Source organism: Histidinibacterium lentulum (genome assembly GCF_003789055.1).
GTDB lineage: Bacteria > Pseudomonadota > Alphaproteobacteria > Rhodobacterales > Rhodobacteraceae > Oceanicola > Oceanicola lentulus.
On record NZ_ML119083.1, the window covers coordinates 54,664 to 109,777 of the forward strand.

The following is a 55,114-nucleotide window of genomic DNA, read 5'->3' on the forward strand; positions in this document are numbered from 1 at the left end:
GGACCGGCGGCTGGCGCTGGTGGGGGATGCGGCCCATGGCGTGCATCCCATCGCCGGACAGGGGCTGAACGCCGGGCTGAAGGATGTTGCCGCGCTCGCCGCGGTGCTGGACGAGGCGCGGCGGCGCGGAGAGGACATCGGCGGATTGGCGGTTCTCGGACGTTACCAGACCTGGCGCCGGTTCGACACGGCGACGCTGGCGATGGCGACGGATGGGTTCAATCGTCTGTTCTCGAACGACAATCCGCTTTTGCGGGGGATGCGGGACCTCGGCATAGGCGTGGTGGGGAGCCTGCCGCGCCTGCGCCGGGCCTTCATCCGCGAGGCGGCCGGTCTGACCGGGGAGTTGCCGCCGCTGATGCGGCCTTGAGGAGGCGCTGAGAGGAAGGCCTGGGGCGGGCCGGGCTCAAGCCCGGCGCACCGGGATTGTCCGGGACAGGCGCGGGATCGGCCGGACGGAGGCCGGGCTTGAGACCAGCCCGCGGCGCGGACGTCTCAGTCGAGCTGGCGGGCCTCGTCAGCGAGCATCACGGGGATGCCGCCCCGGATCGGGTAGGCGAGATGCGCGGCGCGGCTCACGAGTTCCTGACGCTCGGCATCATAGCTGAGCGGCGCATGGGTTTCGGGACAGACGAGGAATTCGAGCATCCGGCGGTCGAAGGCGGGGGTCTGCTCCTGTGCCTGCGGATCGTGGGACGGCGCGGGGTCGTGCGGCTCGGCGGAGCGTTCCATGTTCATTGCATCATCTCCTCGCCCGATCCCCCGCGAAGCGCGAACTCGATCAGGGTCACCAGCGTTTCGCGCCGGGTCGGCAGGGACGGCGCCTCGAGCAGGGCCTGCTTGTCCTCGGGCTCGAAGGGGCAGAGCATCGACAGGGAGTTGATCAGGAGTTCGTCCTCCGCCTCCTTCAGGCTGTCCCAGTCGGTCGACAGACCGCGATCCTCGAAGAAGCGGCTGAGAAGACCGAGAAACCTCTCCCGGTCGAAGCCCGGATCGCGCTCGGTCGGGCCCATGTCGCGGTCGAAGCCCTGCCAGCTTACCTCGCAGCGGCGGTACGGGGTGAACCCCTCCACCTCGCGGGTCACGCGATATCGCGAGATGCCCGACAGCGTGATCATGTAGCGCCCGTCCTCGGTCTCGGACATGGCCGTCACGCGCCCGGCGCAGCCGATGGCATGGAGCGCCGGCGCACCGTTCTGTTCGAAGGGCTGGATCATTCCGATCAGCCGGTGAGAGGTCTTCAGGCTGTCCTCGAGCATCGCGAGATACCGCGGTTCGAACAGGTGCAATGGCAACCGGGCGCGCGGGAGGAGCAGCGCGCCGGGGAGGGGAAACACCGGGATCGTTCCCGGAAGGTCGGCGGCCTGTATCATGTCTCGGAACCTAGGCCGCGTGGTGTGTCAGGCAAATATCAGCGAGCTCAGTTTGCGACGTCCGTTCAGGGCGACCGGGTCCGTCGGTTTCAGCGAGTCGAAGATCGTCAGGAGCTGCGTCTTGGCGGCGCCCTCGTTCCACTCCCGGTCGCGGCGGAAAAGCTCCAGGAGTTCGGCCACGGCGCCCTCGGTATCGCCCGAGGCGAGGAGCGCGGTCGCGAGGTCGTACCGGGCCTGGTGGTTCGCCGGATCGGCCTCCACCGCGGCGCGGAGCTCGGACACTGGACCGGCGTTCGCGGCCTGCCGCGCGAGGGCGATGGCCGCGCGGGCGGCCTCGAGTTCCGGCGTTTCGGTGATGGAGGCGGGGGCGCCGTTCAGGATCGCCTTGGCCTGATCGACCTCGCCCAGGGCCAGATAGGCGCGGATGAGGCCGGCATAGGCGGCGGCGTTCTCGCCATCCTCCTGCAGGATCGCGGCGAAGATCTCGGCGGCGCCGGCGGCATCGCCGCCGGCCAGCATCGTGTCGGCCGCCTCCACCGCCTCGGCTAGCCCGTCCCCCTCTTCGCCGCCGGCAAGAGCGGCGAGTTTCGAGACGAACTCCTCGATCTGGCTGGGTGGAAGCGCCCCCTGGAATCCGTCGACCGGCTGGCCCTGCCAGAAGGCGTAGACGGTGGGGATGGACTGCACCCGTAGCTGGCCCGCGACAGCCTGGTTGCGGTCGATATCGACCTTCACCATCCGGACCTTGCCGTTCTGCTTCTTCACCGCGGCCTCGAGCGCCGGGCCGAGCTGCTTGCAGGGACCGCACCAGGTTGCCCAGAAATCGACGATGACCGGAACCTTCTGCGACGCGTCGACCACGTCGGTCATGAACGACTGGTCGGTGCCGTCCTTGATCAGGTCACTGTCGGAAGTCGCCTGGGTCTGTCCGCCGAGTTCGAGCATCACGTCCTCGCTGTTGTCCGGGGGTCTGGGATCACGCCCTATATGGGCGCGGGGGCGGGCGGTGAAAAGAGCGAATGCTTGCGCGCACCGACCCCTGAGGCATTGTCGCGGCAGCAACAGGGAGGAGGACCCCGAGATGCCCGTGCTACTGGCCTTCGGCGACAGCAACACCCACGGAACCCTGCCGATGAGCGGACGCGGTGACCTCGGCCGGCTTGGCCCGGCCGACCGCTGGCCGGGCGTCTGCGCCGCTGCCCTGGGGCCGGACTGGACGGTGATCGAGGAGGGTCTTCCGGGGCGCACCTCGCAGTTCGAAGATCCCGTGATGGGCGTGCACATGAACGGGCGGACGGGGCTGCGCATCGCGCTCGACTGTCATCGCCCCCTCGATGTGCTGGTGATCATGCTGGGCACGAACGATCTGAAGTCGCGCTTTCAGCCCGGCGTCGGGCGGATCGCGGCGGGGCTTGCGGGACTTCTCGACATGGCGCTGTCGGACGAGACGCAGGAGAAGCATGACGGATTGCGCGTGCTGCTCGTGTGCCCGCCGCCGGTGCGGGAGGTCGGCGCGCTGCGGGGGGAGTTCCTCGGCGCCGAGGAGGCGGCGCAGGGTCTGGCGGAGCAGCTGGACCGGCTGGCCAGCGGCCGCGGCTGCGGCTTCCTCGACGCGGGAGGGGTGATCGAGGTGTCGGAGGTGGACGGCATCCATTTCGGCGCGGAGGCCCACGGCAGGCTGGGGCGGGCGATCGCGGAGGCGGTGCAGCGTCTTTAGCGGGGAAGGTCCCGCACGAGGACGACCGTGTCGGGCTGGCCCACGTCTGCTGTCTCGAAACCGAGGCGGGCATAGAAGGCAAGAGCGCCCGCGTTGCGAGGACTGACCTCGAGATAGAGACCCGGCGCCCCGGCCTCCGCGAGGCCCGCCATCAGCACCTCCATCGCCCGGCGGCCCCAGCCCTGACCCCGCGCCCGAGGCAGAAGGTCGATATGGCCATGGGCCGGGTAGCGCGCGGGATCGACGGGCGGCAGGGGCGGCGGCGCGTGGATGTGGCGCCGGGCCCAGTCGCTGCCGCGCCAGCGGGCGGGGTCCGGCCCGGGGTCCGTGACGCGGGCGCGCAACCGGGGGAACCAGTCCTCCGTCAGCCAGCGGTGCATGGCGGCGGAATCCTCGGTGCCCAGCACATAGCCGCAGATGCCCGCATCGTCCTCCAGCACCCGCGCGTGCACGGGTGCGAAGACCTGGTAGGGCACGGCGAAGATGAGGCCCAGGAGGGTCTCGTCATCCTCGCGGCCCCGGGCGTCCTGGCCGTCCGCCCCGGTCCGGAGGCAGACCTCGGAGAGCCCGGCGTGATCCTCTGCGGTGGCGTGGCGGAGGCGGATCGCGCCGGTGTCAGCGGACATGACGCATGGACCCGTCCGGATCGCGCATGAGCAGGCGCTGGATCGCCGCACCATAGCCCCTGCGGTAGAAGTTGTGCACCTTGTCACGGGCGGGGAACGCCGCGTCCGGGGGCGGATCGCCGTCCAGCCAGTCGAGGTAGGTCAGCAGGTGCTCGGTCTCTTCCCGGGCCTCCCAGAGATAGCCACGGAAGGTGTGGAAGAGATCGCGGTTCTCGATCTCGGTCATGGCGGTGAAAAGCAGGTCGACACGCTGCTTGAAGGCCCGCACCTCCGCGAGGCCCTCGCGCCAGTCGGGCGATGCGGTGTCGGGGCGTTGCCGGGCGAGCATGCTCTCCGCCCGCGCCAGGATGGCGCCGGACACGGGGCCGAGAGCGAAGGGCTGCCATGTCAGGTCGATGAGCAGCGCGATCTGATCGGCGGTCAGGGTCCTGCCCCCCGAGAAGGCCAGCCGGAAGCGCGGCTGCCAGGCGGCGATGGCGGCGTCGAGGTCGGGGGCGCCGTGGCGAAGGTACTGGCCGGTCGTGAGGATCGGGACGTAATTCGCCTCGGCCTCGTTGTTGGGGTTGGTGATCCAGCCGGAGACGAGATCGCGGCACCCCGGGGCGCGGCCCGCCAGCGGCCCGGTCATGACCCGGCGGATGTCGTAATCGTTGGCGTGGAAATTGTCCCAGATCATCGGCTTGCGGCGCAGGACGCGGGCGACGGCGCGCAGGTGATCCGCCTCGATGGTCTCCGACACGATGTCCGGTCCGGTCCAGAACACCTCGATGCCCGGGGCGAGCGCCGCACCGAGGCGCTGCAGGTAAGGGCTGGTTTCGGGATCGCCGCCGGCCATGCGGCCGCAGTATTCGGTGGGACAGAAGATCAGCCTGCCGGTGATGTGACCTGCCACCTCGTTCGCCACGTCCGCCTGGGCGGAGGCGAAATCGGCGAAACGGACGCGGTCGGACTCCGGCAGGACAGAGGGAATGTCGTCGTAAAGGAGGACGATATCGGAGACGCCGATCCCCGCGAGCTGGTCCAGTCTCGCCTTCAGCGCGGCCCGGTCCGCGGGATCGGAATAGGTGATGTCGAGGGCGGGCGCGATGGCGGCGAGGAAGGCCAGGCCACGGGTCTCGGCCTCCGCCTTCAGGTCCGCGATGGCGGCGAGGGTGGCGGCGTCGTAGAGGCTGCGCCAGCGGGCGCGGACGTGGATGTCGTCCTTGGGGCCGTAGATGTAGGCGCCCATGCCCGCCCCGGCGGTCCAGTCGATGACCATCAGACGCTCGTCCCGGCGCCAGGCGCGGCCGTAGAACCCCTCGATGACCCCGGTCAGCATCGCGTCAGTCCATCGCCGTGGCGGAAAGCCCCGCGATCACATGGCGTTGCAACAGGAAGTAGAGCGCCAGGATCGGAAGGGTGGTGATCGTGAGCGCGGCGAAGACCATGGAGTAATCCGTGCTGTAGCGCCCGAAGAAGCGGATCAGGCCCACGGGCAGGGTCTGCTTCTCCTCCTCCACGATGAAGAGGAGGGCGAACATCAGCTCGTTCCAGATGTTGATCGTGTTGACGATGGCCATGGTCAGCATCGAGGGCCAGACCATGGGCAGCGAGATGTCGCGGAAGATCTGCCAGGTGTTGGCGCCTTCGAGCATGGCGGCCTCCTCCATGTCGGTGCGGACCTGCTGGAAATAGCCGTACATGATGAACACGGTGAGCGAGAGCGACCAGGCCGCGCCCGGCAGGATCAGCGCCCAGCGGGTGTTCAGCAGGTCGAGATCCCGAAGGATGCTGAAGAGCGGAATTGCCACCACGGGCGGCGGCAGCAGGAGGCCGATCAGCATCAGCCGGTGCAGCGTGCGGCGGAACGGAAATTCCAGCCGGGAGAAGGCGAAGGCCGCGGCGGTGGCGAAGAAGACGGAGATGGTGACGGCCGAGGCCGTGACGATGATCGAGTTGAGATAGAGACTGCCGAGTCGGCCCTCCGTCCAGGCCTCGGCGAAGTTGCCCCAGAGCCATTGGTCGGGCAGGCCGAAGGGATCGCGGAAGATCTCGCGGTTCGTCTTGAAGGCCGAGAGCACCATCCAGACCGTGGGATAGAACATCGCCGCGACGATGAGGCCGCCCACGGCGAACTGGACCCATTCCCCCGGGCTGCGCCGGTCAGTAACGGACGGCATCGACGCGCTCCGACATCCGCAGGTAGATCAATGAGACCACCATGACCACGACGGCGAGGATCACGGTCAGCGCCGTGGCATAGCCAAGCTGGTTGTTGTCGAAACCCTGCTTGATGATCCAGGTCGCGGGGACCTCGGTCGCATTGAACGGACCGCCGTTAGTCATGGCGAAGAAGAGGTCGAAGCCGGCAAAACCGCCTGTGACCGCCAGCAGGACGCAGGTGAGCGTCTGTCGCCGCAGCATCGGCAGGGTTATGGTAAAGAACTGGCGAACCGGGCCCGCCCCGTCCAGCGTCGCCGCCTCGTAGACCGAGCGGGGGATGCGACGCAGGGCGGCGAAGAAGATGATCATGTAGAACCCGGCAAAGCGCCAGCCCGACACCAGAACGATGGCCCCCAGCGCCGTGCCCGGCTGCGACAGCCAGGGCTGCGCCCAGTCGTCGAGACCGAAGCCGCGCAGGACCGAGTTGATCAGGCCCGAGCGATAATCGAGCACGAAGGTCCAAAGAAGCCCCGCCGCAGTCATCGACAGGACCATGGGAGAAAAGAAGAACCCCCGCATAAGGCCGAACCCGCGTCGCTGCGAGTTGAGCAGCACCGCCATCAACAGGCCGAAGCCGACCTCGAGCACCAGCGTGCCGAGAATGTAGATCGTGACGTGCAGGTAGGCGCGCAAGTGCACCGGGTCCGCTGCGGCCCGGCGGAAGTTGGACAGGCCGATCCATTCGGGCTGCGTGAAGCCGTTCCACGAGGTGAAGGCGTAGTAGAGCGAGGTCGCCAGCGGCAGGAGGACGAACATGCCGAAGAGCAGAAGGGCCGGCGCCGCGAACAGGAGGTTCACGGCGCCGGTCGCGATGGGCGCAGGCCGGGAGGTGCGCGCGCCCACGTCCGGTCAGTTCAGCGCGGCGACGGTCGTGTCGAGCCAGTCGAGCGCGTCTTCGGGGGACCGCTCGCCGCTCGCGACGAAGGCGGCGGCCTGGTACCAGGCCTCGGCGACCGCCAGCGGATAGGTGGTGTCGGGCGGCGGCACCATCGCGTCGGCATTGCCCAGCATCTCGGCCATGCTCTCCATCTGTGGATCCATTTCCGCCATGTCGGTCACGCCCTCGACGGGGCTCAGAGAGCCGCCCTCCGCCCAGAGCACCTGGCTTTCGGGGGTGGTAAGGAAATCGAGGAAGGTGATCGCGGCCTCGCGGTTCGGCGCCTGGGCATGAACGACGAGTCCGGTGGTGACGCCGATGACGCTTTGAGGCGCCTCGGCGTCAGGGTCGATGACGGGGGTGTCGAACTGGCTGTAGCGGAAATCGTCGTCGGCCAGGTCCGCAGCGAGACCGACGAGCCAGGATCCGATGGGATGCATCACTGCCGCGCCCTGGAAGAAGGTCGCCATGCCCGGGTCGGCGCCAAGGCCCTGCATGTCACGGTTGAAGGCGCCGATCTCGTGCAGCTCCTCCAGAAGCTCCAGCGGCCGCAGGAAACCGGCCTCGGCGAATGTCATCTCCTGGCGCAGGGCGGCATCGAACTGGTCGGCCGGAACCACTCGCGCGGCGATGTGGGAGGCCCAGTTGCCAAGCGGCCAGAACTCGTTGTTGCCCGTGACGATCGGCGTCTCGCCGTTCTCGGCGAGGGTGGTGATGACGGCCTTGAACTCCTCCCAGGTCTCGGGCGGGGTGAGGCCGTACTCCTCGAAGATGTCGACGTTGTACCAGATCGTGTTGGTCACATCGAGCGAGAGCGGCACCATGTGGATGGCCCCGTTCACGGTGGTGCCCGCCCCGTCGGTGAAGGCGCTCTCGATGAACCGGTCGGACCAGCCCGCGCCCATCTCGGCGCTGATGTCGGCCGCGAAGCCCGCCTCCACGTCGCGCGACAGGGGAAAGCCCGCCCACTGGAAGTAGATGTCGGGGACCTCGTTGCTCTGCAGCTGCGTGATCAGGCCGGTGTCCTGGTAGATGTCGTCGTCGAACACGATCTGGTTGATCGTGATGCCGGGGTTCGCGGCCTCGAAATTGGCGATGATCTCGTCGAGGGCCGCGCGGTTGCTGCCGCCGGTCATCGCATGGGTGAAGCGCACCTCGGTCTGCGCGGCCGCGATCGTGGCGAACCCGGCTGTCGCAAGGACTGCCAGGACGCTCGTTGTCGTCATGTGGAGTCGCATGTGGGGTCTCCCTGTTGGTGTTCCGTCACTGGCGTGTAATTGGTCTGGTCTTTTTGGCCTGTGCGGGTCATATTGACAGGGAAGGCTTGCTCATGACAAGCGCTAAACATACCACTGGTACAATGGCCCCGACGAAAGGTGAGTCCCACGCAATGCTGGATGTCGTCAGCAATCGGCTGATCGCGCGCCAAGGCCCCCTGAGGGAGCGGCTGCGGCTGGCGATCACCTCGGCCATCGAGGATGGCACGCTGCCGGCGAACGAGCCGCTGCCGTCGGAGCGGGATCTGGCCACGCGGCTGGGCGTCTCCCGTTCCACCGTGCGGGCCTGCATAAAGGACCTGGCGGAAAGCGGCCTCGTGCGGACGCGCCACGGGGCCGGGACCATGGTGACCGGCCCGATCCCGAAGGCGCTGACCCGGTTGTCGGGCTTCACCGAGGATGCCCGGGCGCGGGGACTCGTTCCTTCGACCGATGTGCTCGAGCGGCGGATCGGGCCGATCCAGCCTGACCTCGCGATGCGGTGCGGTCTGCCGCTGGGCACGGCCATGCTGTCGCTGGTCCGGCTGCGGCGCGCGGACGGGGAACCGCTTTCGTTCGAGAAGGTGGTTGTGCCCGTCGATGTGGTCGGCAGGGACTACGACGGAAGGGGATCGCTCTATGAACGGCTGGAGGCGGTGGGGGCGCGCCCGCGGCGCATCCTTCAGACGCTGGAAGCCGTCGCCGCGGAGCGCGAGATCGCGAGGCATCTGGGAATCGCCACGGGCTCGCCGGTTCTGCACATCTCCCAGGTCGGATACGACTCAAGGGGCCGCGCGGTCGAGGAATCCACCGGCTGGTACCGGGGCGACCGCTATCGCTATGTGGGCGAGGTCGCGGGATGACCGGCCGCAGCGGCGGCCTGAGGGGATCCTACCGGGACATGCTGGTTGCGCTGATGGACCGGGTTCTGGAAAGCCAGGCTCCGGCGCTGGACGCGGCCCGCGACGCGGTGGCCGACGCGCTGATGGCGGACCGGCTGGTGCATGTTGCGGGCAGCGGGCATTCGCATCTTCTGGCCGAGGAAGTGTTCTACCGCGCGGGCGGACTCGCCGCGGCACAGGCCATCCTCGACGAGGACCTGATGCTGCATCGGGGCGCGGAACGTTCCACCCGCATCGAACGCGAGGAGGGACGCGCCGAAGGGCTGGCCGACCGGTTCGGAATCTCCACGGGGGACGTGGTCATCGTGGCCTCCAACTCGGGCCGGAACGCCTTTCCGGTGGAGATGGCGCTGGTGGCCCGGAACCGGGGCGCGCGGGTGATCGCGCTGACCTCGTTGGCACATTCCCGGCGCTTCCCGTCGCGTCACGCTTCGGGACACCGATTGTTCGAGGTGGCAGACATCGTCATCGACAATTGCGGCGTGCCCGGCGACGCGGGACTCGCGGTCCCCGGCGTTGCCTCGCCCATGGGACCGACGTCGACCATAGTCGGGGTATTCATCCTCAACGCCCTGATGGCGGAGGGCGCGGAGACGGTCGCGGCAAGGGGCGGGCGGGTGGACGTCTACCGCAGCGCCAACAGCGATCCGTCGGCCGGGGGCGAGGCGGCCGAAAAGATGATCGAGCGCTGGCGCGCGCGGATCGCGGGCCTCTGAGCCGGTGGAGGATCGCGCGTCATGTCAGGGCTGATCCTGAGCAACGTCGCCAAGCGGTTCGACCGGGTGGAGGTCCTGCACGACATCAGCCTCGAGATCGCGGAAGGCGAGTTCGTCGTCTTCGTGGGGCCGTCCGGCTGCGGCAAGTCCACGCTCCTGCGGATGATCGCGGGGCTGGAGAGCGTCAGCGCGGGTGAGATGACCTTTGGCGGGCGGCGGCTGAACGAGGTGCCCCCGGCGAAAAGGGGCGTGGCGATGGTCTTTCAGACCTATGCGCTCTACCCGCACATGACGGTGCGCGGAAACCTCGCCTACGGGCTGAAGATCGCGCGGCTGCCGAAGGCGGAGATCGACCGCAAGATCGGCGAGGCGGCGCGGATGTTGCAGATCGAGGAGCTGCTGGACCGGCGCCCGGCGCAGCTCTCGGGCGGGCAGCGCCAGCGTGTCGCCATCGGGCGCGCAGTGGTGCGGGACCCGCGCCTGTTCCTCTTCGACGAGCCGCTCTCGAACCTCGACGCCGCGCTCCGGATGGCGACCCGGGTGGAGATCGCCCGGCTGAAGGAGGCGATGCCGCGGACGACCATGCTCTACGTCACCCACGACCAGGTGGAAGCCATGACCATGGCCGACCGGATCGTGGTGATGAACGGGGGCCGGGTGGAACAGGCGGGCGCGCCGATGGACCTCTACCGGGGGCCCGCCAACCGCTTCGTGGCGGGGTTCCTCGGGTCTCCGGGGATGAATTTCGTCGATCCGACCCGGTTGCCTGACCTCGCAGGGCAACTCGGCGTGCCAGAGGGCGGCAGCCTCGGCATAAGGCCCGAGGCGCTGAGACTGGCGCCCGGTGAGGCCGGGCTGGCCGGACGGGTGATCCTGTGCGAGAGGCTGGGGGATGCGGCGATCCTGCATCTTTCGCTCGACGGGGGTCTCGAGCTCGTGGCGAAGGTGGAGGGAACGGCGGAGCTTGGCCGGGGGGATACGGCGCGGCTGACCGTCTCGCCCGAGGCCGTGCATGTCTTCGACTCGCAAGGGCTCGCCGTCTCGCGACCCTAATCCTCGCCGGAGATGAGGTCTTCGCCGAAAGTCGGATGGACCCCCGTCGCGGCGACGCGCCCACCTGCCACGAGAGCCGCGAAGGGCGCGATCATCTCGGCGGCGGCGTCCGACATGAGCGCGACGCCGCAGATGTCCGTCCCGCCGGGCGCGATCTTCTTGAGGGTGCGGGTGCTCCAGTGTTGCTCGGGCGCGAGGGCGGTCTGCGCAAGATCCTGGCCGCCGGCCGCCCGACCCCGGTCGGGATCGCCCACCTGGGCCACGGGCGGCATGACGAAGGCCGCCGTGGCCACGAAGGCGAGATCGATCGGGGCCGGAGGATCGGCGGCGAAGAGCTGTTGCGCCAGCGTCTCGCCGTCCCGCGTGGCGACCGGGGTCAGCGGCAGCCGGTCCGCGGCGTCGCCGATGGCATGAACGCCCGGCAGGGCGGTGCGGAACGTCTCATCCACGACAACGGCGCCGCTCTTCGCCGTCTCGAGTTTGGACGAGATCGGGCCGAGGCGATCCACGTTCGGGCTGCGCCCCGTGGCGTTGACGATGCACTCGGCAGCGATGCTCCCTCCATCGTCGAAGTGCACGCGGCGAGCCCCGTTCTCGTCGGTGATGCGGGCAGGCGTCGCGCCCAGATGGACGGTGAGGCCCCTCTCCCTCAGGATGTCGAGCGCCGCGCCGGCGAGATCGGGGTCGAAGCCGTCGAGGATGCGGTCCGACGGATCGACGAGCGACACCTCAACCCCGAGAGCGGCGAGGATGCCCGCGAGTTCGCAGCCGATATAGCCCGCCCCGAGGAAGACCGCGCTGGAGGGAAGGGTCGTCCAGCACAGGAGGTCGTCGCTGGTCAGCGCAAGTTCCGCCCCCGGGATGTCGAGCGCGGTCGGCCGCGCGCCGCAGGCGAGAATCACGCGATCGCTGCGCAACCGCTCGCCGGAAACCTCCACCGAGCCATCGCGGTGAACCGTGGCCGCCGCGCTGAGGCGCAGGACGCCTCGGCGCGCGAGGTCTTCCTCGTAACTCGCGTGAATGGCTCGGAGCTTGGTCCCGATGGCGGCTTGCAATGGGCCGAAGTCAGGCGGGGGCGGGCTCGCGCCGGGCAGGAGACCGCGCCGGACATGGCGCCAGGCTGCATCCCAGAGTAGCTTCTTCGGCACGCAGCCGCGATTGACGCAGGTGCCGCCGATAGGTCCGGGTTCGATCAGGGCGACGGAGGCCCCCAGATCGGCCGCTGTGCGGGCGAAGGACAGGCCTGCGGACCCGCCGCCGACCACGATCGCATCGAAGCTCTGCTCCATCTCGCCCCCCGCCTTGCGTTCCGGTCGGAACACCTGCCGGCAGGGGGCGGTTCCGGCCCCTGCCTATTCGGCGGCCCGCGCCATGGGGTTGTTGGGATGCGTCGTCCAGTTCGCGTAGTCCGCCACCACTGTCTTGCCGGTGCGCGGATCGACGGTGCCCGGAGCGAGCTCTTCCATGGTGATGCAGTTCTCGACCGGGCAGACGTCCACGCAGAGATTGCAGGCGACGCATTCGGCGTCGATCACCTCGAACACGCGGCCCGGCTTCATCGCGATGGCCTGGTGGCTGGTGTCCTCGCAGGCGGCATAGCAACGGCCGCACTTGATGCAGGCATCCTGGTCGATGCGCGCCTTGGTGACATAGTTGAGGTTGAGATACTGCCAGTCTGTCACGTTGGGCACGGCCCGGCCGATGAAATCGGATGTGCGGGCATAGCCCTTCTCGTCCATCCACTGCGAGAGACCGCGCTTCATCTCCTCGACGATGCGGAAGCCGTAGGTCATCGCGGCGGTACAGACCTGCACGTTGCCGGCGCCGAGCGACATGAACTCCGCTGCATCGCGCCATGTGGTGACCCCGCCGATACCGCTGATCGGCAGGCCGCGGGTCTCCGGATCGCGGGCGATCTCGGCCACCATGTTCATCGCGATGGGCTTGACCGCCGGTCCGCAATAGCCGCCGTGGCTGCCCTTGCCGTCGATGGAGGGCTCGGGGCTCATGGTGTCGAGGTTGACGGAGGTGATCGAGGAGACGGTGTTGATCAGGCTCACCGCATCCGCGCCGCCGTTATGGGCGGCCCGCGCGGGATAGCGGATGTCGGTGATGTTCGGCGTCAGCTTCACGATCACGGGCTTGTCGTAGTAGGTCTTGCACCAGCGGGTGACCATCTCGATGTATTCGGGCACCTGACCCACCGCCGAGCCCATGCCGCGCTCGCTCATCCCGTGGGGACAGCCGAAATTGAGCTCGATCCCGTCGGCGCCGGTTTCCTTGACTCGGGCGAGGATGTTTTTCCAGCTTTCCTCCTCGCAGGGGACCATGATCGAGACGATCATCGCGCGGTCGGGGTAGTCCGCCTTTACCCGCGCGATCTCCTCCAGGTTCGTCTCGAGCGGGCGATCCGTGATCAGCTCGATGTTGTTGAGGCCGAGGACCCGGCGGTCGGCGCCGTAGACCACGCCGTAGCGGGGGCCGTTGACGTTGACGATGGGCGGGCCGGCCTCGCCCAGCGTCTTCCACACGACACCGCCCCAGCCGGCCTCGAAGGCGCGGCGGACGTTGTATTCCTTGTCCGTGGGCGGCGCCGAGGCCAGCCAGAAGGGGTTCGGGCTGGTGATGCCCACGAAATCGGTCGTCAGGTCGGCCATGATCGGACCTCCGTTGCTCAGCTCTGATGTTCGGAACAGTAGAAGGCGGTGCGGCCGCCCACCGTGGCCTTGCGGATCGTCCCGTCGCAGAGGCCGCAGGCGGCGCCAGCCTCGCGGCGGTGCCTGAGCCAGTCCTTCGGGACCGGCCCGCCGTCGTTGGCGGCGAGCAGGGTGTCGAGCACGTCGCACAAGGCGGAATGCACCTTCTTCAGCGTCGCGGCGTCGAGGTCGCTGCCTTTCGCCTTGGGAGAAATCCCCACCTGATAGAGGGTCTCGTCGGAATAGAGATTGCCGATCCCTGCGATCTTCTTCTGGTCCATCAGCGCCGCCTTGATCGCGCCGCGGCTCTTGCCGAGCATGTCGACGAAGGCGTTCTCCCCCATCTCCATGGCGTCGGGTCCGACCCCCGTATCGTCGAGGTAGGTGGCGGGATCGTCGATCACCTTCATCCATCCCAGCTTGCGCCGGTTGTGAAAGACCAGCCTCCGGTCGCCTTCGAAGCAGATGACGAAATGGCCCCAGTTCGGTGGCTCGAACGACCCGTCCACGCAGTCGAGCCACCCCGTCATGCCGAGGTGCACGGAGATCCAGGGGCCCGTCGCGCTCCCGGCGAAGATGAGTTTGCCGTGGCGGCGGGCCTCGGTGAATTGCCGTCCTTCGAGGCGCTTGCGCTCCGAGGGCGTCGGCAGGTCGAGATGCGTGACGTTGCCCTCGGAAAAGCCCGTGATCGTGCGGTTGAGCGCGCCGTCCTCGACGCGTCTGCGGTTGGCTTCGCACTCGGGCAGTTCGGGCATCGCTCAGCCCATCAGCTGTGCGTGGATGTCTTCGGCGGCGTCGCGCCCCTCGGCCACGGCGACCACCGTCAGGTCCTCTCCCGGCGTGCAATCGCCCCCGGCCCAGACTCCGGGCACGGATGTGCGGCCGGTGCCCGAGACGCGCAGCTTGCGCCCGTCCATCTCCAGCCCGTCCACGGGCGTCAGGGTCTGGCCGATGGCGCGGAACACCTGGTCGGCGGGCAGGCGCAGGCGTTCGCCGGTGCCTGTGAGGCCGTTTTCGGTCTCGGCAGTGTATTCCAGCTCGATCTCCGCCGCGGCGCCCGTGCCGTGGACGGCGACGGGCATGACATTGGCGAGGATGCGCACGCCCTTGGAGGCGGCGAGGTCCTGTTCGTAGCGTGACGCGCCCATCTTCTCGCGGCTGCGGCGGTAGGCGATGGTCACGGACTCCGCCCCCAGAAGCTTCGACTGCACGGCGGCATCCACCGCCGTCATGCCGCCGCCGATCACCACGACATTGCGGCCCACGGGCAAAGTGGTCAGATCCACGGACTGACGCAGGTCGGCGATAAAGGCCACTGCGTCCTCCACCCCGTCCTTGTCGGCGCCCTCGGCCATCAGGGCATTCACGCCGCCGAGACCGACACCGAGGAACACCGCGTCGAACTCCGCGCGCAGGCTCTCCAGCGACAGTTCGCGGCCGAGCGCCGTGCCGGTCTCGAGGGTGATGCCGCCGATGCCGAGGAGCCAGGCCACCTCGCGTTCGGCATAGCCGCCGACGGTCTTGTAGGCGGCTATGCCGTATTCGTTGAGCCCGCCCGGTTTTTCCCGCGCCTCGTAGAGGGTCACGGAATGGCCGTGCATCGCCAGCCGGTGCGCGCAGGCAAGGCCCGCGGGCCCCGCGCCCACCACGGCGACCCGCTTACCGGTCTCGGGCGCGCGGTCGAAGGGATGGCCCTGCCGCGCCATCAGGCTGTCGGTCGCGTGGCGCTGGAGGCGGCCGATCTCCACCGGCTTGCCCTCGGCGGCCTCGCGCACGCAGGCCTCCTCGCAGAGCTGTTCGGTCGGGCAGACGCGGGCGCACATGCCGCCGAGGATGTTCTGCTCGAAGATCGTCCGGGCCGCGGCCTCGGGCTGTCCGGTGCTGATCTGCCGGATGAAGAGCGGGATGTCGATCTCCGTGGGACAGGCCGTGATGCAGGGCGCATCGTGGCAGAAATAGCAGCGATCCGCGGCCACTGCGGCTTCGTGCGCGTCGTAGGGGCCGTGAAGATCGGCGAAGTTGCGCGCCACCTCCTCGGCCGAAAGACGTCCCGCGGCGATCCCGGGCGTGAACGGGCTGGTCATGGTTCCGGGCTCCCTGTCCTCGTTTCGAAAGAGCCTGACACGATCCGAAATTTTATCAAACGGTAAAATTCAGGCAGTCTGTGAACGGCCCTCAGCCACAGTCCTCGCCGCCGATGCGGAGCACCCTGCCCCCGGCGGCCGCGGCATCCTCTGCGTCGTGGGTCACCATGAGGACCGGCAGGGACCGCGCCCGCGCACGGTCGAAGACGAGGCGGCGGATCTGGTTCCGGCGCTCGGCGTCGAGGCCGGAGAACGGCTCGTCGAGGAGGAGCGCACAGGGCTCCGACAGGAGCATCCGCATCAGGGCGACCCGCGCGCGCTGGCCGCCTGAGAGCGTGGCGGGGTCGCGTTCGGCGAAGCCTTCGAGCCCCACCTCGGCCAGCGCAGCCTCGATCCGGGCGCGCCGATCGCGGCGGCGTTCGGGACCGGGCGCGAGACCGAAGGCGAGGTTCTGGCCCACGGACATGTGGGGAAAGAGCAGGGCATCCTGGAATAGTAGGCCGATGCGGCGGCAGTGGGCCGGAAGACGGGTGATGTCCTCGCCGTGCAGCAGAACGCTGCCGTCCACGTCGAAGGCGGGGGCGAGCGTGCCTGTCACGAAGGACAGCAGCGTCGACTTGCCCGATCCGGACGGACCCATGACACTCAGAACCTCGCCGGGGGCGATTTCGCAATCCACCGACAGCAGCGTCGCGCCGGCGCGGCGTATGGTGACGGCTATCAGGTTCAGGGACCTATCCATCCTGCATCCCCCTGCGGTTCCGGAAGAGCAGCGCGGGAAGGCCGAGCGCAAGGGCGAAGGGCAGAAAGGCGGCCCCGGTCTGCAGGATCGCCCAGACCCCGATCGCACGGCGGTCTCCGCCGGAGGCCAGCGCCACCGCCTCGGTCGTCAGGGTGGCGACCCGCCCGCCCCCGGCGAGAAGCGTGGGCAGGTACTGGCCCACGGAAACGGCCATGCCCACCGCGACGGCGGTCAGGCAGGCGCGGGTCAGCATCGGGAGCCGCACCCGCCAGAGTACCCGCCCCGAAGCAGCGCCAAGAGTTGCGGCGACGGTGCTGTAGCGCGCATCCCAGGCCCTGTAGGGCCCCGCGAGCGACAGGAACACGTAGGGCAGCACGAAGACCAGATGCGCCACGACAACCGGGCCGAACCCCGTGTCGAGCCCGGCCGACAGAAGGCCGATCTGCACCCCCGGCAGAAACGCCGTCTGCGGCACGAGAAGCGGCAGGTAGAGCAGCCACATCGCCCGGGACGGACGCACGCCGCGGCGCTCCTCGGTCTCGAGACAGCCGATGGCAAGGACGAGGGCCACCGCCGTGGCGATGGCGGCGATGGCCAGCGTCGTGCCCATCGCCTCGAGCCCCGGCGGGCCGTGGCGCTGCCAGCTGCGCCAAGTGAGACCGTCGGGCAGTGCGGAGGGAAAGCTCCAGAGCCCCGCGACGGACCAGACCGCCAGTCCGGCGATCCCCGCAACGAGGGCCAGCGCGCTCAGGGCGCCGAGGGCATAGCCCGCCACCCGCCCGGCGCCCTCGGCGGACCCGCGCCGCCCGCTCTCGATCCAGCGGCGACCGAGGAAGGCCACGCCCCGTTCCGCGAGCCGCCACGCGAGGATCGCCGCGATCACCAGCGCCAGTTGCAGGAGCGCCGCCACCGCCGCCAGGTCCCGGGTGCCGATGTCGGGGTCGGACATCCAGCGCACGATCTGCACCGACAGGGTGGGCGGCGTGTTCGGCCCGAGGATGATCGCCACGTCCACCGTAGACATGGCGTAGGCGAGGGTGACGTAGACCGGCAGGCGGATCTGGACGTAAAGCCTTGGAAAGACCGTCTTGAGAAACCCCGTGACCCGCCCGTATCCCAGCGCGGTGGCGACGTTGCGGCTTCGGCCCGGAGCGGTCTGCGGCAGGGCGGCAAGGGCCATCAGCAGCAGGAACGGCACCTCTTTCGTCACCAGACCGGCAATCAGCGTCAGCCCCCATGGGTCCTGCAGGATCAGCAGGTCCGGCGGCCTGTCCCAGCCGGTCACCCCCGGCGATAGGCTGCGGGCGATCCAGCCCGAGGGCGCGATGAGGAACGCGAGGCCGAAGGCCGCGGCCGCATGGGGCAGCGCGAGGAGGGGCGAAAGCAGCCTCTGCAGCACGGCGAAGGCGCGCGTGCCGCTCCATCCCGCAAGGATCAGGGCCGTGATCGCCAGCGCGATCACCGTGGAGCCGATGCCGGTGGTGACCGAGAGCAGGCTCGCCTCGCGCAGGCCAGGCCAGGCGAGGGCAGCCCTGAGGGGACCGAGGGACAGCCCCTCAGACAGGAGACCCAGAGCGGGCGCGAGGGTCCACCAGAGACCCAGCAGCACCGGGCCGAGCATGACCATGAGGGTCAGGAGCGGCAGCGCCCCCGGCAAGATGCCCCAGACGCTGCGGTGCACGTCAGCGGGTCCCGTAGCGCTCCTGCCAGTCGTCGGCGAGAGCGGTCGCCCAGGAGGGATGCGGCTCGTCCTGCACCTGCCCCAGTTCGGCGGGCGACAGGGTCGCGATCCCGAGGGCGAGGCTGTCGAAGGCGCTGCGATCCTCCTCGGAGAGCGCGGCCATGTCGAGGACCGTGCCGTAGCCCAGGATCTCGGGGTCCTGCGCCCGGAGCTGCGCCTCGGGCGACATCAGGAAGTTGGCGAGCACCATCGCGCCCGCCTTGGAGCCCGAGTTGTAGGGGATCGCCACGAAGCTGGCGTTGCCGATGGTGCCCTTGTCCAGCACGAAGGTCCGCACGGTCTCGGGCAGTTCGAAATTGGCGATGGCGGTCGAGGCCTCGCCCGGAGAGAAGGAGATCGCGAGGTCGATCTCGTCGTCGTTCATCAGCTGGAGTTGCCGTGGCCCGGTCTGCGGATAGGCCCGCCCCTCGCGCCAGAGGTGAGGGGTCAGCTCGTCGAGAAAGGCCCAGAGCGGGGCGGTGACGGCGTCGTAGTCGCTTTCCATCACCGGGACCGCCAGCACCGAGGGATCCTCCGACAGGTCGATCAGCGCCTGTTTCAGGAAGGTCGTCCCGAGGAAATCGGGCGGCTGCGGATAGGTGAAGCGGCCGGGATTCGACGTCGCCCAGTCGAGAATGGCCTCCATCGAGCCCAGCGGCTCTGCCAGATCGGCCGTGTCGTGCATGAAGACCACCTGCGCCATGGCCCAGGGCGCCTCATAGCCCTCGGTCGGGACGGTGAAGTCGGTGGTCACGGTCTTGCCGTTCACGTCGACATACTGCCAGTTCGGCAGGTCGAAGGCGAAGGGGCCGAAGAGCAGGCCTTCCTCCTTCATCGAGGCGAAGTTGGCGCCGTTGATCCAGATGAGGTCCACCGCACCGTCCTCGTCCTCGCCGGCCTGCCGCTCGGTCAGGACGCGGGTCACGGCGTCGGCCGTGTCCGTCAGCTTCACATGTTCGAGGGTCACCCCGTACTCCTCGTCGATCCGCTCACCGGCCCAGGCGATGAAATCGTTCGTCGTCGTCGAGCCGCCCCAAGCGTGCCAGTAGACTGTCTGCCCCCGCGCCTCATCGAGAACCGCGTCCCAGTCGGCGGGGTCCGGCTGGGCGTATGCCGCGACGGGCAGGAGAGAGGCGAGAATGGCAAGACGCATGGACGGCCCTTTCAGTTGGAAAATACCTGTCGCGCGGCAAGGACCCGCGACGCGGCGGTGACAAGACAGAGCACCGCGAAGACCCAGGCGAGCGGTGCGAAGAACCCGGGCATCAGACAGATCAGGACAAAGAAGAGGATCGTCTCCGTGCCCTCGAGCAACCCGTTCGAGAAATAGAGGCTCTTCGATCCCTGGGCGGTGGTCTCCATGCCGCGTTTCTCCGCAAGAATCGCATATCCCAGAAAGCTGGTGCCGTTGACATAGAAGCTGGCCAGGAGCACCGCGCCCGCGACGCCGTTGGCCGCAGGGTCCAGCAGGACGAAGGCAAGAGGGACCGCGCCGTAGAAGGCGAAATCCGCGGTGATGTCGAGATAGCCGCCGAAATCCGTCTTGCGCGTCGCGCGGGCAATGGCGCCGTCGAGACCGTCCGCGAGCCGCGAGGCTAGCAAGAGGACCAGCGCCAGCCCCATCGCCCCGGCCCAGATCGCCGCTGCGGCGCCGAGACCCAGCGCAAATCCCGCGAGAGTGACCGCGTTCGCCGACACGCCGAAGCCGGCGATGCGGCGGCCCAGCGCATTCAGCGGTGGGTCGATCAGCTTGCGGGCGGCGGCGTCCAGCATCGGGTCCCCATGCGGCAGGTCTGCCCACAGATGACGCAGCTTTTCGGGACCGTCCATCTGCTTGTCGTGAAAGTTACCGGGCTGAAAGGCGGCCGGTCAGACCGCCGGGACGGCGACGATGGCAGGCGAGAGCGGCACGGTGACCCTGAGCGCATGGCCGCCGCCTGTCGCCCTTGTCTCGACGGTGCCACCGATCTGCTGCGCCGTCGTGTCGATGATCGTCAGGCCCAGCCCCGCCGGAGCATCGCCCGGGATGCCCACGCCGTCGTCGCCGCAGTCGAGCACATAGCTGCCGTCGACCGCGAGCCCGGAGACCTGGATCGCGCCCTGCCGTCCGTCCGGAAACGCGTGCTTGATCGCGTTGGCCACGACCTCGTTTAGAATGCCGGCGCAGCCGGTGGCGATGGCGGTGGGCACCATCGCCGTCTCCGCGGTCACGGCGAGACGGATGTTAGGCGGGCAGCCTGCACGAAGCAGATCGCCCACGTTCAGCAGGTAGCGGCCGATATCCACCGTGTCGTCCGCGTCGGACCGGTAAAGCTCGGCATGGAGCGCGGCCACCGTCTGGATACGGCCCTCGACCCGGGTCAGCGCACGTTTCGTTTCCTCGGACCGCGACCGGAGCCTCAGGAGCCGCGCATAGGAGGCGACAGACTGCAGCGAGTTCTTCACACGGTGATCCGCCTCGCTGCGCTGGGTCTCGGCCAGCCGCTGGGCGCGGCGCGCGTCGAGCTGGCGCACCACCTGGCGGGCCATGACGAGAAGGGTCTGGCGCTGCGTGGGCGTCAGCCGGCGCGGGCGGGTATCGAGCACGCAGAGAGAGCCGATGGCGACGCCGGACGGGCTGACAAGCGGCGCACCAGCATAGAACCGAAGGTCCGGGCGGGCGGTGACGAGGCCATGTCCTCGGGTCCGCGGATCGGTGTGCAGGTCCTCTATTTCGTAGAGGTCGCCCTGGCGAATCGTCTGGGCGCAGATCGACATCTCGATCGGCGTTTCCCGTTCCTCCACCCCGACATGCGCCTTGAACCACTGCCGGTCCGGTTCGACGAAGCTGACGAGGGCCACCGGCGCCTCGAGCAGTTGCGCCACCAGCGCCGCGATCTCGTCGAAGTCCGTCTCCGGTGCGGTGTCGAGAATGCCGTAGGCGCGGAGCTCGGCCTGACGGGCGATTTCGGAGGTGGCAGAAGTCATGTTCATGATGCCGGACAGATTCAGGTGTCAGCCGCCGCAGTCAACCTCGCGCCCTGCAAGGCGACGTCAGGTCGCGAGGATCCGCTCAAACACGGTCCTCAGATGCGCCTCGGCACCGGGGAAGGGATCCGTCTCGCCGAGCACGGCGCGGACCTGAACGTCGAAATCCGCGTAATGCTGGGTCAGCGCCCAGACCGAGAAGATCAGGTGCACGGGATCGACCGGCGCGATGCGGCCCCTGTCGATCCAGCCCCGGATGATTCCGGCGCGCTCCTCCACCAGACTGCGCAGATCCTGCTCCAGCACCGCCCGGATGCGCGGCGCGCCCTGCATGATCTCGTAGGCGAAGAGCCGGCTTTCCAGAGGATAGTCCCGCGCGAGGTCGAGCTTGCGCCGGACGTAGCCGAGAATTTCCGCCACCGGGTCGCCCTCGGGGTCGAGCATCCTGAGCGGGTCGAGCCAGGTGTCGAGCAGACCCTGAAGCAGCGCGGTGTAGATCGCGTCCTTCGAGCGGAAATAGTAGAGCAGGTTGGGTTTCGACAGGCCGGCGGCCCGCGCGATGCGGTCCAGCGTGGCGCCGCTGTAACCCGCTTCTGCAAACACGCCGAGGGCGGCGGCGAGGATCGCTTCCCGGTTCCTTTTCTGGATTCGACTGGACGACACCGACCGGCGCGTTTTCCGACTGCCGAGTGTCTGACCGTTCATGCCTGTCCTTTCGGCAGATGCCGCCTGCGCGGGCAGGCCGCTTGACTGACCCCATCGGGGTGGTAGCGTTCGTTTTACCATATGGTCAAACCGAACCCGACCTGTTTCTCCGGAGCCTGCCCATGTCCCCTCCCGCCGCCAACCTTACCATCGACGGCGCGCGACTCTGGGACAGCATCATGGAGATGGCGAAGATCGGCCCCGGCGTCGCGGGGGGCAACAACCGCCAGACGGTCACCGATGCCGATGGCGAGGGCCGCGAACTGTTCCAGAGTTGGTGCGAGGCCGCGGGCCTGACCATGGGCCTCGACCAGATGGGCAACATGTTCGCCCGCCGCGAGGGCACGGACCCGGAGGCGTTGCCGGTCTACGTGGGCTCGCATCTCGACACCCAGCCCACGGGCGGGAAATACGACGGGGTTCTGGGCGTGCTGGGCGGGCTCGAGGTGATCCGCACGCTGAACGATCTGAACATCCGCACGAAGCATCCCATCGTGGTGACGAACTTCTCCAACGAGGAGGGCACGCGGTTCGCTCCGCCGATGCTGGCCTCGGGCGTCTTTGCGGGCATCCATGACCAGGACTGGGCCTATGCGCGCACCGATGCCGAGGGAAAGACCTTTGGCGCGGAACTGGAACGGATCGGCTGGAAAGGCGAGGAGCAGGTGGGCGCGCGGAAGATGCACGCCTTCTTCGAACTGCACATCGAGCAGGGCCCGATCCTCGAGGCCAAGGGCAAGGACATCGGCGTCGTCACCCACGGGCAGGGCCTGAGCTGGACCCAGATCACCGTGACCGGCAAGGAGAGCCATACCGGATCGACCCCGATGCCGATGCGCCGGAACGCGGGCCTTGCCATGGCGCGCATCCTGGAAAAGGTCGACGCCATCGCCTGGGCACGCCAGCCCCATGCGCTGGGCGCCGCGGGCCATATCGAGGTCTACCCGAACAGCCGCAACGTGATCCCCGGAAAGGCGGTGTTTACCGTCGATCTGCGCTCCCCCGATCTGGCGCAAATCGAGGAGATGGAGGCGGAGGTCCGCACCGCGGCGCAGGAGATCTGTGAGCGCATGGGGCTCGAGGTCACTTTCGAGAAGGTGGGCGGGTTCGATCCAGTGACGTTCGACGAGGGTTGCGTGGCGGCAGTGCGGAACGCGGCGGAACGGCTGGGCTACAGCCACATGCCGATCATCTCGGGCGCGGGGCACGACGCCTGCTGGATCAACCGCGTGGCGCCCACGGCGATGATCATGTGTCCCTGCGTGGACGGGCTGTCGCACAACGAGGCGGAGGAAATCACGCCCGACTGGGCCAAGAAGGGCGCGGACGTGCTCTTTCACGCGGTGGTCGAGACGGCGGAGATCGTGGCGTGATGTCCCTCCGCTCCTCAGGACCCCGCGGGTCGGGACGCTCTGTTGCGGAGCCTGCGGGGTGACACGGGATTGCCTGCCTTCGTCCCGGGCAAGAAGGCCCCTGCCATGGCAGCCGAAGTCAGGGAGCGGCACGGCATTCGCGGAGGCCGGCTTGCGTCCATCTGGAACGGGTCCGACCGGATCGAAAGGCGTGTGGACCCGGTTGACGGGCAGCCTCTGCTTCCTGTCGGCCTGCGGTTTCGGCCCTGACCCGGGCGGCCCATTTCGTGCACCGGCCGACCTGCCGCTGCCGCTGGGCGTGGCGGAGCGCCTGCCCGATGGCATCACGCCGTCGGATGTCTTCGTCCGGACCGGGAATGCCGACCTCGCGGGCTGCTACTACTACGAACTGGACGGCGCCGATGTCCTGCTCGACTGTGTCGGCTGATCGGAGGTCCCGGATGCGCCATGCCCTGACGCTCGCTCTTTGGGTTCTTGCCGCGCCGGCGGTTGCGGAGACCTCGGACGCCGAGGGCGATCCCTGGTGTGACGATATCGCCCCGGGCGAAGCAGGCGGCGTCACCTGCTTCCTGCCTTTCGATACCGACCTGCTGTACTTCTTGTACGAGGAAACCGGCGAACCGGCGGTCTGGAACCTGCGGTTCACGCAATTCGGATTCGATTTCTCGACCCGCGCCGAGAGCGACCCGATCCGCGTCGAATACGTGATGACAGCGCCGGAACTGCGGGATGTCACCGACGACGGGATCGCGGAACTGTTCATTCCGGTGATGTCGGGGATGGTCAACATCACATGGTCGGTCTGGACCACGACCGGCAGCGGCATTTTCGTGCCCGTCGGCGAAATCTCGGGCATCGCCGTGGACGCGCTGGAGGTGCGCGACGGACTGATCGTGTCCGCCACACGCGACAACGCCGCCGTCTGGACAGAGACGGGTACCCGGATCTGGCCGACCGGGATGGACGACATCTACAGCTTGTCGGTGAACCACGCCGACCGGACGTGCGAAATCATCGCGGCTCGGGAACTCGCGTCGGTGGGGCTGAACAAGGACCTGCTGATCGACCGCTGCGAAGCGCGGGACTGGGACTGACCGCGCCGGTCCGAAGGACCTGCGCAGAACGAGGGAGACAACCATGAGCAGCACCGTGATCCGGAACGGCACCGTCGTCACCGCCGACCACAGCTGGAAGGCCGACGTGCTGATCGAGAATGGCCTGATCACCGCCATCGGCGAGGGCCTCACCGGCGACGAGGAGCTGGACGCCACGGGCTGCTACGTCATGCCCGGCGGGATCGACCCCCATACGCATCTCGAGATGCCCTTCATGGGAACCTATTCCTCGGACGATTTCGACAGCGGCACCCGTGCCGCGCTCTCGGGCGGGACGACGATGGTGGTGGATTTCGCCCTGCCCTCGCCCGGTCAGGGTCTGCTCGACGCGATCCGGATGTGGGACAACAAGTCGACCCGCGCCGCCTGCGACTATTCCTTCCACATGGCGGTCACCTGGTGGGGAGAGCAGGTCTTCGACGAGATGAAGGAGGTGGTCGACCGCGGCATCACGACCTTCAAGCACTTCATGGCCTACAAGGGCGCGCTGATGGTGCAGGACGACGAGATGTTCGCGTCCTTCCAGCGCGTCGGAGAGCTGGGCGGCATCGCCATGGTCCATGCCGAGAACGGCGATGTCGTGGCCGACCTTCAGCAAAGGCTGCTGGCCGAGGGCAATACCGGCCCCGAGGCCCATGCCTATTCCCGGCCCCCGGCGGTGGAGGGCGAGGCTGCGAACCGCGCCATCATGATCGCCGACATGGCGGGCGTGCCGCTCTACATCGTCCACGTCTCCTGCGAGGAGGCCCACGAGGCGATTCGGCGCGCGCGCCAGCAGGGCAAGCGGGTCTGGGGCGAGCCGCTGATCCAGCACCTGACGCTCGACGACAGCGAATACATGAGCAAGGACTGGGACCACGCCGCGCGGCGCGTTATGTCCCCACCCTTCCGCGACCAGAAGCACCAGGAGAGCCTGTGGCACGGGCTGATGTCGGGATCGCTGTCGGTGGTGGCCACGGATCATTGCGCCTTCACCACCGAGCAGAAGCGCCATGGCGTGGGCGATTTCACGAAGATCCCCAACGGCACCGGTGGGCTCGAGGACCGGATGCCGATGCTCTGGACCCATGGCGTGGGCACCGGGCGGCTGACGCCAGAGGAATTCGTCGCCGTCACGTCGACCAACATCGCCAAGGTGCTGAACTGCTATCCGAAGAAGGGCGCGATCCGCGTGGGCTCGGATGCCGATATCGTGGTCTGGGACCCGGAGAAGACCAAGACCATCACCGCGGCTTCGCAGGTGTCCGCGATCGACTACAACGTCTTCGAGGGCAAAAAGGTCAAGGGCCTGCCGCGCTTCACCCTGACCCGCGGCATGGTGGCGGTCCATGACGGCGAGATGCGCACCGAGGAGGGACACGGCAAGTTCGTGCCGCGGCCGCCGCTGACCTCTGTGAACAGGGCGCTGTCGACCTGGAAAGAGCTCACCGCCCCGCGCCCTGTGCAGCGCAGCGGCATCCCGGCGAGCGGCGTGTGACGGCGGCGGACCAGGCGAGGCGGCCCCGATGACCGGCAGCGGCAGCGCAGGGGCGGGCCGGGGCGCCCGGGTGACCGCGGCGATCTCGGCGCCGGCATTCTGGCTCCGGGCGTTCGTCGGGTTCCTGACCGCGATGCCCATCGCCGTCGGGCTCGCGGCCTCGCTCGCGATCTCGTTCGACGGCGGCTTTCCTCCGCCGGCGGGACTGATCCTCGGGGTGATCGTGCAGGGGACGCCGAGGGCGTATTTGGTCTTCCTGATACCTGCGCTGCTGTGCCGTCTGCTGGTCGAGGCGGCGGGACCGTTCAGCCGATCCTCGGCCGTCGGCATGGGGGCCGGGACGGGGCTGCTCGGACTTGGGGCGATGTCGATGCTGTCGGGGTCCGAAGGTCCGCCCTTCGATGCGGTCATCCTGGCGGTGACCGTGTTTTCGGGCGCAGTGGCGGGACTGATCTGGCGGACCGTGGAAAGGCTTCTGGCGCAATGACGGGAGACATGCCGACCCCTGCGGGCTCCATGGGGGCGCCGGTGATCGCCGCAGAGGGGCTGAACCTGACGTTCCAGACGGCGGACGGTCCGGTCCATGCGCTGTCGGACGTGTCTCTGGCGATCGCTGGAGGCGAATTCGTCTCCTTCATCGGGCCGTCGGGCTGCGGCAAGACCACCTTCCTGCGCTGCATCGCGGCGCTGGAGCAGCCGACGGGCGGAACGCTCTCTGTCAACGGGATGACGCCCGATGCCGCGCGGAGGGCGCGGGCCTATGGCTATGTCTTCCAGGCGGCGGGGCTTTACCCCTGGCGCACCATCGGGCGGAACGTGGCACTGCCGCTGGAGATCATGGGATTTCCGAAGGACGAGCAGGACTCCCGGGTCGCGCGGGTGCTCGAGATGGTGGAGCTGACGGGGTTCGAGAAGAAGTTTCCCTGGCAGCTATCCGGGGGGATGCAGCAGCGCGCCTCCATCGCGCGGGCGCTGGCGTTCGACGCGGACATCCTCCTGATGGACGAGCCGTTCGGCGCGCTCGACGAGATCGTGCGCGACCGGCTGAACGAGGAACTGCTGTCGCTCTGGGCGCGTACCGGCAAGACGGTGTGCTTCGTGACCCATTCGATCCCGGAGGCAGTATATCTGTCCACGAAGATCGTGGTGATGAGCCCGCGCCCCGGGCGGATCACCGACGTGATCGACAGCCCCCTGCCGAAGGAACGTCCACTCGATATCCGCGACACGCCCGAGTTCCTGGCCCTTGCGCACCGGGTCCGGGAAGGACTGAGGGCGGGCCATGCCTATGAGTGAGGTGGCCGAATATACTGCGAACAGTCGGGAGGGGTTCCGATCCCTGCCGTCGAAAGCCCGGGGCTTTCGCATTTCTCCCGCGGGATACTTCCGGCCAGAAAAGGCAGGACCGCCGTGAGAAAGGCCCTGCCGGTCCTCGTCGTGCTGGCCGCGATCCTCGGGATCTGGTGGCTGGCCGTGGCGCCCATGAACATCCGCATCGCCCTCGATGGCGCGGAACGGTCGGGCGCGGCGGTAGTGCCCGAAGGCGCGCGGGAGCGGCAGGAGGTGTCGGTCTGGGCGCTGATGGCGCGGAACCCTGACCTCGTGCCGCTGTCCTATGCGCAGGAGCGCCCGCGCCTTCCGACGCCGGGACAGGTGGCGACGGAGTTCTGGGACACGACCGGCGCCATGGCGCTCGACGGGCGGGCGATGTCGCGGCGGTCGCTGCTCTTTCACGCCTGGATCACGCTGCAGTCGACCTTCTGGGGCTTTCTGCTGGGCACGTCGCTGGGCATCGCGGGAGCCATCGGCATTGTCTACTCGCGCACGCTGAATCTGTCGCTGATGCCTTGGGCGATCATCAGCCAGACCATCCCGATCGTGGCGCTGGCGCCCATGATCATCGTGCTGGCAAGCCAGCTCGGCATCGAGGAGCGGGGCGTTCCGAAGGCGATCATCTCGGCCTATCTATGCTTCTTCCCGGTGCTCGTCGGCATGGTCTCGGGGCTGAGATCGCCCGCGGCTGCGCAGCTCGACCTCTTGCGGACCTACAGCGCCACGCCGTCGCAGGGCTTCTGGAAACTCCGCCTGCCGGCCTCGGTGCCGTACCTTTTCGCCTCGCTCAAGGTGGGGATCGCGGCGGCGCTGGTGGGCACCATCGTGGGCGAGCTGCCCACCGGGGCGATCCGCGGCCTCGGGGCGCGCATCCTGATCGGCGACCAGTTCGGCACGCCGCTGGCGATCTGGGCGGCGCTCTTCATGGCGGCGATCCTTGCGGGCGTGCTCGTCACGTTCCTCGACCTCGCCCAGCGGGTCACCCTGAGGCGCATGGGCCTCGCGGAGGCGGCCCGATGACCGCGCCGCTGTTCTTCGCGCTCCTGTTCTGGCTGGCGGCCTGGGGAGTGAACGTGAAGCTGGCCAATGCGCCGGGGCGCGACTCGCTCGGCGTGCGGATCGTCGTGCCGCTCCTGTTCGGCGCCGCGCTGATCGTGCTCTGGGAGGGGCTGGTGCGGCATTTCGAGGTGCTGCCCGTGATCCTGCCCGCGCCCTCGGTGGTCTGGGAGACGTTCCTTGCGTCCACGGAGATCCTGTGGGTCGACTTCCAGCAGACGGTCCTGAAGGGCGCGCTGCGCGGATATGCGATCGGCTGCGCGGTCGCGGTGCTCTGCGCCATCGCCATCGACCGGTCCGCCTTCCTGACGCGGGGCCTTCTGCCGGTCGGCAATTTCGTCGCCGCGCTGCCGATCATCGGCATCGCGCCGATCCTCGTCAGCTGGTTCGGCTTCGACTGGCAGTCGAAGGCGGCGGTCGTCGTGGTCATGGTGTTCTTCCCGGTGCTGGTGAACACGGTGCAGGGCCTGCGCGAGGCGGATGCGATGCAGCGCGACCTGATGCGGACCTATGCGGCCAGCTACCGTCAGACGCTGTGGAAGCTGAGGCTGCCGGCGGCGATGCCCTTCGTGTTCAACGGACTGAAGATCGCCACGACGCTTGCCCTGATCGGCGCCATCGTTGCCGAATATTTCGGCTCTCCCACGCGCGGGATGGGCTTTCGCATCAGCATCAGCGTCGGCAGCTTGTCCATCGACCTCGTCTGGGCCGAGATAGCTGTCGCCGCTCTCGCGGGGACCGTGTTCTACGGCCTCGTGGCATTCATCGAGAAGCGGGTGACATTCTGGCACCCGACCAACCGGAAGTGAGGCCGGAGCAGGCACTACAGGACAACAGGGAAAGGCAGAACATGAAGTATATTGCACTCGGCGCCCTCGCGGCCCTGGGCGCGGCCGGAACGGCCGCCGCCCAAGACGACGTCACGCTGCAGCTGAAATGGGTCACGCAGGCCCAGTTCGCGGGCTATTATGTGGCCCTCGAGAACGGCTACTACGAGGAGGCCGGCCTCGACGTTACGATCCTGCCCGGCGGGCCGGACATCGCGCCCACTCAGGTCATCGCCGGCGGCGGCGCGGACGTGGTCGTGGAGTGGATGCCCGCCGCCCTCGCCGCGCGGGAGCGGGGCCTGCCGCTGGTGAATATCGCACAGCCGTTCAAATCCTCCGGCATGCAACTGACCTGCTGGGGCGACGTGGGGATCGAGAGCCCCGACGATCTGGACAATCGCACGCTCGGCGTCTGGTTCTTCGGCAACGAATACCCCTTCCTCAGCTGGATGTCACAGCTCGGGATGGCCACGGATGGCGCCGCCGAGGGATCGGTGGAGGTTCTTCGGCAGGGCTTCAACGTCGATCCGCTGCTGCAACGGCAGGCGGATTGCATCTCGACCATGACCTACAACGAGTACTGGCAGGTCATTGATGCGGGCGTGACGCCCGAGGAGCTGGTGAACTTCCGGTACGAGGAGCAGGGCGTCGCCACACTGGAGGACGGGCTCTACGTCCTCGAGGAGAACCTCGAGGACCCGGCCTTCGTCGACAAGATGACCCGCTTCGTCGCGGCCTCCATGGAAGGCTGGAAATGGGCCGAGGAGAACCCGGAAGAGGCGGCGATGATCGTGCTCGAGTACGACGAGACCGGCGCCCAGACCGAGCAGCACCAGGTGCGGATGATGGGCGAGGTGGCGAAACTGACGGCAGGGTCCAACGGCGCGCTCGATCCGGCGGACTTCCAGCGGACGGTCGACACGCTGCTCGCGGGTGGCTCCGACCCGGTCATCAGCGTGGACCCGGGCGACGCCGCCTGGACCCATGTCATCACTGATGCGGCGCTGATGAACTGACGCCGCAAGGGCAGGCCGGGTCACGGCCTGCCCGATCCGCGGGGCGCCTGCGGCCCGTGAAACCTTCGTCACGGCAGCGCGTTGCGGACGCAGGAGGTGCGACCATGGCGTCACGCGCGGTCTGGAAGGGGCAGCTTCGCCTGTCCCTCGTGTCGATCCCGGTCGAGCTGCACAGCGCGACGCGATCCAACGCGAAGGTCTCCTTCCGGCAGATCCATGGCCCGTCCGGCCAGCGGGTGCGCTACGAGAAGACCGTTCCGGGCGTCGGCCCCGTCCCCTCCGACGAGATCCTGAAGGGATACGAGACCGGTGACGGCGAGTATCTGCTGCTGGAGCCCGAGGAGATCGACGCGATCCGGCTGGAGACGAAGAAGACCCTGGAGCTGGTGCAGTTCGTCGGCGCCTGCGACATCCCCCCGATCTATTTCGACCGGCCCTACTACATCGTCCCCAGCGACGATCTGGCCGAGGACGCGTACCGCGTGGTGCGCGATGCGCTCAGGGAGAGCGAGAAGACCGGCCTCGGTCAGCTCACCATGCGCGGCAAGGAATATCTCTGCGCAATCCGGCCCTGCGGTGACGGGTTGCTGTTGGAAACGCTGCACTATGCCGAGGAGCTGAAGAAGGCGGACCCGCTGTTTTCGGGAATCGCGGATGCGACGGCGGACAAGGATCTGCTGTCGGTAGCGACGGAGCTCATCGACCGCAAGACCTCGGCCTTCGACGCCTCGGCCTTCCACGACCGCTATGAGGATGCGCTGAAGGATCTGATCGAGGCCAAGCGCAAGAACCGCAAGACCCCCCGGGCCAAGGCCGGAGACGATACCGGCACCGGCGGCGGCGAGAACGTGGTGGATCTGATGGCGGCGCTGAAGGACAGCCTCAAGGCCGACAAGGGCGGCGGAAAGCAACCGCCGAAAAAGAAGGCCGCGCCCCGCAAGAAGTCGGCCTGACCCGTGTCCCGGCTGGAGACCTATATTGAGAAGCGCGATTTCGAGCGGACGCCCGAACCGGCCGGAGGCGCGCCGCAGCCCGGACTCGCCCTGCGCTATTCGATGCAGAACCACGACGCGCGGCGTCTGCACTGGGACCTGCGGCTGGAATGGGACGGCGTGCTTCTGAGCTGGGCGGTCACGAAGGGCCCATCGCTCGACCCCGGCGACAAGCGCCTGGCGGTGCAGACGGAGGATCATCCGCTGGACTACCTGACCTTCGAGGGGATCATCCCTGCGGGCAATTACGGCGCGGGGACGGTGATGCTCTGGGACCTCGGCCACTGGCAGCCGCGCGGGGATGTCGCCGAGGGGCTGAAGAAGGGGCACCTGAAGTTTGCCCTGCACGGCGAGCGGATGACCGGCGGCTGGAGCCTCGTGCGGATGAAGCGCGAGGGCAAACGCGAGAACTGGCTCCTGATCAAGGAGGAAGACGAGGCGGCGCACCAGCCCGACCCGGTGGCGCGGCATGTGACCAGCGTTGCCACAAGGCGCAGCATGGAGGAGATCGCGCAGGACAGGCCCGATCGCCCCCAGCCCGAGCGCACGGGCGCGACGCCGCGCTGGCGGCAGCCGCAGCTTGCGACACTGACGGAGAACCTCGGCGACCCCGAGAGCCGTTGGCACGAGTTGAAATTCGACGGCTATCGTGCCCTTGCCGGCCTCGGGCGGCAGGGGCTGCGCCTCTACACGAGGAACGGTCACGACTGGACGGAGAAGTTCGCGCAACTTGCCGGACCGTTCTTCGACCTGCCCTGCGATACCGCGCTGATCGACGGGGAGATCGTGGTGGGCGCGGGGCTCTATGGTTTCGGGCGATTGCAGAAGGCGATCAAGCTGGGCGGGCCGTTCACCTTCCAGGCCTTCGACCTGCTGCAACTCGACGGCGAGAGCCTGACGAGCTGGCCCCTGACCGAGCGGCGCGCGGCGCTGGAAAAGCTGCTCAGGGATGCGCCTCCGCTGGGGCCGATCCAGACCTCCCCGGTCATCGAGGGCGATGCCGGACGGGCCTTTCGCGCGGTCTGCGAGAATGGCGGCGAGGGGCTGATTTCCAAACGGCGGGATGCCCCCTATCGGGGCGGGCGGGGCCGGGCCTGGGAAAAGGTCAAGTGCGTCAGGCGGGCCGAGTTCGTGATCCTCGGCTGGCAGAAGTCGGACAAGCGCGGCCGCCCTTTCGCCTCGCTGGCGCTGGGCGTGCAGGAGGCGGGCAGGCTGACCTATGTCGGGCAGGTCGGCACCGGCTGGGACACCGATACGATGGAAGAGATCGCCGCGCGGCTTCGCCCCCTCGCCCGCAAGACACCGCCCGCCGAGGTGCCGCAAGCAGAGGCGCGCGGCATGGAATGGGTCGCGCCGCGTCTGGTTGCGGAGGTGCGTTATGGCGAGATGACCGAGGACGGACGGCTGCGACACCCGAGCTTCCTTGGTCTCCGCGAGGACAAGCCCGCCGATGAGGTCACGCGAGAGACGCCCGCCCGGTCTCTGAGTGCCGCCGCGACCGGCAGACCGCGGGTCGCGGGGGTCGCGATCAGTTCCGCCGACCGGCGGGTCTTTCCCAAGGCGGAGTTCACCAAGTTGGACGTGGCGGAGTACTACGCCCGGGCGGCCGACCGCCTGCTGGCCCAGGCCGCCGACCGGCCACTGTCGCTCGTGCGACTGCCCGAGGGGCTGGAGGGCGAGAGGTTCTTCCAGAAGCACGCGGGCAAAGGGTTTCCGAAGGCCATCGGGACCGTGCCGATCCGCGAGAAGGATGGCAGCACGCGCGACTACATATATGTGAGCGATGCCGGGGGGCTGGTGGGTGCGGCGCAGATGGGGACCCTTGAATTTCACATCTGGGGCGCGCGCCGGGACCGGCTCGACCGGCCCGACCGCATGGTCTTCGACCTCGACCCGGACGAGGGGCTGGATTTCGCCGATGTCCGCGCGGCGGCCTTCGACCTGCGGGACCGGCTCGAGGACCTGGGCCTGTCGTCCGCGCCGCTTCTGACCGGGGGCAAGGGAGTTCATGTCGTCGTGCCCCTTCGCCGTACGGCGGGCTGGGAGACGATGACCCTTTTCAGCCGGACCTTCGCGCAGCTCTGCGCGCGTGACGAGCCGGACCGCTACGTCGCCACCATGTCGAAGGCGAAACGCAAGGGCCGCATCTTCATCGACTGGCTGCGCAACGAGCGCGGCTCGACTGCCATCGCGCCCTGGTCGTTGCGCGCGCGCCCCGGCGCGCCGGTGGCGGTGCCCGTGACCTGGGACGAGCTACCGGAAATGGAGCGCGCCGACCTCTACACGCTGGACACGGCATTGGAACGCGACCCGCAGACCGCCCCGCTCCCCAAGGCTGTCAGCCTGACGCGGGCGGTCGTCGATCGGCTGAGCGCGCGCGTGGACGGTAGCTGAGCCCGATCGGCCTTAGCATCGCGTCACGGAATCCTTTTGACAGACCGGGCCAAGCGGTGCTTTCGTACGGCCTGCAAGAACCTGTCAGACAGGATGCCGCGAACTGTGACCGAAAGACTGGCGAATGACATGATACCCGGCACACCGAAACCGGGGCGCGTCAACGACGTGATCGGTGCAGTCACTCGCCATATCCGGCACAAGGACCTGATGCCCGGCGATCGCCTGCCCAGCGAGGCGGCGCTCTCGAAGGAACTCTCTGTCTCCCGCCCCGTCGTGCGGGAGGCGCTGCGGTCGCTGGCCGCCATGCGGATCATCGAGCTCAATACCGGACGCCGGGCGACGGTGGCGCAGATCGACCACGGGCCACTGTCGCTGCTGCTGGAGCACGGCCTGAACACGGAGCAGATCAACGTCCAGCAGATCTACGACGTGCGGCGGACCATCGAGGGCCGGATCGTTGCACTGGCCGCCCTGAGGCGGACCGACGAGGAGGCGGAGGCGATCCTCGGTCACGCGCGGGCCATGCGGGGCGCCGAAGCGGACCCGCCCCGGATCATGGAGCACGATCTCGCCTTTCATGCGGCCATCGCGCGGGCGTCGCGCAACCCGGTCTTCGCCCTGATCGTGGGCGCCTTCGAGGGGATCACCCGCCAGACCTGGGCCATCGGCTGGCGGTCCCGCGTCTCGGAGGACGCGCGGCAGACCATGCTCGACACCCACCTCGCCATGGCGGAGGCCATCGAGGCGGGCGACCCGGTGGAGGCCGCGCGGCTCATGGCGCTCCATTTCGACGAGAGCACGCGGGCGCTGCTCGATGCGGGACTCGCGTGATGAAGATCACCGGGATCGAGACCATCCGCATCGCCGAACGCCCGAACCTGATCTGGGTGGAGGTCCATACCGACGAGGGGCTGACCGGCCTCGGGGAGACATTCTTCGGCGCGGGCGCGGTGGAGGCCCATGTCCACGACTGGATCGCCCCCCGCGTCATCGGCCGCGACCCGCTTGAAATCGACGGGCTGGCAGCGGACCTAGCGGGATACCTCGGCATGCGCTCGGCAGGGGCGGAGATGCGGGGCAACTCGGCCTTCGACATCGCGCTCTGGGATCTCTTCGGCAAGGCGACGGGCCAGCCCATCGCCCAGCTTCTGGGTGGGTTCACCCGCCGCTCGATCCGCACCTACAACACCTGCGCCAGCAGCGACTACATCAAGAGCGCCACGGGACAGGTCGTGTCGAACTGGGGCAAGGGCGGCGACAGCCATGATGATCTGAACGGCTTTCTGCACCATGCCGACGAGCTGGCTCAGTCGCTGCTGGAGGAGGGGATCACCGCGCTCAAGATCTGGCCCTTCGACATCCCCGCCGAGAAGACGCGCGGGCAGCACATCTCCTCCGAGGACCTGAAGACCGCGCTGGAGCCCTTCGAGAAGATCCGCCGCGCGGTCGGCGACCGCATCGACATCATGGTCGAGTTCCATTCGCTCTGGCAGCTCCTGCCCGCCATGCGCATCGCCAAGGCTCTGGAGCCCTACGGCACCTACTGGCACGAGGACCCGATCCGAATGGACAGTCTCGCCAGCCTCAAGCGCTATGCCGACGCCTCCCCCGCGCCGATCTGCGCCTCGGAGACGCTGGCGACGCGCTGGGCCTTCCGCGACCTTCTGGAGACCGGGGCGGCGGGCGTCGTGATGCTCGATCTGAGCTGGTGCGGCGGCATCAGCGAGGCGCGCAAGATCGCCGCGATGGCCGAGGCCTGGCACCTGCCCGTGGCGCCCCACGACTGCACCGGGCCGGTCGTGCTGACCGCCTCGACGCATCTGTCGCTGAACGCGCCGAACGCCCTTGTGCAGGAAAGCGTCCGCGCCTTCCTGCGCACCTGGTACCGCGATCTCGTCACCGCCCTGCCGGAGGTGACAGGAGGAGAGATCACGGTCCCGCCCGGCCCCGGCCTCGGCCTGGAGCTGCACCCAGAACTCGACCGCCAGTTTTCCGCACAGCGTCGGGTCACAGAAGAAGCGGACATCTGACGACGACCGAACCCAATGGAGGAGAGACCCATGAAATGCCTGACCTACGCGGCCGCCATGGCCGCCCTGATGTCCACCGCCGCCATGGCCCAGGACGGGCCGATGAACATCGTGTTCACCCACCATTCCAGCGCATCCAACCCGTTCTGGCAGGCCGTCCAGAAAGGTTTCGACGACGCCTGCGAGAAGATCGAGGCGAATTGCCAGATGATCTTCACCCAGACCGAGGGCGCGATCGACCAGCAGGCGGCGAACATGATCACCGCGCTCGCCGGTAGCCCTGACGCGTTGATCACGTCCATCGTGGACAACACGGCCTTCGACCAGATCATCCAGCAGGCCGTCGACCAGGGCGTCACGGTCATCGCCGCCAACGTGGACGACACCGAAGGGGCCGCAGGCAATGCGCGCGCCGCCTTCGTCGGCCAGGGCTTCATCCCGGCGGGCTATTCGCTGGGCCAGAAAATGAGCGAGTTCTTCCCCGAGGAAGGCCCGATCAACGTGGTCGTCGGTATCTCCGCCCCCGGACAGAACTGGTCGGAACAGCGCGGCATGGGCGTGATGAACTTTATGGAGGAATACGCCGCCGCAAACCCCGACCGGGAGGTGAACGTCACGCGGCTCGACACCGGCACGGATGGCGCGGTGGTGGCCGAACGCGTGGGCGCCTACCTCCTCGCCAACCCCGAGACCACCGCCTATTTCGACACGGGTCTCTGGCACGCCTACGTGGCGCAGGTGCTCGCCGACCGCAACATCCCGCCGGGCCAGGTGCTGATGGGCGGCTTCGACATCGTGTCCGAGGTGCTCCAGCAGATGGAGGCCGGCTACATCCAGGTTCAGGTCGACCAGCAGCCTTACATGCAGGGCTTCATCCCGGTCATGCAGGCCTACCTCGCCCATGCCGTCGATCTGTCGCCCACCGATGTCGACACCGGGCAGGGCCTTGTCCTGCAGGAGGATGTGCCGGCGCTGAAGGAGCTTGCGGCGCAGGGCGTCCGCTGATCCGCGCCGCCTGACCGGACGGGCCGCGCCGGGACACTCCGGCGCGGCCCTCCCATGACATACGCCTTACCGGGGGACGAGCCGCCGATGCGACGCCTGCTCAAGATCTACATGGAAAAGCCCGAGCTTGCGGGCATCGTCTTTCTGCTGGTCCTCGGCACGATCTTTCAGATCCAGTCGGGCGGCGTGTTCCTGAACGCGCAGAACGTGCAGGGCATCCTCGGGCTGCTGCCCGAGATGGCGCTGGTGGCCATCGGGGTAACGCTTCTGATGATCTGCGGCGAGTTCGACCTGTCCGTGGGCTCCGTCTTCGCGCTCTGCCCGATGGTAATGGGCGTCTTGCTGGCCGATGGCGTGTCGTTCTGGCTGGCCTTCCCGGCCGGACTTGGCGCGGCCCTGCTGGTGGGGCTGACCAACGGGATCATCACGATCCGCTTCAACATCCCCTCCTTCATCACGACGCTGGGAATGCTCTTCGTCGCGCGGTCGGCCACGGTGGTGATCTCGGGCGGCTTTCCCCCGATGATTCCGCAGGGCGCCATGCCGCGGGACGCCTTCGTGGCCTTCGTCGGACCTGGCGACATGTTCCGAATGTCGTTCCTGTGGTTCCTTGCCGTCGCGATCCTTGTCTCGCTGCTGCTGGGACGGACAAATTTCGGCAACTGGGTGCGGGCGACGGGGGGCTTTCTGCCTGCAGCACAGTCCATGGGGATCCCCACGGCGCGGGTGAAGATCGCCTGCTTCATGCTCTGCTCGCTGCTGGCGGGCTTTGCCGGGACGATCCAGGTCATGCGCCTCGGCGCCCCACTGCCGTCGATCGGCGAGGGGCTGGAGCTTCAGGCCGTGGCGGCCGCTGTCATCGGCGGTACGGCGCTCACGGGCGGGATCGGGACAATTCTGGGTGGCATCATCGGCGCGGTGCTGATCCGGGTCATCGACAACGGGCTGGTCCTGAGCCGCGTGGATGCCGACTGGTTCAAGATGGCGCTCGGCGGGCTCACGATCTTCGCCGTCATCGTCAACGCCTGGCTGAGAAAGAAGGCCCGCGCCATGAAGGTGGAGACGAACACATGAGCGGCGACGCGATCATCGAGGTCCGGGACCTGCACAAGTGGTACTCCGGCGTTCATGCCCTCAAGGGCGTCAGCCTCGACATCCGCCGAGGCGAGGCACTGGGCCTCGTCGGCGACAACGGGGCGGGAAAGTCGACGCTGATCAACATCCTGTCGGGTACGCAGCAGCCGGACGGGGGGTCGATCTCGTTCGAAGGGCGCAAGGTGCAGTTCGGAAACCCGCGCGACGCGATGGATGCGGGGATCGAGACGATCTACCAGTACAATTCCATGGTGCCGACCATGAGCATCGCCCGCAACATGTTCATCGGACGTGAACCGCTGAAGGCCTCGATCTTCGGCGTGGGCGTCATGGACCGCAGGCGCATGGCCGAGGAGGCGATGCAGGCCCTGCGCGACGTGGACCTGCACCTGCGCTCCCCCGACGCGTTGGTCGGAGAACTGTCGGGCGGCCAGAGGCAGGGCGTCGCCATCGCCCGCGCCATGCATTTCAAGTCGAAGGTGATGATCCTCGACGAGCCCACTAACCACCTCGCGGTCAAGGAGACCGAAAAGGTTCTGGGCTTCATCAAGTCGCTGAAGGCCATGGGGATCACGGCGATCTTCATCAGCCACAACATCCACCATGTCTTCGACTGCACGGACCGGATCGTGGCGATGGCGCTGGGCGAAGTCGTGCTCGACAAGCGGGTGGAGGACACCAGCATGGACGAGGTCCTGGACGTCCTGTGACGGGGCGCGTCCTGACCCTTTCGGCCGGTCCGGCCCGTCTGGAGATTGTCCCCGACATGGGCGGCGGGATCGCGGGCCTCTGGGCGGACGGTGTCCCGGTCCTGCGCACGTGGAGCGGCGTCCCTGACGACGGGCCCTTCGCGCTCGCGTGCAACCTTCTTGCGCCCTTCTCGAACCGCATCTCGGGCGGATTCTGCTGGGAGGGACAGAGGAACGCGCTATCGCCGAACCTCCCGGGGGAACCCTGCCCGATCCATGGCGATGCGTTCCAGCGTCCCTGGGAGGTGCGCGAGGCCAGCGGCACGCACGCGGTCCTGGCCCTCGAGCAGGGCGCCTTCGGTCCATGGCGCTATCGGGCGACGCTGCACTGCCTGCTTCTGGCGGAGCGGGTGGATCTGGACCTGACCGTGACCAACCGCGGCGACACCGCCCTGCCCTTCGGTCTCGGGTTTCATCCGTGGTTTCCACGCATGGCGGACACGGCCCTGCGCTTCGCCGCCTCCGGGGTCTGGGAAGAGGGCGCGGGGCATCTGCCCGCGGGCACCGCAGCCGTACCCCTGCCGCCCGACTGGGATTTCCACGAGATGCGCGCCCTGCCCCAGGGGTGGATCAACAACGCCTTCGCGGACTTCGGCGGAACGCTGACCATCGCCCGGGGCGCCGCGACGCCGGTGACCCTTTCGGCGGGCGAGCCACTCTCCACGCTGGTGGTCTACTCCCCCTCCGCCGAGGCGGAGTTCTTCTGTGCCGAACCGGTCAGCCATCCGGTGGATGCGGTGAACCTGCCTGGGCTGCCCGGCCTGCGCACTCTTGCGCCGGGCGAGGCGATGACCGGCCGCATGACCCTCGGCTGGCGCTGACCGGATCAGACCACGGTGCCGCCGTCCACCAGAAGATCCTGCCCCGTCACGTTGCGGCTGAGGTCCGACAGGAGGTAGAGCACCGCGCCGGCCACGTCTTCTGACGTGGACATGCGGCCAAGGGCCGTGGAGGCGGCGAAGCTGTCATAGGCCTCCGCTGCCGGGATGCCCCGCCTCTCCGCCGCCTCGCCGAGTTGGCGGCGCAATCGCGGCCCGTCGACCCCGCCCGGAGAGACCATGTTGACGCGCACCCCCGCATGCCCCGCCTCCAGCGCCGCGGACTTGGTGAAACCGCGCAGCGCCCATTTCGTGGCGCCATAGGCCGAAGCCTCCCGCACGCCTTTGAAGCCGAAGGTGCCGCCGATGTTGACGATCCCGCCCGCGCGGGCCTCGATCATGGGCGGCAGCCAGTGCTTCATCGTCAAGAAGGTGCCCATCACGTTGAGATCGAAGACCTCGCGGTAGTCCTCCACCGTGTGCTCCCACAGCATCCTGCCCGATGGCCCGGTGCCGCCAGCGACATTCACCAGTCCCCAGTGCCGCTTATCGAAGGCTGCCCGCGCCTGCGCCACGGCGGCCGCCACGCTTCCCTCGTCGGTGACGTCGCAGGGGATGGCAACGGCGCGCCCGCCGCGGGCGGCGAGGGCCTCCGCCTGCTCCGACAGCGCCGCCCTGTCCCGCGCGGCGAGGGCCACCGCCGCCCCGGCCTCCACCAGCATGTCCACGATGGCCGGCCCCATGCCCTTGGCCGGTCCGGTGACAAAGACCGCGCGGCCCGAGAGGTCGATCCCGGGGCTCATTCCGTCAGGTTCCGTTCCAGCCGCGAGGTCGCCGCGAAGAGGGCGAAGGCCGTGGCCATCGACAGGGCCACCGCCGCGAACATCAGCGGCATGTCCCGGTAGGAATAGGCGTCGTAGATCAGCCGCCCGATCCCCGGAGAGCCCGACAGCCACTCCGCCAGCATCGCCGAGAGGAGCGCCGAGGTCGCCGCCGTCCGCAGGCCGGTGAAGATGAAGGGCAGCGCGAAGGGAATACGGGCCTTCCACAGGACCTGCCACCAGCGCGCGCCCGCGACGTGGAAAAGCTCGTCCACGTTGGCGGGCACCGACCGGAAGCCGCGCATGGCGTTCACCATGATCGGAAAGAAGCCCACGATCACCACCGTCACGATGGTCGCCCCCTGCCCCCGCCCGAAGATGAGGATCAGCAGCGGCGCCACGGCCAGAACGGGCACCGTCCGCATCCCGATCACCAGCGGCATCAACGCCCGCGACATCACCCGCGACAGCGTGAAGCCCGTGGCGAGCATCAGCGCCAGCACCGTCGCGATCACCAGCCCGATGCCCGCCCCGGTCAGCGTATGGCCCAGCGCGCCGAAAAGCTGACCCCGGTTCTCGGCAAAGGATGCAAAGGTGGCGGCGGGACCGGGGGCGATGAAGGCGGGCACGTCGAAGAGGCGGAGCGCGCCGGCCCAGAGCGACAGAAGAATAGCGAGGCCAAGCAGCACCGACAGCACCGCGCGCCGGACGGCGGCGAGCCGCACCTGCGCCTCGGCCCAGCGGGTCGGCAGGGCGCGCCAGTCTGGCGTCTCGACCTGGCGGAGGCCGGTCATCAGAGCCTTCCCTCGTCCCGGTCGGCCCAGCCGAGGAAGGCCCTCTCCGCCACGGCGAAGAGGCTGTAACCACCGATGGCCATGAGACAGACCGCGACGATGGTCATCCAGACCTGCGGCGGATCGAAGGAGAACATGGCGTAGATCATCATGATCCCCACGCCGCGCTCCGCCCCCATCCATTCCGCGATGAGCGTGCCGAGCACCGCGAGCGGCGCCGCGATCTTGAACCCGGCGAAGACGAAGGGCAGCGCGCTCGGCAGGGCGAGCTTCACCAGCCGCTGCCATCGCGAGGCGGCGAGGACGTGGAACAGCTCGTCGGAATTGCGGTCCACGGCGCGGAAGCCCTTCATCATCCCCATCAGGATGGAAAAGAAGCAGGCCACCGCCGCCACCACGACATGCAGCGTCATGCCGCCCCCGATGAAGGCGACGAGGATCGGCGCCACCGCGATCAGGGGCGTGCTGTCCACAAGCACGCCCAGCGTGAAGACCGGCCCGCCGGCCCGGCGCCAGCTTGCCCCCACGGCGGCGAACCCCGCGGCGACCAGGGCGGAGATGGCGAAGCCCGCAACCGTCGCGAGGATCGACGGCCAGACGTGATACAGCAGATCGGCGCCGCTGGTGCCGAATTCCGCGATCACCGCCGAGGGCGGCGGCACCGTGATCGGCAGCCACCCTGCCCCCGAGGCGATTTCCAGCATCGCCAGAAGCGCCGCGAAGGTCGCGGCGGGCGGCCAGACGGCAGAGGCAAGGGCGGTCAGGCGGTCACGATCCAACGGCGGCCACCTTCGGTCTCCGGGGCGCTTGCTCGGCCGGTCTGTCGTCGAGGAACAGGAGGTCCCGCACGGCATTCTCCAGCGCGTTGAAGGCCGGCAGCTTCATCTGGCCGAGGCTGCGCGGACGCGGCAGGTCGATCTCCACCGACCCGGCAAGCCGCCCCGGATTGGCCGACAGGACATGCACCGTGTCCGCCATGAACACCGCCTCGGAAATGGAATGGGTCACGAGGACGGCCGTCGTGCCGCTTTCCTTCCAGATGCGCAGAAGCTCCACGTTCATGCGCTGCCGCGTGATCTCGTCGAGCGCGCCGAAGGGTTCGTCCATCAGGAGCACCGAGGGCTCCAGCACCAGCGCCCGCGCGATGGCCACGCGCTGCTGCATGCCGCCCGACAGCTGCGCGGGCCTTGCGTCCTCGAACCCGTGCAGGCCCACGAGGTCGATCAGCGCCTCGGGGCTGCGCCGGGGCGTGACGCCCGCGATCTCCAGCGGCAGGCGCACGTTCTCGCGCACCGTCCGCCACGGCAGGAGCGTCGCCGCCTGGAAGACGAAGCCGATCCTGTGGGACAGCCGCGCGGCCTTCGGCGGCTGGCCCGCCACGGCGATCTGTCCCTCTGTGGGTTGCAGGACGTCGGCGATCATCCGCAGGAGCGTGGACTTCCCGCAGCCCGACGGGCCGATCAGCGCGGCGAAGGCGCCTTCGGGGATCGTCATGTCGATACTGTCGAGCGCGGTCAGCTCCCGGTCCGGCAGGGCGAAGCGCTTGGTCGCGCCCCTGAGCTCTATGCCGCCCATGGTGTCAGGCCTCCTCTGTCACGATCCGGCGGTGGCATCCGCAGCGGTAGTAATCCGCGATGGCCGCCTGCAGGGGGGCAAGGTCCGGGGCCGCGCCCGCCGCTGCGCGGGCCTGGGCCATCAGCTCCGCCTCGGCGGCGGGCAGGTCGATGCCCGTGACACGCCCGGTCTCCACCACCCTGCGGCCCCCCACGATCAGGGTCCGCACATCCTCGGTCCGGGCCCGCGCGATCATCAGGTCCACGGGATCGGCCCGGTCCTCCAGCACGTCCGCGCGGATGCGGGACATGTCGAGCTCCAGAAGGTCCGCCGGGGCGCCCGCCTCGAGGCCCTGCCCCGCGCCGGGACCGAAGATCGCGCGGCGGCCGTCCAGCAGCGCCGCGTCGAGCAGGCGGTCCCGGGTCAGGATATCGTCCACGCCCCAGCCGCGCTGCAGCCGCCAGGCGACGCGCAGCTCGCGCAAGGCGTCCTCGTCGTCGTCGAAGGCCATGCCGTCGAGGCCGAGGCCGAAGCGCAGACCATGGGCGAGATACCGCGCCACCGGCGCGATGCCCGATCGCAGGCGCAGGTTCGACGAGGCGTTGAGCGAGACCATGACCCCGCGCTCCGCCAGCAGGGCGCAATCGGCATCGTCGAGATGCACGCCATGAGCCACGGTCAGCCGCTCGGACAGGAAGCCGATGGCATCGAGATGCCGCACCAGCCCGCCGGGATAGGCGGCGGTCGCCCAGTCCTTCTGAAAGGCCGTCTCGTAAAGGTGCATGTGCACCCGCCGGCCCGTGTCGGCGGAGGCGCGGGCGATGGCGGCGAGGATGTCGTCGTTGACCCATTGCGGGCCGACCGGGCCGTATTGAACCGTGAAGCACTCGTGCTCGAAATCGGCGATCCGCTCGACCATGGCCAGTTGGGCGGACTGGTCCGGCAGGCTCGCCCGCCTGCGGCGCTGCGCCTCCGCCATCGCGGGCGGAAGCCGCGCGAGAAGCGGGTCCGGATCGCCATAGGCCAGAGGATTACGGCCCATGATCGGCACGGCGAAGGCGACGCGGACGCCGACGCTCCGCGCCGCGCGGGAGACCGCCTCGGCCTCCTCCACCAGCGCGGCGGGATCGGCGGTGTTGTGGCAATGGTTGAGCGCGCCCACGCCCGCCCGCGCCATGCGGCCGAAGGCGACGGCGGCGCGCAGCCACGGATCGGTGCGCGGCTCGAGCCCCAGCGCGGCGATCCAGACCTCGAGCGCGTCGTCGCCGGCACCGAAAGCGATGGTCCGCATGCCGCGCCCGTGATCATGGGCGTTCGAGAGCGCGGGCAGGATCAGCCTGTCCTCTCGCGCCGGGGCGAGCGTCACGGCGGCGACCTGCCCGCCATCCAGCTCCAGCCGACCCGGATCGGCGCGCCATTGCCCCGCCGGAGTCCGGCGGAGCAGTTTTCCTTCGACCTGGGTCATAACTCAGGCGACGCCGTGGGCCGCCGCGATCAGCTCCTGCGTCACCACGTCCTCCACGGCGACGGCCCCCTCCTCCATGGTGCCCGCCGCGACGTTGAAGGCGAGGCCCTGCTCGAAGACAGCCGGATCGACCCAGAGGAGCCCGTTCTCCGCCGCGTCACCGATGGGCACGAAATCCGCCATCAGCTTGCTCTCGGCGGTCTGCGCCTCGAGATCGAGCCCGCGCTGGCCGTATTTCTCGACCATCAGCACGGCCATTTCCTCGGGATTCTCCAGATGCCACTGCCAGCCGCGGATCTCGGCGCGCAGCCAGCGGGTCAGCACGTCGCCGCGTTCGGCAATGGTCTCGTCCGTCGCGGTGATGACGCCGGCATAGCCCGGCACGCCGAGGTCGTTCATGTAGGCGATGTGGATGTCCACGCCCCGGGTCATCAGCATCACGCCCTGGTTCGTGGCCCAGCCGTAATAGCCGTCCACCTGTCCGGCGGCGAGCATCCCGGGATCGGTGCCCACGGGCACAAAGGTCACCTCGGAGCTGTCGAGACCCGCGGCGGTCATCAGCGAATCGATCTGCGGCTGAAGACCGGTAGGCAGGGCGATGGTCTTGCCCGGGAAATCCTCGAGGCTGGTCAGCGGGCTTTCGGCCAGCGACATGATCGCGCCGGGGGCCTTCTGCATGATCGCGGCGATGGCCTTGATCGGCATGCCGCCGATGCGCGAGCGGATCGTGCCGTCCACATCGGTGTCCGAGGTGTCGGCCTGCCCGGTCGCGATGGCGACATCGGTGCCGATGGCGTTCGGCCCGCCCGCGAGGAACTCCGCCTCGATGCCCTCTTCCTCGAAATAGCCCTGCTCGATGGCCGCGAAGTGCCCGCCGAACTGGATCGACTTGATCCAGCCGAGCTGGTGCGTGACCTTGTCGAGCCCCTGCGCCGACGCAGGACCCGCGCCGCCCAGAAACATCGGGGCGAACCCGACACCCGCCATGGCCCCCATGCCGCCAAGAAACCTCCGGCGGCCCGTGATCAGGTAGGGCGTGGCGAGTTTTCCCGTGGAATTGCGCGTCATGGTGAGGCTCCCTGGCTGTGTCCGCTGTCTTGACGGCCAATGATGCGCCCGCCCTTCGCAGGCGCGGCAAGGATTCCGGGCAAGATGTCGCGGCGAGTCCGAGGTTGCCCCTTTCGCGCGCTGCGCTGCGGCGGCCTGCCGAAAATCCATGCGCTCGCGAATCCGCCTGAGCCATGCCGCGCGCGGGCTTTGACTCGGGCCGTGCCTGCCGGGAGCATGAGACACATGAACGTTCTCCGTGATCCGATCGGGCGGAGCATCGTGGATGCCGCCGGCCTGCCGCTGTCCATGCTTGAGGCCGGCCCCGCCGACGGGCCGGTCGTGGTCCTGATCCATGGTCTGGGCTGGGATGCGCTGAGCCTCTGGCGGGGCACCATTGCCGCGCTGTCTGAGGCCGGCTTTCGCGTTCTCGCCCCCGACATGCGCGGCGTGGGGGCAACGCCTGCGACGGAGGCGGCCTATTCCATCGACCTCTATGCCGCCGACGTCGTGGCGGCGCTTCAGACCCTCGGCGTGACCCGCTTGGCCTTCGCGGGCTTCTCCCTCGGCGCCCCGGTCGCGGCGGCGGCGGCCCTGCGGCATGGCGGGGCCTCGGCGCTCGTCCTCGCCTGCGGCGGCCTGTCCAGCAGTCCCCAAGCGGAGGCAGGAACCGAGAACATGCTGGCGCGGGTGGCGACGCTCTCCGCCCGGGAGTTCGCCATGGAACAGGCGGAGGCAATCTTTCATCCCGCCTGGGCCGAGGCCCATCCCGGGGCCGTCGCCGCCTTCATCGAACGGCGCACGGCGATGGACCAGGACGCGCTCTTCCGCGCCTTCCGCTCGGCGCGCGGGATCGACCTTCGCGCCTCTGTCGCCGGGCTGGGCGTGCCGGTGCAGGTGATCGCGGCGGCGGAGGACAGCTTCATCACCGTGGAGGCCCTGCGCGCCATCGCGGACGGCATTCCCGGGGCGCGCTTCGCGGTCCTGCCGGACTGCGGGCACATGGCGCCCGTCGAGCGGCCCGACCTTTTCGAGCCACTCCTTGCCGAATTCCTGACCGCCATCGGAGCGCCCGCATGAGCCTCGACACGCCGGGAAGGCCCATCGGCCTCGTCACCGGATCGGCACCCTTCGCCGGGCTGCCCGACAACCCGGCCTCCGATCTCCTGCCGCTCTTCGACGGGCGCGAGATCGGCGGTGTGACCCTGCGCTGTATCCGGACACCGGTCAGCCGCGCGCGGCTGCCCGCCCTGAACCGTGACCTGGCGGCGGAGCATCGCCCGGTGTTCTGGGTTGCGCTTGGGCTCGCGACGGGCGAGCCCGGCTTCCGCTTCGAGACGACGGCGATCAACCGCGTCGATTTCGGCGTGGCCGACAACGAGGGAGACCGGCCCACGGACGGCGGCCCGATCGAGCCGGCCGGCCCCGCCGCAAGGTTCGCGACATGGGATGCGCGAGCGCTGGCACGGGGGCTGCTGGCCGCGGACCTGCCCGCCACCGTGTCGCACCATGCCGGGACGCATCTGTGCAATCTCAACCTCTACTGCCTTCTCGGCGCCATGGCCGCGGCGGGCGTGACCGGCCCAGCCGGCTTCCTGCACCTGCCTTATACGACGGCGCAGGTCGCGCGGTTCCTCCGCGAGGGGCCCGAGGGGGGCGATGCCGCGCCGATGACGCCGCGCCTGCTGCCCAGCCTGCCGCAAGAGACCCAGGCCGCGGCGCTGGAACTGACGCTGACGGCCCTTGCAAAGGCCGCACTGATCACAAAGGAGACCCTCCGATGACCGACCAGAAGTTTCCGAAGGCCTACGAGAAGGCCCGCGATGTCGATATCTCGGCGATCCCGGTGATCGACTTCGAGGGTTTCCGCGACGGCTCGGAGAGCACCCGCGCCGCCATCGCCGAGAGGATCGCCGCGGCCTGCGAGACGGTGGGCTTCTTCTATCTCGCCGGGCACGGCGTGCCGCAAAGCCTGATCGACGACACGTTCGGCATGAGCGCGACGTTCTTCGCCCAGCCGTTCGAGGACCGGATGAAGACCGGCGCGACGCTCGACTGGTGGCGCGGCTACGTCCCCTCGAAGCTGGAGGGCGAGGGCGGCCAGGTGGGCGGGGCCATCGAGACCTTCCGCACCATGTTCGAACTGGCGCCCGACGATCCCGACGTGAAGATGGGCAAGCCCATGCACGCGCCGAACCGCTGGCCCGATCATCTGGCGGGCTTCAAGGACACGGTGACGGCCTACCAGGAAAGCCAGCTCGACCTGTCAGTGCATCTGGCGAAGGCCTTCGCCATGGGCCTCGACCTGCCGGAGGACTGGTTCGCACCCTATTACAAGCGCCCGCTGGTGCAGCTGAGCCTCCTGCACTACCGCCCGCCGAAGTCCCAGCGGGAGGAGGACTTCGAGATCGGCGCGGGGGAGCATACGGACACCGGCGCCTTTACCCTCCTGATGCAGGACGACACCGGGGGGCTCGAGGTGGGGCATCTCGAGAACGAGTGGATCTCGGCGCCGCCCATCGCGGGGACCTATGTCATCAACATCGGCGACATGATGATGCGCTGGACCAACGGGCGGTACCGCTCCACGCCGCACCGGGTGGTGAACCGGTCGACGAAGCCGCGCTATTCGATCCCTTTCTTCGCCAATCCCGATTACGACAGTATCATCGCCCCGCCGCCGCAGCTGGTGGAGCCCGGAACGCCGGTGGCCTTTCCGCCGCTCCATTTCGGCGAGTACATGGACGACTTCTACTCCAAGGGCATGGCCTATCTGCGGAAGTGACGGGGGCGCGGGCGTCACTGCGCCCGCGCCGCGCCTTCGGCGAGAGCGGCGAGTTTCGCATAGGCGATATCGGGATCGACGGCGCCGAAGCCCGCGAAGGTGCCGAAACCGCAGTCGGACCCGGCGATCACCCGCTCGCGGCCCACGATGGCCGTGAACCGCTCCAGCCTTTGCGCGACGAGGTCGGGATGCTCGACGAAGTTCGTCGTCGTGTCGACGACGCCGGGCACCAGCACCTTGTCCTCGGGGATATCCGCCTTGCGGTCGCGGAACACCGTCCATTCATGGCCGTGGCGGGGGTTTGACGTCTCGAACAGCACATAGCGCGCGCGGGCGGACATGAGCGTGTCGAACATCTGCGCCATCGGGATATCGCAGATATGGGGCCCCTCGTAGTTGCCCCAGCAGATGTGAATGCGGATCCTTTCCTCAGGCAATCCCTCCAGCGCGTGATTCAGCGCCTCCACATGCTGGCCCGCAATCCTTACGAAGTCCTTGTCGGAGAGATCCGCGAAGAGCATGTGTCGCGACAAGGCCAGATCGGGGCAGTCGAGTTGAAGGTCGAGACCGGCCTCGACGATCGTGCGGTACTCGTCGCGCATCGCATCCGCGAGGGCGGCGAGATAGGCCTCGCGCGTGGGATAATGGGCGTTCTGCAGGAAGAGCGAGATCACCCCCGGCGAGGCCGCGTTCATGAAGCCGTGCGCGATCCCGTGCGCCTCCATCGCGGTCTTTAGGTTGACGATGTCCTTTTGCAGTTCGCCCTGTCCCCTCGATGTCACTTCGCCCACGCACATCGGGCGGGCGAAGCGGGGGGAGCCGTCGTCGCGGGACAAGCGTTTGAGATAATTCGGGAAAAGGCTCAGGTCGGCTGGCGTGTTCCGGGGACTGTCACCGCCGAAGCCGGTGTAGCGGTCCTTCACATAGGTGGCGTAGCTGATCTTCGAGGTCTCGCCGTCGGAGACGATGTCGACGCCTGCAAGCCTTTGACGTCGGACGGTTTCCATCACCGCCTCGGCGATGGTCGCGTCGAACTCCGACGCGTCCGCGGGCTCTCCGCGTTCGCGGGCGAAGAGGGCATCGACCACCCGCTGGCTGCGGGGGAGGCTGCCGACGTGGGTGGTTGCGATGGGGGTCATTTGAGGCCTCTGCGATGTGATGCAAGCCGTGCACGGAGCGTGCACCGGACCGGCACCGCCGGAAACGGACCCTCCGCGATCCGGCGGCGCGCGTCGAGGCCATCGCCGGGAAAGACCGGCTCTCTCACCTGCTCCAGCCCGCAGGAACCCGGGCGGAGCCGCGCACCCTGAGATCGGCGGAAATGGCGATGCGGCGGGGTTCGTCGCACGCCTGCTCGATCTGGTCGATCAGGATCGCGACGGTTTCCGCGACCATGCGGGTCGCGGCCTGACGGACGGTGGTGAGATCGTAGGCGGGCCAGGCGGCGGGGGGCACGTCGTCATAGCCCACGACGGACACGTCACCGGGCACCGACAGCCCCAGTTCGTGGCGCAGCACGTCCATGACGCCGAAAGCCATGTGGTCGTTGGCGACGAAGACGGCGTCGGGCCGGTCGGGCCCGGCAAAGAGAACGCGCGCGGCGGTGCGGGCGGTCTCGAGGCGAAACTCTCCGGCTGCGCGGGAATGGAGCGCGGCGCCGCCACGCGCGAGGCCCGCGAGAAAGCCGAACTCGCGGTCGCGTTGGGTGGAGGCGCCCTCCCAACCGGCGATGTAGGCGATACGGCCGTGGCCCCCGGCGAGCAGGAACTCTGCCACCCGGCGCCCGCCCGCGACGTTGTCGGAGGTAACCGCCGAGAGCGAGGGATCGTCCTGGCTCCGGTTGAAGAGAACCACAGGCACGCCCGCCGCGCGGCATCGGGCCGACAGTTCCGACCCCAGCCCGGCGGAGGCGGCGACGATACCGTCGACCTGATGGTCGAGGATGCGCTCCACGATGTCGTCCACGTTCTCGGCGGTCTGGGAGGCCATGAACAACAGGACGTGATAGCCGCGGTCCTGAAGCAGCTTCGACAGCTTCTCCAGCGCCTCCGGGTAGAAGTAGTTGTCGAGATAGGCGACCACGAGGCCGATGATGCGGCTGCGCCCCGAGGCCATGGTCCGGGCGATGACATTCGGACGGTAACCCAGTTCCGCCGCGGCCTTGCGCACCTTCTGCACGGTCCGGGGCGAGGCGGAGGCCCCGGGGGTGAACACGCGGCTCACGGCGGACTGGGACACGCCGGCGCGCGCCGCCACGTCCGCCGAGGTGATCTTGCGCCCCCGCATCAGTCGGCGGTCCAGCCTCCGTCCACCAGGATCGCCGTGCCGGTGACCAGAGAGGAGGCCGGGGAGGCGAGGTAGAGCACGGCGCCCATGATGTCCTCCGTCTCTCCCACCCGGCCCAGCTTGATCTTCTGCATCAGCCAGTCGCGTTTCGCGGGATCGTCGAATGTCGCCTGGGTGAAGGAGGTGAGGATGAAGGTCGGGCAGACCGTGTTGATGCGGATGCCCTGCGGGCCGAATTCCAGCGCCATCGCCTTGGTGAAGCCTTCGACGGCGAATTTCGACGCGCAGTAGACGGCGCGGTCGAGACCGCCGACATGGCCCATCTGGCTGGAGATGTTGATGAGCGATCCGGGCTTTCCGGCGGCGATCAGCCCCCTGGCCACGGCCTGCGTCAGGAAATAGGCGCCGCGCAGGTTCACGCCCATGACGGTGTCGAAATCCTCGGGCGTCGTCTCGGTCGCCTTGGTGTGCTTCGCCACCCCGGCGGAATTCACGAGAATGTCGAACGGGCCGTGGTCCGCCACGGTGGCGGCGGTCGCCTCCACATCGGCGACGTCGAGCCGGAGGGCGGCTGCCTTCCAACCGCGGGCGGTCATTTCTCCTGTAATTTCTTCCAGCGCCTCGATGCGCCGGGCCGCCAGCGTCACCTCGGCCCCGGCCTCGGCCAGCGCGGTGGCGCAGGCAAGTCCGATGCCCGACGAGGCGCCCGCGACCAGCGCGCGCTGACCGTCGAGCCGGAAGGACGGGGGATTGGGCAGGGTCACCATGTTACTCCGCCGCCTCCCGCGGGGCCGCGCCCTCGCCGTAGGGGACGTTGCGCCCCCCGTAGCGGCGCACGCGGATGTTGCATTGTTCGGCATGGCCCACGAATCCCTCGAGCATGCAGAGCCGCGAGCCGTACTCGCCCACCATGGCGGCGGCCTCGTCGGTCAGCACGCGCTGGTAGGAGTGGGTTTTCAGGAACTTGCCCACCCAGAGCCCGCCGGTATAGCGGCCGGCCTTCTTCGTCGGCAGGGTGTGGTTCGTGCCGATCACCTTGTCGCCGTTGGCCACGTTGGTGCGGGGGCCGAGGAACAGCGCACCGTAACTGTGCATGTGATCAAGAAACCAGTCGTCCTGGTCCGTCATGACCTGCACATGTTCATATGCCATGTCGTTGGCGGTCTCGAGCATCTCCTCGTAGCTGTCGCAGAGGATCACGTCCCCGTAGTCGCGCCACGACACGGAGGCGGTCTCGGCGGTGGGCAGGATCTGCAGGAGGCGGTCCACCTCGGCGAGCGTCTCCTCGGCCAGCTTGCGGGAGTTGGTGATCAGGCAGGCGGGGGAATTGTAGCCGTGCTCAGCCTGGCCGAGGAGGTCGGTGGCGCACATCTCGGCGTCCACGGTGTCGTCGGCGATCAGCATGGTTTCCGTCGGGCCGGCGAAAAGGTCGATGCCCACGCGGCCGTAGAGCTGGCGCTTCGCCTCGGCGACGAAGGCATTCCCGGGGCCGACGAGCATGTGCACGGGCTCGAGGCTCTCCGTGCCCAGCGCCATGGCGCCCACGGCCTGGATACCGCCGAGGCACAGGATCTCGTGCGCGCCGCCCATGTGCATGGCGGCGACGATGGCGGGATGGGGCGCGCCCTTGACCGGCGGGGCGGAGGCCACGATGCGCGGCACGCCGGCCACCGAGGCAGTCAACACCGACATGTGGGCGGAAGCGACCATCGGGAACTTGCCGCCGGGGACGTAGCAGCCCACCGACTGCACCGGGATGTTCCTGTGGCCCAGGATGACGCCCGGCAGCGTCTCGACCTCGATATCCGTCATCGAGGCGCGCTGCGCCTCGGCGAAGGTGCGGATCTGGTCCTGGGCGAACCGGATGTCGGCCATCTCCCTGTCGGAGACCTTCTGCATCGCGGCCTCGATCTCCGAGGACGTCAGGCGAAAGGCCTCGGGAGAATAGCCGTCGAACTTCTCGCTGAGCTCGCGCACGGCGGCGTCGCCTCGGGTCTCGATGTCGGCGAGGATGCCCTCGACGGTCGCGCGGACCTTCGCGTCGTCCTCGGCGCGTTCGGTCTCGGGTTTGCCCTGTTTCAGGCGCTCGATCGGCATGTGTGGTTCCTCCTTGCGGTTCGCGTCGGGCGACCCGCTTTGCATACGAATGCAAGGCCGGACCCTATCCGCAGACAGGGGCAATCGGCAAGGACAACATCGGTCCAGGCCCGATGGATTGCACGCGCTTGCAGACATCCGGCACAGCCCTGCGGGCAAAGAAGGCTGGACCCGGACCGCGCACACGGCACATCCTGTCCGAAGCTATGTCCCTCTCTCGAGCGGAATGCATGATGCGGAGACCTGTCCCGGACCGGCGGCCATGACCCGGGCGTTTCTCTTCGAGACGCGGATCGTTCCGGAGTGGATCGACTACAATGGCCACATGCGGGACGCCTACTTCAACCTCGTCTTCAGCCTCGCGGTGGATGCGCTGCAGGACGAGGTGGGTCTGGGGGAGGCCTACCGAAGGGAAACCGGCTGCACGATCTACCTGCTCGAGGGGCATGTGACCTTTCTGAGGGAGATGAAGGAGGGTGCGGTCGCGAGGGTCGAGACCCGCGTCATCGGCCTCGATTCGAAGCGGTTTCACCTTCACGCGCAGATGTGGGCGGGGGAGAGGCTTGCCGCGGTGGGCGAGTTCATGGAGCTGAACGTCCGTCAGACGCCGGAGCCGCGTGCAGCGCCGATGCCCGACGGGCCGCTCGCCAGGCTGGAGGACGCGCTGGTGCCGCAGGCGGAGGTGGCCGCCCTGCCGCACCGGGCGCGGGCCATGGGGCTGGAGGCCCGATCGGCGGGCTGAGACCGGCCCCCGGACGCCCCAATCCGGCACGGCGAGAAACGTCTTGCCCGGCCCTCGATGTGATGTTATATCATGTCGCATACAGAATAGAGGAGGATGCACCGGCGGGTGTCATCCTCTGTTCATCGTTCTGTCGTCCCAGCTTCAAACGCGCGCCTTAGTCCTCCCCGGGCAACCACACCTGAGGGGGTCCCCATGACGCGATTTCTTGCTTCGGCCGCGGCCGTCGCCCTTGCCACCGCAGCGCAGGCCCAGGACCTGCCGCAGGCGTCCAGCGACTGGTTCGTCGCAGGCCAGACCACGATCCAGGAACTCCTCGATCGCCAGCCCAACACGAACCGCGCCCGCAACGTCATCCTGATGAATGCGGACGGCAACGGTGTCGGCACCAACTACGCCATCCGCCTGTTCATGGGTCAGCAGGAGGGCGGCCTGGGTGAGGACTACGTCCTGCCCTACGAGACGACCGAATGGTATTCGGCTCTGGTCAAGACCTACAACATCAACGCCCAGACCCCGGACAGCGCGCCGACCGCCGGTTCGATGAACACCGGTGTCAAGCAGCGCTTCAACCTGATCAACCTCGGCGAGAACGCGATCACCGAGGATTGCACCACCGAAGCCGGCAACGAGCTGACCACCTTCGCCGAGATCGTCGCGGAGATGGGCAAGTCGGTCGGCGTCGTGTCGACCGCCCGCCTGACCCATGCCACCCCGGCGGCCACCGTGGTCAAGACCGCCTACCGCAACTGGGAGGACGCCGTGCCCGAGGGCTGCGAGAACTCCCGCGACATCGCCACCCAGATGTACGACGCCATGGAGTCCGGACTGCTGGACTTCGCGATGGCGGGTGGCTTCCGCCATTTCGCGCCCGAGGGCTTCGAGATGGACGGCCTGACGGGAGGCCGCCCGGACGACGTGAACCTGATCGAGCAGGCGCAGGCCTTCGGCACGCAGTTCGTGACAAATACCGAAGGCTTCGAGGCGCTGGTCCTCGACCACTCCACCCCGGTCCTCGGGCTGTTCGAGAACAGCCACATGCAGTACGAGTTCGACCGCACCGACGAGCCCTCGCTTTCCGAGATGACCGCCGCGGCGATCGAGTATCTCTCGAACAACGAGGACGGCTACTACCTGCAGATCGAGGCCGGCCGCGTCGACCACGCCCTGCACGGCGGCAACCTGCACCGAGTCCTCGTGGACGGCGTGGCCTTCGCCAACGCGGTCGCGACCGCGATGGAGCTGACCGACCCCGCCGACACGCTGATCATCGTCACCGCCGACCACGAGCACGCCATCGCCTTCAACGGCTATTGCGGCCGCGGATCGTCGATCACGGGCCTGTGCTACGGGATCGACAACGAGGGCATCCAGCACAACGGCGAAGCCGAGCTGGGCGACGACGGCCTGCCCTACACCGTCGCGGGCTTCCTGAACGGCGCGGGATCGGTCCTGGCCCCGTCCGGCGACGGCAACGCGTTCGTCGGCTCGCGTCCCGAGCTGAGCCAGGAAGAGGCCACCGATCCGGACTACCTGCAGCAGGCCCTGATCCCGATGTCGTCGGAGACCCATTCCGGCGAGGACGTGGCCGTCTATGCCCGCGGTCCCTTCGCGCATCTCTTCGACGGCACAATCGAGCAGAACGTGATCTTCCACGTCATGCACCACGCCGCCGTCGTGGCCGAATAAGTCTCCCGCGTTCGCCGGGGCAGGGCCGTCCGCAGGGGCGGCCCTGTCCGTTCGTGCGGCAGCGGTCCGGTGCCGCTGTCATCGAAATTTCATCGCTTTCCCGCCCGGTCCATCTGCCAGAGCCGCGCGCGGGACGCTATGTTGCGGGCGAAGCGACGTCCGCCCGTTCCGAGACCCGACGATCGAGAAAGGGAACATTGCCATGCTGCGCCGCACCTTCCTGATGTCCTCCGCCGCTCTGCCGCTGGCCGCGCCCGCTTTCGCCCAGGCCAACCCGATGATGGTGCGCGAGCTCTACGAGCGGGACGGCAGCCTCACGCAATGGGCGCTCGACAACGAGGGCCGGCGTGTCCGTTTCCGGGGCTTCATGGCGCCGCCCCTGAAGGCCGAGGCGCAGTTCTTCGTGCTGACCCAGCGCCCCATGGCGGTCTGTCCGTTCTGCGAGACCGCCGCCGAATGGCCCGACGACATCATGGCGATCTATACCAAGCGCGTCGTCGATCCTGTCTACTATACCGTGGGCATCGAGGTGGAAGGCGTGCTGGAGATTGGCGAATACCGCGACCCGGACACCGGCTTTCTCAGCCTCGTGCGGCTCTCCGACGCGACCTATGGCTGAGGGCCTGCCGCTCACGGTGCGGGACCTCGCCGTGAGCGGCGAGCGCGGCCGCACGATCCTGTCGCTGGCATCGCTCGATCTCGCGCCCGGCACGGCGCTGGGCGTGGAGGGTCCGTCGGGCGCGGGAAAGTCCACGCTGATCTACGCCCTCGCGGGCCTCGCCACCCGGGTGGAGGGCGCCGTCACCTGGGGCCGCACGGACCTGCTCTCCCTGGGTCCCGAGGCGCGCGCGCGGTTCCGGTCGGAACGGGTCGGGCTGATCTTCCAGGACTTCCTGCTGTTCGACGAGCTGGGCGC

At 68.5% G+C, this 55,114-nt stretch carries 57 protein-coding genes (2 of these 57 running past the window's edge); 29 read left to right on the plus strand and 28 right to left on the minus strand.

What is annotated here, in order from left to right; genetic code table 11:
• A protein-coding gene (locus EAT49_RS06130) for an FAD-dependent oxidoreductase (protein ID WP_123641427.1) crosses the window boundary here: on the plus strand, positions 1-370 show its 3' portion. Its footprint begins 839 nt before the window's first position; 370 of the gene's 1,209 nt are visible here — the last part of the coding sequence; its start codon lies beyond the left edge, outside the window; its stop codon occupies positions 368-370.
• A 125-nt stretch (positions 371-495) separates the two neighbouring features.
• Here EAT49_RS06130 and EAT49_RS21510 read toward each other — a convergent pair whose 3' ends face one another.
• The 3 genes from EAT49_RS21510 to trxA form a co-directional block, all read right to left on the minus strand.
• The gene (locus EAT49_RS21510) at positions 496-648 is read right to left on the minus strand and encodes a Trm112 family protein (protein ID WP_246003796.1); all 153 of its coding nucleotides are present in this window, start codon (positions 646-648) and stop codon (positions 496-498) included.
• 86 nt (positions 649-734) lie between these two features.
• Complete coding sequence (locus EAT49_RS06140) at positions 735-1,373, minus strand: LON peptidase substrate-binding domain-containing protein (RefSeq protein ID WP_123641428.1); 639 nt, start codon at positions 1,371-1,373, stop codon at positions 735-737.
• 27 nt (positions 1,374-1,400) lie between these two features.
• Positions 1,401-2,318, minus strand: coding sequence for a thioredoxin (gene trxA / locus EAT49_RS06145; RefSeq protein ID WP_123641429.1), 918 nt, complete (start codon positions 2,316-2,318; stop codon positions 1,401-1,403).
• Between the two features lie 136 nt (positions 2,319-2,454).
• On the opposite strand from trxA, the gene EAT49_RS06150 reads away from it, so the two are divergent.
• Positions 2,455-3,090: an SGNH/GDSL hydrolase family protein gene (locus EAT49_RS06150; protein WP_123641430.1), complete on the plus strand. Its 636-nt coding sequence runs from the start codon at positions 2,455-2,457 to the stop codon at positions 3,088-3,090.
• On the opposite strand, the gene EAT49_RS06155 is transcribed toward EAT49_RS06150, so the two are convergent.
• Genes EAT49_RS06155 through EAT49_RS06175 form a run of 5 tightly spaced genes read right to left on the minus strand, consistent with a single transcriptional unit; the run spans position 3,087 to position 8,033 of the window.
• Positions 3,087-3,716 carry a GNAT family N-acetyltransferase gene (locus EAT49_RS06155; protein WP_123641431.1) on the minus strand — a complete coding sequence of 210 codons (630 nt, stop codon included), beginning with the start codon at positions 3,714-3,716 and terminating at the stop codon, positions 3,087-3,089. The genes EAT49_RS06150 and EAT49_RS06155 overlap by 4 nt on opposite strands.
• On the minus strand, positions 3,706-5,034 hold the full coding sequence (locus tag EAT49_RS06160) for a beta-N-acetylglucosaminidase domain-containing protein (RefSeq protein WP_123641432.1): 1,329 nt from the start codon (positions 5,032-5,034) through the stop codon (positions 3,706-3,708). The genes EAT49_RS06155 and EAT49_RS06160 overlap by 11 nt, the downstream gene beginning before the upstream one ends.
• Before the next feature lie 4 nt (positions 5,035-5,038).
• A complete protein-coding gene (locus EAT49_RS06165) occupies positions 5,039-5,875 on the minus strand; it encodes a carbohydrate ABC transporter permease (protein ID WP_123641433.1) in 837 nt (278 codons plus the stop codon).
• The gene (locus tag EAT49_RS06170; RefSeq protein WP_123641434.1) at positions 5,859-6,761 is read right to left on the minus strand and encodes a carbohydrate ABC transporter permease; all 903 of its coding nucleotides are present in this window, start codon (positions 6,759-6,761) and stop codon (positions 5,859-5,861) included. Before EAT49_RS06170 ends, EAT49_RS06165 begins: the two co-directional genes overlap by 17 nt.
• Before the next feature lie 6 nt (positions 6,762-6,767).
• Entirely contained in the window at positions 6,768-8,033 is a 1,266-nt protein-coding gene (locus EAT49_RS06175; protein WP_123641435.1) for an ABC transporter substrate-binding protein, read from the minus strand.
• Between the two features lie 152 nt (positions 8,034-8,185).
• Here EAT49_RS06175 and EAT49_RS06180 point away from each other — a divergent pair, with 152 nt between their 5' ends.
• From EAT49_RS06180 to EAT49_RS06190, 3 genes are read left to right on the plus strand one after another with little or no spacing between them, the layout of a single operon-like run.
• Positions 8,186-8,914: a GntR family transcriptional regulator gene (locus tag EAT49_RS06180; RefSeq protein ID WP_185020674.1), complete on the plus strand. Its 729-nt coding sequence runs from the start codon at positions 8,186-8,188 to the stop codon at positions 8,912-8,914.
• On the plus strand, positions 8,911-9,669 hold the full coding sequence (locus EAT49_RS06185; protein ID WP_221181441.1) for an SIS domain-containing protein: 759 nt from the start codon (positions 8,911-8,913) through the stop codon (positions 9,667-9,669). The genes EAT49_RS06180 and EAT49_RS06185 overlap by 4 nt, the downstream gene beginning before the upstream one ends.
• 21 nt (positions 9,670-9,690) lie before the next feature.
• A complete protein-coding gene (locus EAT49_RS06190; RefSeq protein ID WP_123641437.1) occupies positions 9,691-10,722 on the plus strand; it encodes an ABC transporter ATP-binding protein in 1,032 nt (343 codons plus the stop codon).
• On the opposite strand, the gene EAT49_RS06195 is transcribed toward EAT49_RS06190, so the two are convergent.
• The 10 genes from EAT49_RS06195 to EAT49_RS06240 form a co-directional block, all read right to left on the minus strand.
• On the minus strand, positions 10,719-12,011 hold the full coding sequence (locus EAT49_RS06195; protein WP_148078729.1) for a dihydrolipoyl dehydrogenase family protein: 1,293 nt from the start codon (positions 12,009-12,011) through the stop codon (positions 10,719-10,721). The two genes, EAT49_RS06190 and EAT49_RS06195, sit on opposite strands and share 4 nt — an antisense overlap.
• Before the next feature lie 63 nt (positions 12,012-12,074).
• A complete protein-coding gene (preA, locus tag EAT49_RS06200) occupies positions 12,075-13,379 on the minus strand; it encodes an NAD-dependent dihydropyrimidine dehydrogenase subunit PreA (RefSeq protein WP_123641439.1) in 1,305 nt (434 codons plus the stop codon).
• Positions 13,380-13,396: 17 nt separating this feature from the next.
• Positions 13,397-14,173, minus strand: coding sequence for a DNA-formamidopyrimidine glycosylase family protein (locus EAT49_RS06205; RefSeq protein ID WP_123641440.1), 777 nt, complete (start codon positions 14,171-14,173; stop codon positions 13,397-13,399).
• Between the two features lie 3 nt (positions 14,174-14,176).
• On the minus strand, positions 14,177-15,502 hold the full coding sequence (locus EAT49_RS06210) for an NAD(P)-dependent oxidoreductase (protein WP_123641441.1): 1,326 nt from the start codon (positions 15,500-15,502) through the stop codon (positions 14,177-14,179).
• Between the two features lie 91 nt (positions 15,503-15,593).
• On the minus strand, positions 15,594-16,244 hold the full coding sequence (locus EAT49_RS06215) for an ATP-binding cassette domain-containing protein (RefSeq protein WP_123641442.1): 651 nt from the start codon (positions 16,242-16,244) through the stop codon (positions 15,594-15,596).
• Positions 16,237-17,871 (minus strand): ABC transporter permease, encoded by a 1,635-nt coding sequence (locus EAT49_RS06220; protein ID WP_123641812.1) that lies wholly within the window; start codon positions 17,869-17,871, stop codon positions 16,237-16,239. The genes EAT49_RS06215 and EAT49_RS06220 overlap by 8 nt, the downstream gene beginning before the upstream one ends.
• Positions 17,872-17,926: 55 nt before the next feature.
• Positions 17,927-19,117, minus strand: coding sequence for an ABC transporter substrate-binding protein (locus EAT49_RS06225; RefSeq protein ID WP_123641443.1), 1,191 nt, complete (start codon positions 19,115-19,117; stop codon positions 17,927-17,929).
• Positions 19,118-19,128: 11 nt separating this feature from the next.
• Complete coding sequence (locus EAT49_RS06230; protein ID WP_123641813.1) at positions 19,129-19,737, minus strand: CDP-alcohol phosphatidyltransferase family protein; 609 nt, start codon at positions 19,735-19,737, stop codon at positions 19,129-19,131.
• A gap of 96 nt (positions 19,738-19,833) precedes the next feature.
• A complete protein-coding gene (locus EAT49_RS06235; protein ID WP_185020675.1) occupies positions 19,834-20,931 on the minus strand; it encodes a sensor histidine kinase in 1,098 nt (365 codons plus the stop codon).
• A 66-nt stretch (positions 20,932-20,997) separates the two neighbouring features.
• The gene (locus EAT49_RS06240) at positions 20,998-21,636 is read right to left on the minus strand and encodes a TetR family transcriptional regulator C-terminal domain-containing protein (protein ID WP_123641445.1); all 639 of its coding nucleotides are present in this window, start codon (positions 21,634-21,636) and stop codon (positions 20,998-21,000) included.
• A gap of 122 nt (positions 21,637-21,758) precedes the next feature.
• Between EAT49_RS06240 and EAT49_RS06245 the strand changes: the two genes are divergently transcribed.
• From EAT49_RS06245 to EAT49_RS06325, 17 genes are all read left to right on the plus strand, one after another.
• A complete protein-coding gene (locus EAT49_RS06245) occupies positions 21,759-23,009 on the plus strand; it encodes a Zn-dependent hydrolase (protein ID WP_123641446.1) in 1,251 nt (416 codons plus the stop codon).
• Positions 23,010-23,199: 190 nt separating this feature from the next.
• Positions 23,200-23,436 carry a hypothetical protein gene (locus EAT49_RS06250; protein ID WP_123641447.1) on the plus strand — a complete coding sequence of 79 codons (237 nt, stop codon included), beginning with the start codon at positions 23,200-23,202 and terminating at the stop codon, positions 23,434-23,436.
• A gap of 13 nt (positions 23,437-23,449) precedes the next feature.
• A complete protein-coding gene (locus EAT49_RS06255) occupies positions 23,450-24,103 on the plus strand; it encodes a hypothetical protein (protein WP_123641448.1) in 654 nt (217 codons plus the stop codon).
• Between the two features lie 43 nt (positions 24,104-24,146).
• Entirely contained in the window at positions 24,147-25,601 is a 1,455-nt protein-coding gene (hydA, locus tag EAT49_RS06260; RefSeq protein WP_123641449.1) for a dihydropyrimidinase, read from the plus strand.
• A 28-nt stretch (positions 25,602-25,629) separates the two neighbouring features.
• Positions 25,630-26,088: a hypothetical protein gene (locus EAT49_RS06265; protein WP_123641450.1), complete on the plus strand. Its 459-nt coding sequence runs from the start codon at positions 25,630-25,632 to the stop codon at positions 26,086-26,088.
• Positions 26,089-26,117: 29 nt separating this feature from the next.
• Positions 26,118-26,897, plus strand: coding sequence for an ABC transporter ATP-binding protein (locus EAT49_RS06270; RefSeq protein ID WP_123641814.1), 780 nt, complete (start codon positions 26,118-26,120; stop codon positions 26,895-26,897).
• Between the two features lie 114 nt (positions 26,898-27,011).
• Positions 27,012-27,953, plus strand: coding sequence for an ABC transporter permease (locus EAT49_RS06275; protein ID WP_123641451.1), 942 nt, complete (start codon positions 27,012-27,014; stop codon positions 27,951-27,953).
• On the plus strand, positions 27,950-28,798 hold the full coding sequence (locus EAT49_RS06280; protein WP_123641452.1) for an ABC transporter permease: 849 nt from the start codon (positions 27,950-27,952) through the stop codon (positions 28,796-28,798). The genes EAT49_RS06275 and EAT49_RS06280 overlap by 4 nt, the downstream gene beginning before the upstream one ends.
• A 41-nt stretch (positions 28,799-28,839) precedes the next feature.
• Complete coding sequence (locus EAT49_RS06285) at positions 28,840-29,832, plus strand: ABC transporter substrate-binding protein (RefSeq protein ID WP_123641453.1); 993 nt, start codon at positions 28,840-28,842, stop codon at positions 29,830-29,832.
• Between the two features lie 104 nt (positions 29,833-29,936).
• Positions 29,937-30,785 (plus strand): non-homologous end joining protein Ku, encoded by an 849-nt coding sequence (gene ku, locus EAT49_RS06290; protein WP_123641454.1) that lies wholly within the window; start codon positions 29,937-29,939, stop codon positions 30,783-30,785.
• Between the two features lie 3 nt (positions 30,786-30,788).
• The gene (ligD, locus tag EAT49_RS06295) at positions 30,789-33,218 is read left to right on the plus strand and encodes a DNA ligase D (RefSeq protein WP_123641455.1); all 2,430 of its coding nucleotides are present in this window, start codon (positions 30,789-30,791) and stop codon (positions 33,216-33,218) included.
• A 129-nt stretch (positions 33,219-33,347) separates the two neighbouring features.
• Positions 33,348-34,052 (plus strand): FadR/GntR family transcriptional regulator, encoded by a 705-nt coding sequence (locus EAT49_RS06300; protein ID WP_123641456.1) that lies wholly within the window; start codon positions 33,348-33,350, stop codon positions 34,050-34,052.
• Positions 34,052-35,251: a mandelate racemase/muconate lactonizing enzyme family protein gene (locus EAT49_RS06305; protein ID WP_123641457.1), complete on the plus strand. Its 1,200-nt coding sequence runs from the start codon at positions 34,052-34,054 to the stop codon at positions 35,249-35,251. Before EAT49_RS06300 ends, EAT49_RS06305 begins: the two co-directional genes overlap by 1 nt.
• Positions 35,252-35,281: 30 nt before the next feature.
• Positions 35,282-36,256: a sugar ABC transporter substrate-binding protein gene (locus EAT49_RS06310; protein WP_123641458.1), complete on the plus strand. Its 975-nt coding sequence runs from the start codon at positions 35,282-35,284 to the stop codon at positions 36,254-36,256.
• An 87-nt stretch (positions 36,257-36,343) separates the two neighbouring features.
• The gene (locus EAT49_RS06315) at positions 36,344-37,330 is read left to right on the plus strand and encodes an ABC transporter permease (protein ID WP_123641459.1); all 987 of its coding nucleotides are present in this window, start codon (positions 36,344-36,346) and stop codon (positions 37,328-37,330) included.
• Entirely contained in the window at positions 37,327-38,061 is a 735-nt protein-coding gene (locus EAT49_RS06320; protein WP_123641460.1) for an ATP-binding cassette domain-containing protein, read from the plus strand. The genes EAT49_RS06315 and EAT49_RS06320 overlap by 4 nt, the downstream gene beginning before the upstream one ends.
• Positions 38,058-38,921 carry an aldose 1-epimerase gene (locus tag EAT49_RS06325; RefSeq protein ID WP_123641461.1) on the plus strand — a complete coding sequence of 288 codons (864 nt, stop codon included), beginning with the start codon at positions 38,058-38,060 and terminating at the stop codon, positions 38,919-38,921. Before EAT49_RS06320 ends, EAT49_RS06325 begins: the two co-directional genes overlap by 4 nt.
• A gap of 5 nt (positions 38,922-38,926) precedes the next feature.
• Here EAT49_RS06325 and EAT49_RS06330 read toward each other — a convergent pair whose 3' ends face one another.
• The 6 genes from EAT49_RS06330 to EAT49_RS06355 are packed head-to-tail and all read right to left on the minus strand — an operon-like array spanning position 38,927 to position 44,620.
• Positions 38,927-39,721 carry an SDR family NAD(P)-dependent oxidoreductase gene (locus EAT49_RS06330; protein ID WP_123641462.1) on the minus strand — a complete coding sequence of 265 codons (795 nt, stop codon included), beginning with the start codon at positions 39,719-39,721 and terminating at the stop codon, positions 38,927-38,929.
• On the minus strand, positions 39,718-40,533 hold the full coding sequence (locus EAT49_RS06335) for an ABC transporter permease (RefSeq protein ID WP_123641463.1): 816 nt from the start codon (positions 40,531-40,533) through the stop codon (positions 39,718-39,720). Before EAT49_RS06335 ends, EAT49_RS06330 begins: the two co-directional genes overlap by 4 nt.
• Complete coding sequence (locus EAT49_RS06340; protein ID WP_185020676.1) at positions 40,533-41,312, minus strand: ABC transporter permease; 780 nt, start codon at positions 41,310-41,312, stop codon at positions 40,533-40,535. The genes EAT49_RS06335 and EAT49_RS06340 overlap by 1 nt, the downstream gene beginning before the upstream one ends.
• Entirely contained in the window at positions 41,302-42,108 is an 807-nt protein-coding gene (locus EAT49_RS06345; protein WP_123641465.1) for an ABC transporter ATP-binding protein, read from the minus strand. The genes EAT49_RS06340 and EAT49_RS06345 overlap by 11 nt, the downstream gene beginning before the upstream one ends.
• 4 nt (positions 42,109-42,112) lie before the next feature.
• Entirely contained in the window at positions 42,113-43,552 is a 1,440-nt protein-coding gene (locus EAT49_RS06350; protein ID WP_123641466.1) for an amidohydrolase family protein, read from the minus strand.
• A 3-nt stretch (positions 43,553-43,555) separates the two neighbouring features.
• Positions 43,556-44,620, minus strand: coding sequence for an ABC transporter substrate-binding protein (locus EAT49_RS06355; RefSeq protein ID WP_185020677.1), 1,065 nt, complete (start codon positions 44,618-44,620; stop codon positions 43,556-43,558).
• Between the two features lie 225 nt (positions 44,621-44,845).
• Here EAT49_RS06355 and EAT49_RS06360 point away from each other — a divergent pair, with 225 nt between their 5' ends.
• Genes EAT49_RS06360 through EAT49_RS06370 form a run of 3 tightly spaced genes read left to right on the plus strand, consistent with a single transcriptional unit; the run spans position 44,846 to position 47,384 of the window.
• Positions 44,846-45,679 carry an alpha/beta fold hydrolase gene (locus EAT49_RS06360; RefSeq protein ID WP_185020678.1) on the plus strand — a complete coding sequence of 278 codons (834 nt, stop codon included), beginning with the start codon at positions 44,846-44,848 and terminating at the stop codon, positions 45,677-45,679.
• Entirely contained in the window at positions 45,676-46,383 is a 708-nt protein-coding gene (locus EAT49_RS06365) for a pyroglutamyl-peptidase I (protein ID WP_123641469.1), read from the plus strand. Before EAT49_RS06360 ends, EAT49_RS06365 begins: the two co-directional genes overlap by 4 nt.
• Entirely contained in the window at positions 46,380-47,384 is a 1,005-nt protein-coding gene (locus EAT49_RS06370) for an isopenicillin N synthase family dioxygenase (RefSeq protein ID WP_123641470.1), read from the plus strand. The genes EAT49_RS06365 and EAT49_RS06370 overlap by 4 nt, the downstream gene beginning before the upstream one ends.
• Before the next feature lie 14 nt (positions 47,385-47,398).
• Here EAT49_RS06370 and EAT49_RS06375 read toward each other — a convergent pair whose 3' ends face one another.
• The 4 genes from EAT49_RS06375 to hisD form a co-directional block, all read right to left on the minus strand.
• Positions 47,399-48,523, minus strand: a complete 1,125-nt coding sequence (locus tag EAT49_RS06375) for a cobalamin-independent methionine synthase II family protein (RefSeq protein ID WP_123641471.1) — start codon at positions 48,521-48,523, stop codon at positions 47,399-47,401.
• 124 nt (positions 48,524-48,647) lie between these two features.
• Positions 48,648-49,670 (minus strand): LacI family DNA-binding transcriptional regulator, encoded by a 1,023-nt coding sequence (locus EAT49_RS06380; RefSeq protein WP_123641472.1) that lies wholly within the window; start codon positions 49,668-49,670, stop codon positions 48,648-48,650.
• A complete protein-coding gene (locus EAT49_RS06385) occupies positions 49,670-50,434 on the minus strand; it encodes an SDR family NAD(P)-dependent oxidoreductase (protein WP_123641815.1) in 765 nt (254 codons plus the stop codon). The genes EAT49_RS06380 and EAT49_RS06385 overlap by 1 nt, the downstream gene beginning before the upstream one ends.
• A gap of 4 nt (positions 50,435-50,438) precedes the next feature.
• A complete protein-coding gene (hisD, locus tag EAT49_RS06390; RefSeq protein WP_123641473.1) occupies positions 50,439-51,767 on the minus strand; it encodes a histidinol dehydrogenase in 1,329 nt (442 codons plus the stop codon).
• A gap of 262 nt (positions 51,768-52,029) precedes the next feature.
• Here hisD and EAT49_RS21085 point away from each other — a divergent pair, with 262 nt between their 5' ends.
• The 4 genes from EAT49_RS21085 to EAT49_RS06410 form a co-directional block, all read left to right on the plus strand.
• The gene (locus tag EAT49_RS21085) at positions 52,030-52,509 is read left to right on the plus strand and encodes a thioesterase family protein (RefSeq protein WP_185020680.1); all 480 of its coding nucleotides are present in this window, start codon (positions 52,030-52,032) and stop codon (positions 52,507-52,509) included.
• A gap of 195 nt (positions 52,510-52,704) precedes the next feature.
• Complete coding sequence (locus EAT49_RS06400; protein ID WP_123641475.1) at positions 52,705-54,198, plus strand: alkaline phosphatase; 1,494 nt, start codon at positions 52,705-52,707, stop codon at positions 54,196-54,198.
• A 202-nt stretch (positions 54,199-54,400) separates the two neighbouring features.
• The gene (locus EAT49_RS06405) at positions 54,401-54,817 is read left to right on the plus strand and encodes a hypothetical protein (protein WP_123641476.1); all 417 of its coding nucleotides are present in this window, start codon (positions 54,401-54,403) and stop codon (positions 54,815-54,817) included.
• Positions 54,810-55,114: the beginning of an ABC transporter ATP-binding protein gene (locus tag EAT49_RS06410; RefSeq protein ID WP_123641477.1), read on the plus strand. The gene runs 373 nt beyond the window's last position; only the first 305 of its 678 coding nucleotides appear in the window; the start codon lies at positions 54,810-54,812; its stop codon lies off the right edge, out of view. Before EAT49_RS06405 ends, EAT49_RS06410 begins: the two co-directional genes overlap by 8 nt.

Excerpts from the sequence above, each read along its gene's own strand:
- EAT49_RS06195 (WP_148078729.1), bottom strand. The coding sequence starts at position 12,011 with ATGGAGCAGAGCTTCGATGCGATCGTGGTCGGCGGCGGGTCCGCAGGC.
- EAT49_RS06310 (WP_123641458.1), top strand. The coding sequence starts at position 35,282 with ATGAAATGCCTGACCTACGCGGCCGCCATGGCCGCCCTGATGTCCACC.
- hisD (WP_123641473.1), bottom strand. The coding sequence starts at position 51,767 with ATGCCGATCGAGCGCCTGAAACAGGGCAAACCCGAGACCGAACGCGCC.
- EAT49_RS06380 (WP_123641472.1), bottom strand. The coding sequence starts at position 49,670 with ATGCGGGGGCGCAAGATCACCTCGGCGGACGTGGCGGCGCGCGCCGGC.
- EAT49_RS06365 (WP_123641469.1), top strand. The coding sequence starts at position 45,676 with ATGAGCCTCGACACGCCGGGAAGGCCCATCGGCCTCGTCACCGGATCG.
- EAT49_RS06315 (WP_123641459.1), top strand. The coding sequence starts at position 36,344 with ATGCGACGCCTGCTCAAGATCTACATGGAAAAGCCCGAGCTTGCGGGC.
- EAT49_RS06190 (WP_123641437.1), top strand. The coding sequence starts at position 9,691 with ATGTCAGGGCTGATCCTGAGCAACGTCGCCAAGCGGTTCGACCGGGTG.
- ku (WP_123641454.1), top strand. The coding sequence starts at position 29,937 with ATGGCGTCACGCGCGGTCTGGAAGGGGCAGCTTCGCCTGTCCCTCGTG.
- EAT49_RS06245 (WP_123641446.1), top strand. The coding sequence starts at position 21,759 with ATGTCCCCTCCCGCCGCCAACCTTACCATCGACGGCGCGCGACTCTGG.
- EAT49_RS06180 (WP_185020674.1), top strand. The coding sequence starts at position 8,186 with ATGCTGGATGTCGTCAGCAATCGGCTGATCGCGCGCCAAGGCCCCCTG.
- EAT49_RS06285 (WP_123641453.1), top strand. The coding sequence starts at position 28,840 with ATGAAGTATATTGCACTCGGCGCCCTCGCGGCCCTGGGCGCGGCCGGA.
- EAT49_RS06320 (WP_123641460.1), top strand. The coding sequence starts at position 37,327 with ATGAGCGGCGACGCGATCATCGAGGTCCGGGACCTGCACAAGTGGTAC.
- EAT49_RS06215 (WP_123641442.1), bottom strand. The coding sequence starts at position 16,244 with ATGGATAGGTCCCTGAACCTGATAGCCGTCACCATACGCCGCGCCGGC.
- EAT49_RS06360 (WP_185020678.1), top strand. The coding sequence starts at position 44,846 with ATGAACGTTCTCCGTGATCCGATCGGGCGGAGCATCGTGGATGCCGCC.
- EAT49_RS06165 (WP_123641433.1), bottom strand. The coding sequence starts at position 5,875 with ATGCCGTCCGTTACTGACCGGCGCAGCCCGGGGGAATGGGTCCAGTTC.
- EAT49_RS06355 (WP_185020677.1), bottom strand. The coding sequence starts at position 44,620 with ATGACGCGCAATTCCACGGGAAAACTCGCCACGCCCTACCTGATCACG.
- EAT49_RS06405 (WP_123641476.1), top strand. The coding sequence starts at position 54,401 with ATGCTGCGCCGCACCTTCCTGATGTCCTCCGCCGCTCTGCCGCTGGCC.
- EAT49_RS06255 (WP_123641448.1), top strand. The coding sequence starts at position 23,450 with ATGCGCCATGCCCTGACGCTCGCTCTTTGGGTTCTTGCCGCGCCGGCG.
- EAT49_RS21510 (WP_246003796.1), bottom strand. The coding sequence starts at position 648 with ATGCTCGAATTCCTCGTCTGTCCCGAAACCCATGCGCCGCTCAGCTAT.
- EAT49_RS06150 (WP_123641430.1), top strand. The coding sequence starts at position 2,455 with ATGCCCGTGCTACTGGCCTTCGGCGACAGCAACACCCACGGAACCCTG.
- EAT49_RS21085 (WP_185020680.1), top strand. The coding sequence starts at position 52,030 with ATGACCCGGGCGTTTCTCTTCGAGACGCGGATCGTTCCGGAGTGGATC.
- EAT49_RS06270 (WP_123641814.1), top strand. The coding sequence starts at position 26,118 with ATGGGGGCGCCGGTGATCGCCGCAGAGGGGCTGAACCTGACGTTCCAG.
- EAT49_RS06335 (WP_123641463.1), bottom strand. The coding sequence starts at position 40,533 with ATGACCGGCCTCCGCCAGGTCGAGACGCCAGACTGGCGCGCCCTGCCG.
- EAT49_RS06345 (WP_123641465.1), bottom strand. The coding sequence starts at position 42,108 with ATGGGCGGCATAGAGCTCAGGGGCGCGACCAAGCGCTTCGCCCTGCCG.
- EAT49_RS06305 (WP_123641457.1), top strand. The coding sequence starts at position 34,052 with ATGAAGATCACCGGGATCGAGACCATCCGCATCGCCGAACGCCCGAAC.
- EAT49_RS06265 (WP_123641450.1), top strand. The coding sequence starts at position 25,630 with ATGACCGGCAGCGGCAGCGCAGGGGCGGGCCGGGGCGCCCGGGTGACC.
- trxA (WP_123641429.1), bottom strand. The coding sequence starts at position 2,318 with ATGCTCGAACTCGGCGGACAGACCCAGGCGACTTCCGACAGTGACCTG.
- EAT49_RS06240 (WP_123641445.1), bottom strand. The coding sequence starts at position 21,636 with ATGAACGGTCAGACACTCGGCAGTCGGAAAACGCGCCGGTCGGTGTCG.
- EAT49_RS06400 (WP_123641475.1), top strand. The coding sequence starts at position 52,705 with ATGACGCGATTTCTTGCTTCGGCCGCGGCCGTCGCCCTTGCCACCGCA.
- EAT49_RS06220 (WP_123641812.1), bottom strand. The coding sequence starts at position 17,871 with ATGGTCATGCTCGGCCCGGTGCTGCTGGGTCTCTGGTGGACCCTCGCG.
- EAT49_RS06155 (WP_123641431.1), bottom strand. The coding sequence starts at position 3,716 with ATGTCCGCTGACACCGGCGCGATCCGCCTCCGCCACGCCACCGCAGAG.
- EAT49_RS06370 (WP_123641470.1), top strand. The coding sequence starts at position 46,380 with ATGACCGACCAGAAGTTTCCGAAGGCCTACGAGAAGGCCCGCGATGTC.
- EAT49_RS06185 (WP_221181441.1), top strand. The coding sequence starts at position 8,911 with ATGACCGGCCGCAGCGGCGGCCTGAGGGGATCCTACCGGGACATGCTG.
- EAT49_RS06230 (WP_123641813.1), bottom strand. The coding sequence starts at position 19,737 with ATGCTGGACGCCGCCGCCCGCAAGCTGATCGACCCACCGCTGAATGCG.
- EAT49_RS06280 (WP_123641452.1), top strand. The coding sequence starts at position 27,950 with ATGACCGCGCCGCTGTTCTTCGCGCTCCTGTTCTGGCTGGCGGCCTGG.
- EAT49_RS06235 (WP_185020675.1), bottom strand. The coding sequence starts at position 20,931 with ATGACTTCTGCCACCTCCGAAATCGCCCGTCAGGCCGAGCTCCGCGCC.
- EAT49_RS06375 (WP_123641471.1), bottom strand. The coding sequence starts at position 48,523 with ATGACCCCCATCGCAACCACCCACGTCGGCAGCCTCCCCCGCAGCCAG.
- EAT49_RS06210 (WP_123641441.1), bottom strand. The coding sequence starts at position 15,502 with ATGACCAGCCCGTTCACGCCCGGGATCGCCGCGGGACGTCTTTCGGCC.
- EAT49_RS06330 (WP_123641462.1), bottom strand. The coding sequence starts at position 39,721 with ATGAGCCCCGGGATCGACCTCTCGGGCCGCGCGGTCTTTGTCACCGGA.
- EAT49_RS06175 (WP_123641435.1), bottom strand. The coding sequence starts at position 8,033 with ATGCGACTCCACATGACGACAACGAGCGTCCTGGCAGTCCTTGCGACA.
- hydA (WP_123641449.1), top strand. The coding sequence starts at position 24,147 with ATGAGCAGCACCGTGATCCGGAACGGCACCGTCGTCACCGCCGACCAC.
- EAT49_RS06225 (WP_123641443.1), bottom strand. The coding sequence starts at position 19,117 with ATGCGTCTTGCCATTCTCGCCTCTCTCCTGCCCGTCGCGGCATACGCC.
- EAT49_RS06205 (WP_123641440.1), bottom strand. The coding sequence starts at position 14,173 with ATGCCCGAACTGCCCGAGTGCGAAGCCAACCGCAGACGCGTCGAGGAC.
- EAT49_RS06140 (WP_123641428.1), bottom strand. The coding sequence starts at position 1,373 with ATGATACAGGCCGCCGACCTTCCGGGAACGATCCCGGTGTTTCCCCTC.
- EAT49_RS06160 (WP_123641432.1), bottom strand. The coding sequence starts at position 5,034 with ATGCTGACCGGGGTCATCGAGGGGTTCTACGGCCGCGCCTGGCGCCGG.
- preA (WP_123641439.1), bottom strand. The coding sequence starts at position 13,379 with ATGGCCGACCTGACGACCGATTTCGTGGGCATCACCAGCCCGAACCCC.
- EAT49_RS06350 (WP_123641466.1), bottom strand. The coding sequence starts at position 43,552 with ATGACCCAGGTCGAAGGAAAACTGCTCCGCCGGACTCCGGCGGGGCAA.
- EAT49_RS06300 (WP_123641456.1), top strand. The coding sequence starts at position 33,348 with ATGATACCCGGCACACCGAAACCGGGGCGCGTCAACGACGTGATCGGT.